At 70.2% G+C, this 53,722-nt stretch carries 65 protein-coding genes and 1 pseudogene (1 of these 66 cut by a window edge); 6 read left to right on the forward strand and 60 right to left on the reverse strand.

What is annotated here, in order from left to right:
• Positions 1-191 precede the first annotated feature (191 nt).
• Together ABZ128_RS26090 and ABZ128_RS26095 are read right to left on the reverse strand one after the other, a co-directional pair.
• The gene (locus tag ABZ128_RS26090) at positions 192-1,049 is read right to left on the reverse strand and encodes a polysaccharide deacetylase family protein (protein WP_356851258.1); all 858 of its coding nucleotides are present in this window, start codon (positions 1,047-1,049) and stop codon (positions 192-194) included.
• Positions 1,050-1,063: 14 nt separating this feature from the next.
• Positions 1,064-1,933, reverse strand: a complete 870-nt coding sequence (locus ABZ128_RS26095; protein WP_356851259.1) for a polysaccharide deacetylase family protein — start codon at positions 1,931-1,933, stop codon at positions 1,064-1,066.
• Positions 1,934-2,112: 179 nt separating this feature from the next.
• Between ABZ128_RS26095 and ABZ128_RS26100 the strand changes: the two genes are divergently transcribed.
• Entirely contained in the window at positions 2,113-3,291 is a 1,179-nt protein-coding gene (locus ABZ128_RS26100; RefSeq protein WP_356851260.1) for an SAM-dependent methyltransferase, read from the forward strand.
• A gap of 127 nt (positions 3,292-3,418) precedes the next feature.
• Complete coding sequence (locus tag ABZ128_RS26105; RefSeq protein ID WP_356851261.1) at positions 3,419-4,660, forward strand: serine hydrolase domain-containing protein; 1,242 nt, start codon at positions 3,419-3,421, stop codon at positions 4,658-4,660.
• Between the two features lie 10 nt (positions 4,661-4,670).
• On the opposite strand, the gene ABZ128_RS26110 is transcribed toward ABZ128_RS26105, so the two are convergent.
• The 5 genes from ABZ128_RS26110 to tsaB are packed head-to-tail and all read right to left on the reverse strand — an operon-like array spanning position 4,671 to position 7,973.
• On the reverse strand, positions 4,671-5,288 hold the full coding sequence (locus ABZ128_RS26110; protein ID WP_356851262.1) for a hypothetical protein: 618 nt from the start codon (positions 5,286-5,288) through the stop codon (positions 4,671-4,673).
• 55 nt (positions 5,289-5,343) lie between these two features.
• Entirely contained in the window at positions 5,344-5,625 is a 282-nt protein-coding gene (locus ABZ128_RS26115) for a hypothetical protein (RefSeq protein WP_356851263.1), read from the reverse strand.
• On the reverse strand, positions 5,622-6,767 hold the full coding sequence (tsaD, locus tag ABZ128_RS26120; RefSeq protein ID WP_356851264.1) for a tRNA (adenosine(37)-N6)-threonylcarbamoyltransferase complex transferase subunit TsaD: 1,146 nt from the start codon (positions 6,765-6,767) through the stop codon (positions 5,622-5,624). The genes ABZ128_RS26115 and tsaD overlap by 4 nt, the downstream gene beginning before the upstream one ends.
• Positions 6,760-7,278 carry a ribosomal protein S18-alanine N-acetyltransferase gene (gene rimI / locus ABZ128_RS26125; RefSeq protein WP_356851316.1) on the reverse strand — a complete coding sequence of 173 codons (519 nt, stop codon included), beginning with the start codon at positions 7,276-7,278 and terminating at the stop codon, positions 6,760-6,762. Before rimI ends, tsaD begins: the two co-directional genes overlap by 8 nt.
• Before the next feature lie 17 nt (positions 7,279-7,295).
• The gene (tsaB, locus tag ABZ128_RS26130; protein WP_356851265.1) at positions 7,296-7,973 is read right to left on the reverse strand and encodes a tRNA (adenosine(37)-N6)-threonylcarbamoyltransferase complex dimerization subunit type 1 TsaB; all 678 of its coding nucleotides are present in this window, start codon (positions 7,971-7,973) and stop codon (positions 7,296-7,298) included.
• 155 nt (positions 7,974-8,128) lie between these two features.
• Between tsaB and ABZ128_RS26135 the strand changes: the two genes are divergently transcribed.
• A complete protein-coding gene (locus ABZ128_RS26135; RefSeq protein ID WP_356851266.1) occupies positions 8,129-8,686 on the forward strand; it encodes a hypothetical protein in 558 nt (185 codons plus the stop codon).
• A gap of 90 nt (positions 8,687-8,776) precedes the next feature.
• Here ABZ128_RS26135 and ABZ128_RS26140 read toward each other — a convergent pair whose 3' ends face one another.
• The 8 genes from ABZ128_RS26140 to ABZ128_RS26175 all read right to left on the reverse strand — a co-directional run bounded on the left by ABZ128_RS26140 (position 8,777) and on the right by ABZ128_RS26175 (position 16,746).
• Complete coding sequence (locus ABZ128_RS26140) at positions 8,777-8,968, reverse strand: hypothetical protein (protein WP_356851267.1); 192 nt, start codon at positions 8,966-8,968, stop codon at positions 8,777-8,779.
• Between the two features lie 144 nt (positions 8,969-9,112).
• Positions 9,113-9,694 (reverse strand): tRNA (adenosine(37)-N6)-threonylcarbamoyltransferase complex ATPase subunit type 1 TsaE, encoded by a 582-nt coding sequence (gene tsaE, locus ABZ128_RS26145; RefSeq protein ID WP_356851268.1) that lies wholly within the window; start codon positions 9,692-9,694, stop codon positions 9,113-9,115.
• Positions 9,627-10,829, reverse strand: a complete 1,203-nt coding sequence (locus ABZ128_RS26150; RefSeq protein WP_356851269.1) for an alpha/beta hydrolase — start codon at positions 10,827-10,829, stop codon at positions 9,627-9,629. Before ABZ128_RS26150 ends, tsaE begins: the two co-directional genes overlap by 68 nt.
• 11 nt (positions 10,830-10,840) lie before the next feature.
• Positions 10,841-11,977, reverse strand: a complete 1,137-nt coding sequence (alr, locus tag ABZ128_RS26155) for an alanine racemase (RefSeq protein WP_356851270.1) — start codon at positions 11,975-11,977, stop codon at positions 10,841-10,843.
• Between the two features lie 104 nt (positions 11,978-12,081).
• Positions 12,082-13,539, reverse strand: coding sequence for an NAD(P)H-hydrate epimerase (locus ABZ128_RS26160; RefSeq protein ID WP_356851271.1), 1,458 nt, complete (start codon positions 13,537-13,539; stop codon positions 12,082-12,084).
• 36 nt (positions 13,540-13,575) lie between these two features.
• The gene (locus ABZ128_RS26165) at positions 13,576-13,944 is read right to left on the reverse strand and encodes a holo-ACP synthase (RefSeq protein ID WP_356851272.1); all 369 of its coding nucleotides are present in this window, start codon (positions 13,942-13,944) and stop codon (positions 13,576-13,578) included.
• Between the two features lie 68 nt (positions 13,945-14,012).
• A complete protein-coding gene (gene glmS, locus ABZ128_RS26170) occupies positions 14,013-15,860 on the reverse strand; it encodes a glutamine--fructose-6-phosphate transaminase (isomerizing) (protein WP_356851273.1) in 1,848 nt (615 codons plus the stop codon).
• Positions 15,861-15,981: 121 nt separating this feature from the next.
• A complete protein-coding gene (locus ABZ128_RS26175) occupies positions 15,982-16,746 on the reverse strand; it encodes a hypothetical protein (RefSeq protein WP_356851274.1) in 765 nt (254 codons plus the stop codon).
• Between the two features lie 212 nt (positions 16,747-16,958).
• On the opposite strand from ABZ128_RS26175, the gene coaA reads away from it, so the two are divergent.
• Positions 16,959-17,978, forward strand: a complete 1,020-nt coding sequence (gene coaA / locus ABZ128_RS26180; RefSeq protein ID WP_356851317.1) for a type I pantothenate kinase — start codon at positions 16,959-16,961, stop codon at positions 17,976-17,978.
• A gap of 15 nt (positions 17,979-17,993) precedes the next feature.
• Positions 17,994-18,941, forward strand: coding sequence for a DUF389 domain-containing protein (locus tag ABZ128_RS26185; protein ID WP_356851275.1), 948 nt, complete (start codon positions 17,994-17,996; stop codon positions 18,939-18,941).
• Between the two features lie 135 nt (positions 18,942-19,076).
• Here the strand turns inward: ABZ128_RS26185 and glmM are convergent, their stop codons facing one another.
• The 45 genes and pseudogenes from glmM to rfbB all read right to left on the reverse strand — a co-directional run bounded on the left by glmM (position 19,077) and on the right by rfbB (position 53,556).
• Entirely contained in the window at positions 19,077-20,435 is a 1,359-nt protein-coding gene (gene glmM, locus ABZ128_RS26190) for a phosphoglucosamine mutase (RefSeq protein WP_356851276.1), read from the reverse strand.
• Between the two features lie 133 nt (positions 20,436-20,568).
• On the reverse strand, positions 20,569-21,084 hold the full coding sequence (rpsI, locus tag ABZ128_RS26195) for a 30S ribosomal protein S9 (RefSeq protein ID WP_356851277.1): 516 nt from the start codon (positions 21,082-21,084) through the stop codon (positions 20,569-20,571).
• A 42-nt stretch (positions 21,085-21,126) separates the two neighbouring features.
• On the reverse strand, positions 21,127-21,570 hold the full coding sequence (gene rplM, locus ABZ128_RS26200; protein WP_356851278.1) for a 50S ribosomal protein L13: 444 nt from the start codon (positions 21,568-21,570) through the stop codon (positions 21,127-21,129).
• Between the two features lie 229 nt (positions 21,571-21,799).
• The gene (locus ABZ128_RS26205; protein ID WP_356851279.1) at positions 21,800-23,098 is read right to left on the reverse strand and encodes a glycosyltransferase family 87 protein; all 1,299 of its coding nucleotides are present in this window, start codon (positions 23,096-23,098) and stop codon (positions 21,800-21,802) included.
• A gap of 71 nt (positions 23,099-23,169) precedes the next feature.
• A complete protein-coding gene (locus ABZ128_RS26210) occupies positions 23,170-24,798 on the reverse strand; it encodes an ATP-binding cassette domain-containing protein (RefSeq protein WP_356851280.1) in 1,629 nt (542 codons plus the stop codon).
• Between the two features lie 56 nt (positions 24,799-24,854).
• On the reverse strand, positions 24,855-25,706 hold the full coding sequence (gene truA, locus ABZ128_RS26215; RefSeq protein ID WP_356851281.1) for a tRNA pseudouridine(38-40) synthase TruA: 852 nt from the start codon (positions 25,704-25,706) through the stop codon (positions 24,855-24,857).
• A gap of 94 nt (positions 25,707-25,800) precedes the next feature.
• Positions 25,801-26,274 (reverse strand): 50S ribosomal protein L17, encoded by a 474-nt coding sequence (rplQ, locus tag ABZ128_RS26220; RefSeq protein ID WP_356851282.1) that lies wholly within the window; start codon positions 26,272-26,274, stop codon positions 25,801-25,803.
• Positions 26,275-26,366: 92 nt separating this feature from the next.
• Positions 26,367-27,389, reverse strand: coding sequence for a DNA-directed RNA polymerase subunit alpha (locus ABZ128_RS26225; protein ID WP_010473911.1), 1,023 nt, complete (start codon positions 27,387-27,389; stop codon positions 26,367-26,369).
• A 137-nt stretch (positions 27,390-27,526) separates the two neighbouring features.
• Positions 27,527-27,931 carry a 30S ribosomal protein S11 gene (gene rpsK, locus ABZ128_RS26230; RefSeq protein ID WP_003956432.1) on the reverse strand — a complete coding sequence of 135 codons (405 nt, stop codon included), beginning with the start codon at positions 27,929-27,931 and terminating at the stop codon, positions 27,527-27,529.
• A 54-nt stretch (positions 27,932-27,985) separates the two neighbouring features.
• Positions 27,986-28,366 (reverse strand): 30S ribosomal protein S13, encoded by a 381-nt coding sequence (rpsM, locus tag ABZ128_RS26235; RefSeq protein ID WP_007265919.1) that lies wholly within the window; start codon positions 28,364-28,366, stop codon positions 27,986-27,988.
• A gap of 198 nt (positions 28,367-28,564) precedes the next feature.
• On the reverse strand, positions 28,565-28,678 hold the full coding sequence (rpmJ, locus tag ABZ128_RS26240) for a 50S ribosomal protein L36 (RefSeq protein WP_003956441.1): 114 nt from the start codon (positions 28,676-28,678) through the stop codon (positions 28,565-28,567).
• 73 nt (positions 28,679-28,751) lie between these two features.
• Positions 28,752-28,973 (reverse strand): translation initiation factor IF-1, encoded by a 222-nt coding sequence (infA, locus tag ABZ128_RS26245; RefSeq protein WP_003956442.1) that lies wholly within the window; start codon positions 28,971-28,973, stop codon positions 28,752-28,754.
• 128 nt (positions 28,974-29,101) lie between these two features.
• The gene (gene map / locus ABZ128_RS26250) at positions 29,102-29,938 is read right to left on the reverse strand and encodes a type I methionyl aminopeptidase (RefSeq protein ID WP_356851283.1); all 837 of its coding nucleotides are present in this window, start codon (positions 29,936-29,938) and stop codon (positions 29,102-29,104) included.
• A gap of 92 nt (positions 29,939-30,030) precedes the next feature.
• The gene (locus ABZ128_RS26255) at positions 30,031-30,678 is read right to left on the reverse strand and encodes an adenylate kinase (protein WP_356851284.1); all 648 of its coding nucleotides are present in this window, start codon (positions 30,676-30,678) and stop codon (positions 30,031-30,033) included.
• Positions 30,678-31,991: a preprotein translocase subunit SecY gene (gene secY, locus ABZ128_RS26260; RefSeq protein WP_356851285.1), complete on the reverse strand. Its 1,314-nt coding sequence runs from the start codon at positions 31,989-31,991 to the stop codon at positions 30,678-30,680. Before secY ends, ABZ128_RS26255 begins: the two co-directional genes overlap by 1 nt.
• Before the next feature lie 189 nt (positions 31,992-32,180).
• Positions 32,181-32,636 (reverse strand): 50S ribosomal protein L15, encoded by a 456-nt coding sequence (gene rplO / locus ABZ128_RS26265; protein WP_356851286.1) that lies wholly within the window; start codon positions 32,634-32,636, stop codon positions 32,181-32,183.
• Between the two features lie 2 nt (positions 32,637-32,638).
• Positions 32,639-32,821: a 50S ribosomal protein L30 gene (gene rpmD / locus ABZ128_RS26270; protein WP_005313525.1), complete on the reverse strand. Its 183-nt coding sequence runs from the start codon at positions 32,819-32,821 to the stop codon at positions 32,639-32,641.
• Positions 32,821-33,423 (reverse strand): 30S ribosomal protein S5, encoded by a 603-nt coding sequence (gene rpsE, locus ABZ128_RS26275; protein WP_007265914.1) that lies wholly within the window; start codon positions 33,421-33,423, stop codon positions 32,821-32,823. Before rpsE ends, rpmD begins: the two co-directional genes overlap by 1 nt.
• Positions 33,424-33,468: 45 nt before the next feature.
• The gene (gene rplR, locus ABZ128_RS26280) at positions 33,469-33,852 is read right to left on the reverse strand and encodes a 50S ribosomal protein L18 (protein ID WP_356851287.1); all 384 of its coding nucleotides are present in this window, start codon (positions 33,850-33,852) and stop codon (positions 33,469-33,471) included.
• A 2-nt stretch (positions 33,853-33,854) separates the two neighbouring features.
• Positions 33,855-34,394, reverse strand: coding sequence for a 50S ribosomal protein L6 (gene rplF / locus ABZ128_RS26285; protein WP_356851288.1), 540 nt, complete (start codon positions 34,392-34,394; stop codon positions 33,855-33,857).
• A 20-nt stretch (positions 34,395-34,414) separates the two neighbouring features.
• Entirely contained in the window at positions 34,415-34,813 is a 399-nt protein-coding gene (rpsH, locus tag ABZ128_RS26290) for a 30S ribosomal protein S8 (RefSeq protein ID WP_007265911.1), read from the reverse strand.
• 223 nt (positions 34,814-35,036) lie between these two features.
• On the reverse strand, positions 35,037-35,222 hold the full coding sequence (locus ABZ128_RS26295) for a type Z 30S ribosomal protein S14 (RefSeq protein ID WP_003956452.1): 186 nt from the start codon (positions 35,220-35,222) through the stop codon (positions 35,037-35,039).
• Between the two features lie 5 nt (positions 35,223-35,227).
• Entirely contained in the window at positions 35,228-35,779 is a 552-nt protein-coding gene (rplE, locus tag ABZ128_RS26300) for a 50S ribosomal protein L5 (RefSeq protein WP_356851289.1), read from the reverse strand.
• Positions 35,779-36,090, reverse strand: coding sequence for a 50S ribosomal protein L24 (rplX, locus tag ABZ128_RS26305; protein WP_356851290.1), 312 nt, complete (start codon positions 36,088-36,090; stop codon positions 35,779-35,781). The genes rplE and rplX overlap by 1 nt, the downstream gene beginning before the upstream one ends.
• 2 nt (positions 36,091-36,092) lie before the next feature.
• Positions 36,093-36,461: a 50S ribosomal protein L14 gene (gene rplN / locus ABZ128_RS26310; protein ID WP_003956455.1), complete on the reverse strand. Its 369-nt coding sequence runs from the start codon at positions 36,459-36,461 to the stop codon at positions 36,093-36,095.
• Positions 36,462-36,562: 101 nt separating this feature from the next.
• Positions 36,563-36,847 (reverse strand): 30S ribosomal protein S17, encoded by a 285-nt coding sequence (rpsQ, locus tag ABZ128_RS26315; RefSeq protein WP_030773830.1) that lies wholly within the window; start codon positions 36,845-36,847, stop codon positions 36,563-36,565.
• Positions 36,847-37,071: a 50S ribosomal protein L29 gene (gene rpmC, locus ABZ128_RS26320; protein WP_008739703.1), complete on the reverse strand. Its 225-nt coding sequence runs from the start codon at positions 37,069-37,071 to the stop codon at positions 36,847-36,849. Before rpmC ends, rpsQ begins: the two co-directional genes overlap by 1 nt.
• Complete coding sequence (gene rplP / locus ABZ128_RS26325) at positions 37,071-37,490, reverse strand: 50S ribosomal protein L16 (protein WP_030026326.1); 420 nt, start codon at positions 37,488-37,490, stop codon at positions 37,071-37,073. The genes rpmC and rplP overlap by 1 nt, the downstream gene beginning before the upstream one ends.
• A 5-nt stretch (positions 37,491-37,495) precedes the next feature.
• Positions 37,496-38,335 (reverse strand): 30S ribosomal protein S3, encoded by an 840-nt coding sequence (gene rpsC, locus ABZ128_RS26330; protein ID WP_114053739.1) that lies wholly within the window; start codon positions 38,333-38,335, stop codon positions 37,496-37,498.
• Positions 38,335-38,682, reverse strand: a complete 348-nt coding sequence (gene rplV, locus ABZ128_RS26335) for a 50S ribosomal protein L22 (protein ID WP_007265904.1) — start codon at positions 38,680-38,682, stop codon at positions 38,335-38,337. Before rplV ends, rpsC begins: the two co-directional genes overlap by 1 nt.
• 43 nt (positions 38,683-38,725) lie before the next feature.
• Complete coding sequence (gene rpsS / locus ABZ128_RS26340) at positions 38,726-39,007, reverse strand: 30S ribosomal protein S19 (RefSeq protein WP_043230274.1); 282 nt, start codon at positions 39,005-39,007, stop codon at positions 38,726-38,728.
• A 12-nt stretch (positions 39,008-39,019) separates the two neighbouring features.
• Positions 39,020-39,856, reverse strand: coding sequence for a 50S ribosomal protein L2 (gene rplB / locus ABZ128_RS26345; protein ID WP_356851291.1), 837 nt, complete (start codon positions 39,854-39,856; stop codon positions 39,020-39,022).
• A gap of 40 nt (positions 39,857-39,896) precedes the next feature.
• Positions 39,897-40,199: pseudogene (gene rplW, locus ABZ128_RS26350) on the reverse strand (50S ribosomal protein L23); the annotation flags it as partial.
• Positions 40,200-40,219: 20 nt separating this feature from the next.
• On the reverse strand, positions 40,220-40,870 hold the full coding sequence (gene rplD, locus ABZ128_RS26355) for a 50S ribosomal protein L4 (RefSeq protein WP_125540845.1): 651 nt from the start codon (positions 40,868-40,870) through the stop codon (positions 40,220-40,222).
• A gap of 5 nt (positions 40,871-40,875) precedes the next feature.
• On the reverse strand, positions 40,876-41,520 hold the full coding sequence (gene rplC / locus ABZ128_RS26360) for a 50S ribosomal protein L3 (RefSeq protein WP_356851292.1): 645 nt from the start codon (positions 41,518-41,520) through the stop codon (positions 40,876-40,878).
• An 18-nt stretch (positions 41,521-41,538) separates the two neighbouring features.
• On the reverse strand, positions 41,539-41,847 hold the full coding sequence (gene rpsJ / locus ABZ128_RS26365; RefSeq protein ID WP_003948644.1) for a 30S ribosomal protein S10: 309 nt from the start codon (positions 41,845-41,847) through the stop codon (positions 41,539-41,541).
• Between the two features lie 543 nt (positions 41,848-42,390).
• A complete protein-coding gene (locus tag ABZ128_RS26370) occupies positions 42,391-43,512 on the reverse strand; it encodes a hypothetical protein (RefSeq protein WP_356851293.1) in 1,122 nt (373 codons plus the stop codon).
• 68 nt (positions 43,513-43,580) lie between these two features.
• On the reverse strand, positions 43,581-46,190 hold the full coding sequence (locus ABZ128_RS26375) for an N-acetylmuramoyl-L-alanine amidase (protein ID WP_356851294.1): 2,610 nt from the start codon (positions 46,188-46,190) through the stop codon (positions 43,581-43,583).
• 93 nt (positions 46,191-46,283) lie between these two features.
• The gene (locus tag ABZ128_RS26380; RefSeq protein ID WP_356851295.1) at positions 46,284-48,194 is read right to left on the reverse strand and encodes a hypothetical protein; all 1,911 of its coding nucleotides are present in this window, start codon (positions 48,192-48,194) and stop codon (positions 46,284-46,286) included.
• Positions 48,195-48,265: 71 nt separating this feature from the next.
• Positions 48,266-49,171, reverse strand: a complete 906-nt coding sequence (locus ABZ128_RS26385; protein WP_356851296.1) for a glycosyltransferase family 2 protein — start codon at positions 49,169-49,171, stop codon at positions 48,266-48,268.
• A 6-nt stretch (positions 49,172-49,177) separates the two neighbouring features.
• Positions 49,178-49,579, reverse strand: a complete 402-nt coding sequence (locus tag ABZ128_RS26390; RefSeq protein WP_356851297.1) for a DUF2304 domain-containing protein — start codon at positions 49,577-49,579, stop codon at positions 49,178-49,180.
• On the reverse strand, positions 49,579-50,265 hold the full coding sequence (locus tag ABZ128_RS26395) for a glycosyltransferase family 2 protein (RefSeq protein WP_356851298.1): 687 nt from the start codon (positions 50,263-50,265) through the stop codon (positions 49,579-49,581). The genes ABZ128_RS26390 and ABZ128_RS26395 overlap by 1 nt, the downstream gene beginning before the upstream one ends.
• A gap of 68 nt (positions 50,266-50,333) precedes the next feature.
• Positions 50,334-51,665, reverse strand: coding sequence for a hypothetical protein (locus ABZ128_RS26400; protein ID WP_356851299.1), 1,332 nt, complete (start codon positions 51,663-51,665; stop codon positions 50,334-50,336).
• On the reverse strand, positions 51,662-52,582 hold the full coding sequence (gene rfbD, locus ABZ128_RS26405) for a dTDP-4-dehydrorhamnose reductase (protein ID WP_356851300.1): 921 nt from the start codon (positions 52,580-52,582) through the stop codon (positions 51,662-51,664). Before rfbD ends, ABZ128_RS26400 begins: the two co-directional genes overlap by 4 nt.
• Positions 52,579-53,556, reverse strand: coding sequence for a dTDP-glucose 4,6-dehydratase (gene rfbB / locus ABZ128_RS26410; protein ID WP_356851301.1), 978 nt, complete (start codon positions 53,554-53,556; stop codon positions 52,579-52,581). The genes rfbD and rfbB overlap by 4 nt, the downstream gene beginning before the upstream one ends.
• Before the next feature lie 83 nt (positions 53,557-53,639).
• Between rfbB and rfbA the strand changes: the two genes are divergently transcribed.
• A protein-coding gene (gene rfbA / locus ABZ128_RS26415) for a glucose-1-phosphate thymidylyltransferase RfbA (RefSeq protein WP_356851302.1) crosses the window boundary here: on the forward strand, positions 53,640-53,722 show its 5' portion. It continues 793 nt past the right edge of the window; the window shows 83 of its 876 coding nt (coding positions 1-83); the start codon lies at positions 53,640-53,642; the stop codon falls past the right edge of the window.

Below are 53,722 nucleotides of genomic sequence, written 5' to 3' on the forward strand. Positions count from 1 at the left end.
TGGCCGAAGGCCATCGCGAAGCGACGCGAACGAAGAGAGCGCCCTTGACGGCCCGGCACGACACGGAAGGACAGTGGACTGACGGGACGCCCCCGGACCCTCCCTGATGCCGGGTGCGGGTATCCCGACCCCCGAAGCCACCGCCCCGCCTACCGACCCCGCCCCCGGGACCCCCGCCCCGCCCCGCCCCCTCAGAGGTAGTCCTCCAGCCTTCCTATCCGGTACCCCTGTTCCTGGATGCGCTGGAGCATGCGGGTGGTCATCTGGATTTCCGTCGCGCCCTTGAGTTCCGACGGGCCGCGGAAGTGGGCCAGGATGATGTCGCCCGGTTTGAGGGCGGAGCCCTCCGCGTACTGGAAGTTGTTGATCTGCATCGACACCCGCCACAGGACGACCTGGGATATGCCGCATTCTGAGGCGGCCTTCAGGGTGTCGTCGTTGTAGTTGCCGTAGGGCGGGCGGAAGCGGACGGGTTTGGTGCCGAAGCGCTTCTCCAGGCGTTCCTGCTGCCCGCATATCTCCTTCTTCTGCGCCGCGAAGGGCAGCGTCCGGAGGTTCGGGTGCGTCAGGGTGTGGTTGTTTATCGTGCTGCCGGAGCCGTTGTCACGGAGCTTCTCGAAGTGGCCGTAGTCCGACGAGGCGATGTTGTCCGTGAGGAACATGCTGATCGGCAGCTTCAGGTCGGCCGCCATCTTCAGGAACTCGGGGTCCTTCTCCGCGCCGTCGTCGAAGGTCAGGAAGACGACCTTGTCGGCGGGCGCGACGGGTATTCGGTCCACCACCTGGGCCTTGCCCGGGGTCGCGCCGGGGAGTTGGGGCTTGTGCTCGGGCTTGGGGGCGAACTGGAGAGGGGCCGTCAGGCCCCATTTCCGGTACGCCTCGTCCCCGGCTGCGGGGGACGGCGCGGACGTCGTCGGTGCGGACGGGGAGGGTGTGGGCCGCTGTTCCTCCGTGGCGTTGCGGCCCAGTCGTTCGATGGGGTCCACGCTGTCCCCGCACCCCGTCAGGGACAGCGCGAGCGCGCCGGCCGCCAGCGTTCCGGCTACCAACCGGCGCGCATAGTTCACAGGTAGTCCTCCAGGCGAGCCACGGCGTACCCCTTGTCCGTGACGGTCTTCATGACATGACGGATCATGTCAGGCATCGTGGCCTTCCAGTCCTCCTGCCCCCGGAAATGCGTGAGGATGATGTCCCCGGGGTGCAGGTCGCGGTCCCATTCCCGGTAGTCCATCCGGTCGGGGAAGCCCTCCGCGTTCCACAGCGGAACCGCCTTGATGCCGCAGGACTTGGCCGCGCGCAGCGTGTCCTCGTTGTAGTTGCCGTACGGCGGCCGGAACAGCGTCGGCCGCTTGCCGAACTGCTTCTGGATGGTGTCCTGCTGGCCGCAGATCTCCTCCCGCTGCGCCTTGTACGACAACGCCGGCAGGTAGCGGTGGTTGAGCGTGTGGTTGTTCAGGGTGACGCCGGCGGCCTGCATCTTCTTGAAGTAGGGGTAGTTCTCGCGGATGAGGTAGTCGCTGAGGAACGCCGTGTAGGGGATCTTCAGCTCCTGCATCATCTTCAGGAACTCGGGGTCCTTCTCCGCGCCGTCGTCGATCGTCAGGAAGACGACCTTGTCCTCCGTGGGGACGGTGGTGAAGACCGGCGGGAGGTCTTCTTGTCCCTCGACCTCGAAACCGTCGCGCGTGGTGATCTCCGGCTTCTTCTTGGGCGGGGCCGGGGCCGTCAGCGGCGGCTTGGCCAGTTTCCATTTCTTCGCCGCCGTGACCCGGCTCTGCCGGTCGGCCTTTTGCTGTTCGGCCTGGTTCACGGCCGCGCCCGCGGCGCCCGCGGGCGCGTCGGCGCCCTTGCCGCCCTTGCGGGCGGGACCCGAGTCCGCGGAGGAGCCGCACGCCGTACCGAGGGCGGCGACCAGCAGCGCGGCCAGTGCCACCCCGACCCGTCCGCGCGGTGCCGCCGCGGACCGGTGACCATGGAGCCTCTTATGTTCCTTTTGTCGTACTAGCTGCATAGCAGCGAATCCTGACACCGTGACACGCGCGCGCCCGCGCCGACACCGCGAGCGGACGGCGACCTTCCACCGGGTGGCCCACACTGACCGACAATGAAGCGGTGACCCCCGAAGACTTCGCCGCGCTCCTCACCCCCGAGGGCCGTGCCCTCCTCGACTCGCTCCGCGACTACGACCCGTCCCAGGAGATCGCCGTCGCGACCCGGCTGCGCCGCGAGCACCCCGCCGGCCTGGTCTCCGCGGCCCTCGGGCAGGCCCGGCTGCGGCAGCGCGCGGTGGCGAAGTTCGGGGCGCAGGACGCCTTCCGGATGTACTTCACGCCCGGCGGCGCCGAGATGGCCACCCGCGCCACGGTGGCCGCGTACCGCGCCGAGCGGCTCGCGGCCCTCGGCGTACGCAGCCTCGCCGACCTGTGCTGCGGCATCGGCGGGGACGCCCTCGCCCTGGCCCGGCTCGGCATCCGGGTGCTGGCCGTCGACCACGACCCGCTGACGGCGGCCGTGGCGCGGGCGAACGCCGAGGCGCTGGGGCTGGCGGACCTGATCGAGGTCCGGGAGGCGGCCGTGACCGACGTCGACGTCTCCGGCCACGACGCCGTCTTCATCGATCCGGCCCGGCGCGGCGGCCGCGGGAGGATCTTCGACCCCGAGAGCTACTCGCCCCCGCTGTCCTGGGCCGTCGAGACCGCCCGCAGCGCCCGGTACGCCGCCATCAAGATCGCCCCCGGCATCCCGCACGAGGCGGTCCCCGCACAGGCCGAGGCCGAGTGGATCTCCGACCAGGGCGACGTGAAGGAGGCGGTGCTGTGGTTCGGGACGGCTCCCGCGACCGTCCGCGCGACCCTGCTCCCCGGCCCGCGCAGCCTGCACACCGCCGATCCGCTGCCCGATCCGGAGGCCGGTCCGGTCGGCCGCTACCTCTACGAGCCCGACGGCGCCGTCATCCGCGCGCACCTCGTCGCGGAGGTCGCCGAGCAGCTGGGAGGGCGGCTCATCGACCCGACGATCGCCTACATCACCGCCGATTCGCTGCGCGCGACGCCGTACGCGACCGCGTACGAGATCACCGACGTGCTGCCCTTCGGGCTCAAGAAGCTGAAGGCGCTGCTGCGCGAGCGCGAGGTCGGCGTCCTGACCGTGAAGAAGCGCGGCTCGGCCATCGAGCCCGAGGAGCTGCGCAAGAAGGTGAAGCCGCAGGGCCCGCACGCGGCGACCGTCTTCCTGACCCGCGTGGCGGGTGCGCCGTCGATGCTGATCGGGTCGCCCGTGGCGGGCCGCTGAGGGGGCCCGCAGCCCGGCCGGCGGCGCGCCCGGTGCGGCCGGAACCCGCCGGGTCGCCGGGCGGCGGCCCGGTTCCTACGATGGGAGGGTCAGCCTCGGGGTCCCGGTCGTTCTGAGGTGGTGCGCGATGCGCAGCTTCCGGGCCGTTCCCGTCATGGCCGCTGCTTCCCTGCTGCTGACCGCGCTGTGTGCGGGCCAGGCCCCCGCGGCGGTGTCGTCCGGGCGGGCCGGCGTCGATCCGGCCACCGCCGAGCGGCTCGACGACGCGATCACCGCGGCGATGAAGAAGGAGGGCATCCCGGGGGTCGGCGTCGGGCTGTGGTTCGACGGCGGCGGCTCCTACGAGCGCTCCTTCGGCACCGCCGACAAGGCCGCCGGCACCCCCATGAAGGCCGACCTCTACACCCGGATCGGCAGCGTCACCAAGACCTTCACCGTCACCGCAGTGCTCCAGCTCGTCGACCAGGGCAAGCTCCGCCTCGACGATCCCGTCTCGAAGTACCTCGGCGGCGTGCCGGGCGGGGACCGGATCACCATCCGCCAGCTCGCCGAGATGCGCAGCGGGCTCCCCAACTACACCGAGGACACGGCGTGGCTGGCCGAGCTGCGGGCCGACCCGGCCCGCAGCTGGTCCCCGCAGCAGCTGCTGGCCACGGCCTTCCGGCATCCCGCCACGTCCCCGCCGGGCACCCGGTGGGAGTACTGCAACACCAACACCGTGCTGCTGGGGCTGCTCGTGGAGAAGCTCAGCGGGCAGGACCTCGCCGCCTACCTGCGCGAGCACGTCCTCGAACCGGCCGGCCTCGACGACACCGCGCTGCCGAAGGGCGCCGAGATCCCGAGCCCGTACCTCCACGGCTACACCACCTTCTCGCCCGGCGGGAACGTGGTCGACTCCTCCGGCTGGAACCCGTCCTGGGCCTGGGCCGCCGGTGCGATGACCTCCACCCTGGACGACCTGCACACCTGGGTCCCCGCGCTGACCGGCGGGAAGCTGCCCGACGGCGGCCGGCTGCTGGAGCCGGGCACGCAGGCGCAGCGGGTACGGACCCTGCCGACGGGCCACCCGGGCGTCGGCTACGGGCTCGGCATCGCCGACGTCAACGGCTGGATCGGGCACAACGGCGAGCTGCCCGGCTACGAGACGATCGCCGCCCGGCTCCCGCAGCAGAACGCGGTCCTGGTCGTGATCGTGAACTCCGACATCGACAAGGACACCGGCAGCCTGAGCACCCTCATCGGCAAGACCGTCACCGAGATCGCCACTCCGGACCACCGGTGGGAGCTGCCGGCCGCGGCGCAGCCCGAGGCCACGCCCCCGCCCGCCACGCCGACGGCGCCGCCTCCCCCGAAGCCGCCGAAGCCGTGACGGCGGGGCGCTAGCCGCCGGTCCGCACGGCCCGTAGCGCCCAGCGGTAGTGGGCGCCGGCCTTGGCGAGGCCCAGCAGGCCGGTGATCCACAGGATCATGCCGAGGCCGATGTAGTACGTGACTTCGCCGTACGTGGTGTGGCCCGGGCGGGCGGAGGCGGCGGACCCGAAGGTCACCCACAGGCCGAGCGCGCCCACCGCGAAGGAGGCCAGCAGCCAGGTCAGGCTCCGTCCGGGCGCGCGCAGCCCGGCGGCGGAGGAGGGGTCCGGGTCGTACTCCGCCCACGCGTGCAGCAGCCGGCGCACCTGCCGGTCCCGCTTGGCGCCCCGGGCGAACCAGAACCCGGCGGGGATCAGGACCCCCGCGCCGAGGACGGCGAAGATGAGCCCGAAGAGATACGAGAGCGGGTCGTGTTCCTCGATGGCCGTCAGGGCCATGCCGACGAAGGACCAGCCGAGGGCGAAGACCGCCGCGACGGCCCAGAGCAGCAGCAGTCGCCCCAGGCCCAGGCTGCGCCGGCCGAGGTCGGCCAGGAAGCGTGCGCGGTCGGCCCGTACGACGTCCTCGTCCGTCCAGGCGCGCAGGTGCGCGGGAGGGGGCGGGGGCGGCAGGTCGCGGCTAGTCATGAACACGACGATATCCGGCTGCGGGCGCAGGGCCCGCCCCGGATCTGCCGAAGGGTCAGAAACTCCCGCCGGTCGCGACCTCCACCGACTCGAACCGCCAGCGGTGCACCGCCCGCGTGATCAAGTCCGCCGCGGGCTCGGGGAGTTCGGGAAGTTCCGCCGCGATCCCCTCGTCGGTCTCCCACCAGGTCACGACCAGCACCCGGTCCTGCGGGGCCCGGAACACCTCGCGGCGCACCGGCTCGTACGCCAGTACCTGCGAACGGGCCCACTCAAGCAGCTCGTTGCCCCGGCCGGCTGCGGCCCGGGCCTCCCACATCAGCGCGACGGTGCTCACGAGTACAGGTTGTCCTTGCTCAGCTCGTGCACGTGGTCGTGGTCGTGGGCATGACCGTGCCCGTGCCCGGACCCGTGCGCGTGGCCGTGGCCGTGCGCGGCTCCCGGCACGTGCGGGTCCGTCACCGGCAGCGAGGAGTCCGCCGACAGGTCCCAGTCCGAGGCCGCCCGGTTCCGCTTGACCATCTCCGCGCCCAGCGCCGCCACCATCGCGCCGTTGTCGGTGCACAGCTTCGGCCGCGGCACCCGCAGGATGATCCCCGCGTCGTCGCACCGCTCCTGCGCGAGCGCGCGCAGGCGGGAATTGGCCGCCACACCGCCGCCGATCATCAGGTGGTCGACGCCCTCGTCCTTGCACGCCCGGATCGCCTTGCGGGTCAGCACGTCCACCACGGCCTCCTGGAAGGACGCCGCCACATCGCGCACCGGCACCTCCTCGCCCGCGTTCCGCTTCGCCTCGATCCAGCGGGCGACGGCCGTCTTGAGCCCGGAGAAGGAGAAGTCGTACGCCGCGTCGCGCGGCCCCGTCAGCCCGCGCGGGAAGTTGATCGCCTTCGGGTCGCCCTCCTTCGCCAGCCGGTCGATGACCGGGCCGCCCGGGAAGCCCAGCTGGAGCACGCGCGCGATCTTGTCGAAGGCCTCGCCGGCCGCGTCGTCGATGGTGGCGCCCAGCGGCCGTACGTCGGAGGTGATGTCCGGGGCCAGCAGCAGCGAGGAGTGCCCGCCGGACACCAGCAGCGCCATCGTCGGCTCCGGCAGCGGCCCGTGCTCCAGCTGGTCCACGCAGATGTGCGAGGCCAGGTGGTTCACCCCGTACAGCGGCTTGCCGAGCGCGTACGCGTACGCCTTGGCCGCCGAGACGCCCACCAGCAGCGCCCCCGCGAGGCCCGGACCGGCCGTGACCGCGATGCCGTCGAGGTCGCGGGCGCTGACCCCGGCCTCCTTCAGGGCGCGTTCGATGGTCGGGACCATCGCCTCCAGGTGGGCGCGCGAGGCCACTTCGGGCACGACGCCGCCGAAGCGGGCGTGCTCGTCGACGCTCGACGCGATCGCGTCGGCCAGCAGGGTGGTGCCGCGGACGACGCCGACGCCGGTCTCGTCGCAGGAGGTCTCGATGCCGAGGACGAGCGGTTCGTCAGCCATGGGTCTCACCTTGTACGGGTCCGTCCGCGAGGACGGAGTGTGCGGGATCGGAAAGGCGCATCACGAGCGCGTCGACGTTGCCCGGCTGGTAGTAACCCCGCCGGAAGCCGATCGGCTCGAAACCGAAGCGCTCGTAGAGCTTCTGGGCCCGGGTGTTGTCCACCCGCACCTCCAGCAGCACCTCGGCGCACTCGAATGCGGTGGCGGCGCGCAGCAGTTCGGTGAGCAGCCGGGCGCCGAGCCCGGTGCCCCACTGGTCGCGGGCGGCCGCGATGGTCTGTACGTCGCCCAGGTCCCCGGCGGCGGCCAGCCCGGCGTAGCCGACCAGGCGGCCGGTCCCGCCCGCGGCTGCGCCGCTGCCGGGAGGTATCTCGGCGACGACGTAGTGCCGGGTGGCCTGCGGGCCGCGCGCGTGGGCGAGCTCCGACCAGAACATGCCCGCGGACCAGGCGTCCTCGGGGAACAGCTCGTGCTCCAGTTCCAGCACGGGCTCGATGTCCCACCAGCGCATGGGGCGCAGTCGGGCGGTCACTGCGGGGTGACCACCTTGTAGTTCTTGGGCACCTGCGCGTCGGGCCGGCGCAGGTACAGCGGCTGCGGGGGCACGCCCTCGGCGTTCTCGAAGGGCGCCCCGGTCGCCAGCCGCCGCGCCGCCAGGGCGGCGAGGGCGCCGGCCGACTGGTGCTCGGGCGCCCGCGCGTCCGTGAAGACCTCCGGGTACAGCAGCGCGCCCTGGCCCACCGCCGGCACTCCGGCGACCTGCTCGGCGATGTCGGCCGGGCGGTCCACGGCGGGCTCGCCCACCCGGGTGTACGGGTCCTCGTAGCGGGCCCAGTAGACCTCCTTGCGCCGGGCGTCGGTGGCCACGACGAACGGACCCTCGATCCCGGCGGCGCCCGCGGCGTACGCGAGTCCGTCGAGGGTGCACAGGCCGTGCACCGGGATGCCGAGCACGGCGGCGAAGGTGGAGGCGGTGACGAGGCCGACGCGCAGTCCCGTGTAGGGGCCCGGACCGACGCCGACGACGATGCCGGTGAGGGCGTCGAGGGTGACCCCGGCCTCGGCGAGGACCTTGTCCACGGAGGGCAGCAGGAGCTCCCCGTGACGGCGGGCGTCGACCTGGTGGGCCTCGGCGAGGACGGTCTCGCCGTCGTGCAGGGCGACGGTGACGGCGGGCGTGGCGGTATCTACTGCGAGCAAGAGCACGCGAACAGCCTACGACTCCGGGGGCCCGGGCCCTCGCGGCCGGTCGCGGGGCACCCCGGCTGCTACCTTCGACCCAGGTGTCGAGACCCGCACGTCGACTCGGACGGGGACCCGGGCGCCGGTTCGGTGTCGAAAGCGCGGAGAGGTGGACCAAGGTGGCACGCAGCAGCTCGGGAATCGTGGCCGGGCTCACGGTCGCGGCACTCGCCGCCGTCGGCTTCCTCGGTTACCAGGCCTCCGCGACCGCGCCCGCACGTCCCGCGAAGGCGGCCCCGCCGAGCCCGGCCCCCGCACCCAACCGGCCCGCGCCCGTGACCGACCAGGGCAAGGCGGTGCCCCTGCCCGCCGAGTCCGGCACCGGGACGCGCGTCGTGTACTCGGTGGGCATGAAGCGGGTGTGGCTGGTGGGCGAGGCCGGGCAGCAGCCGAGGTCGTTCCCGGTGATGCCGAGCACGGCCCACCCGACGCCGGGCACCTACCTGGTGAACTCCCGCTCCAGCGGGGTGACGGGCTCGGACGGCGTGCCGATCGAGCACGTCGTACGGTTCGCCACCGCGGACGGAGTCGTGATCGGCTTCAGCGCCCGGGTCGACGGGCAGATGCCGGAGCCCGACCCGACGAAGAAGACCGGCGGCATCCGCATGACGCGGGCCGACGGCGATGCGATGTGGGCCTTCGCGACGATCAACTCGAAGGTCGTCGTCGTTCCCTGAGCCCCCGTCGCCGAGCCCCCGTCGCCCCGCGGGGCGTCGGCCGTCCCCCGCCACGGCCCACGGTTCACCCGTACGGAGGACCCGGCACGCCTAGGCCGCTTCGGATTCCGGGGCGGCCTGCTCGGATACGCCCTCCCCGGCGCTCTCGCGCGGACGCTGCGGGACGCGGTCCCGCGCGGGCGGCGTCGAGACGGCAGTGGCGGCCGCGCCCGCGGCGAGCAGTGCCCCCATGGGCACGGTGGACGGGCGGGGGTCGCGCGGTACTCCGGCTGCTGCCGACATGACTGCCTCCTGGCCCGGGCCGGCCGTAACTTAGGTACGCCTAACCGGCCCTCCGTACCATGTCACCACGCGGGCCCGCGTCGGCGCAATATGTTGCCGACGCCTTGTCGGTACGTTCGGCCGGCCCGGGCCGCCCGGCCCGGGCTACCGGGCGGAGGCGGCGGTGAGGGCGGCCAGCGCGCCCGTACCGGCCCAGCGGGCCCCGATGCCCCGCACCGAGACCTCGCGCACGTCGTCGAGGACCTCCTCGTGGCCGACCGCGCGGGCGATCACCACGTGCAGCCGGTCGTCGGAGAGCTCCTCCACCTTGCCGTCGCCCCACTCCACGACGACGACGGACTCGGGCAGCGAGACGTCGAGGTCCAGGTCCTCCATCTCCTCCAGCCCGCCGCCGAGGCGGTACGCGTCGACGTGGACCAGCGCCGGTCCCCCGACCAGCGACGGGTGCACGCGCGCGATCACGAAGGTCGGGGAGGTCACCGCTCCCCGTACGCCCAGCCCTTCGCCCAGGCCCCGGGTCAGGGTGGTCTTGCCCGCGCCGAGTTCCCCGGTGAGCAGCACGAGGTCGCCGGGGCGCAGCAGGCCGGCGATGCTGCGGCCCAGGTCCTGCATGGCCTCGGGCGAGTCGACGGTGACGCGGGCCTGCGCGGCGGGGGTCTCAGCCGCCTGCCTGTGCGGCGCTTCCCGGGGGGCTTGCGGCGGCGCTTCCAGCGGTACTTCTTCCATGCCCGACAACGTTAGTCGCTGCGGGCACCGCACCGGTGCGCGCGAGCAGGTCGAGCAGCAGCTCGGTCACCGTGTCGGGGCACTCCAGCATCATCAGGTGCCCGGCGGACTCCAGCACCGCCAGCTCGGCGGCGGGCAGGGCGTCCTTGATGATCTGGCTGTGGGCGGCCGGCGTGACCATGTCGCGCGCCCCGGCGATGATCGTGACGGGGATGTCCGCGAACCGCTGGAGCGCGGCGGTCTTGTCGTGGGTCTGGAACGCCGGGTAGAACTCGGCGACCACGTCGATGGGGGTGGCCTCGATCAGCCGCTCCGCGAAGCGTGCCACGCCGGGGTCGACGGCCCGGGGGACGCCGAACGAGTACAGCTTGATCATGCCGGCGAAGAGGTCGGCGGCGGCCCGGCGGCCCTTCTCCACCAGCTCGACCTGCGAGCCCAGCGCCTTCAGGACGGGCGGCAGGAGGCGGCGTACGGCACCCATGCCCACGGCGGGCAGGCCGTAGGTCACCTGGTCGAGCCCGCCGCTGGAGGTGCCGACGAGGGCCACGCCGACGACCCGGTCGCGGATGAGCTCGGGGTACTGGTCGGCGAGCGCCATGATGGTCATACCGCCCATCGAGTGACCGACCAGGATCACCGGGCCCTCGGGGGCGGCGGCCTCGATGACGGTCTTCAGGTCGCTGCCCAGCTGATCGATGGTCACCCGTACGCCGTCGGCCTGGGAGAAGCCGCGCGCGCTGCGGCCGTGGCTGCGCTGGTCCCAGTACACGGTGCGGACCAGCCCGCGCAGGGCGGCGCGCTGGAAGTGCCAGGAGTCCTGGGCGAGGCAGTAGCCGTGGCAGAAGACGAGGGTGGCGGGGGCAGGGGCCTTGCGGCGCAGCCGGCCCCGCTTCTTCGGCTCCTCGGGGGGCTCGTCGACCTCGTAGTAGAGCTCGGTGCCGTCCTCGGCCCAGCAGGCTCCGGCGGTCCCCCGCAGCGATCCGTAGTCCTCGGTGGCGTCGAGCGCGACGCGCGCCTTGCGGCGCATGCCGCGTCCGACGGTGATCCGCTCGACCGCGACACCGGCCGCCGCTCCTGCGGCTATCACGCCGATCGCGGCGCCGGCCCAGCCGGCCCTGCGCCAGTTCTCGCTCACGCCGTCCTCACTCAGCCGTTGCGGTAGACCCGAGGTACGCGACCCCCGATACGGGTGACGATCTCATACGCAATCGTGTGTGCCGCTTGAGCCCAGTCCTCGGCGGTGGGTTCTCCCTGGTCACCGCTGCCGAAGAGGACGGCTTCGTCCCCGACGCGGACCCGGTCGCCGCCGATGTCGACGACGAACTGGTCCATGGCGACGCGGCCCGCCACGCGCCGGACCTTCCCGCCGACGAGGACGGGGCCGCGGTCCGAGGCGTGCCGCGGTATGCCGTCGGCGTACCCGGCCGGGATCAGGGCGAGGTTCGTCTCGGAGTCGGTGACGTAGTGGTGGCCGTAGCTCACGCCGTGGCCGGCGGGCACCGTCTTGACCAGCGCCACCGAGGCCTTGAGGGTCATGGCCGGACGCAGGCCGAGCTCGGCGGAGGTGCCGAGCTCGGGGGCGGGCGACACCCCGTAGACGGCGAGGCCGCAGCGGACGAGGTCGAAGTGGCTCTCCGGCAGGGTCAGCGTGGCGGGCGAGTTGGCGATGTGCCGGACCTCGGGCTCGACGCCCTCCTTCTCGGCGTACGCGAGCATGTCGCGGAAGGCCGCCAGCTGGAGGTGGATGGAGGGGTGGCCGGGCTCGTCGGCGCAGGCGAAGTGGGACCAGACGCCGGTGACCCGGACGGTGCCCTCGGCCTGCGCGGCGACCGCTTCGCCGACGAGTTCGGCCCAGTCGGCGGGCTGGCAGCCGTTGCGTCCCAGGCCGGTGTCCGCCTTGAGCTGGATCCGGGCCGGGCGGCCCGCGGCGCGGGCGGCGCGGCGGACCTCTTCGAGGGCCCACAGGCCGCTGACCGACACGTCGATGTCGGCCTCGACGGCCTCCTGCCAGGGCCCGCCGGGGGTCCACAGCCAGCACATGATCCGGCTGCCGATCCCGGCGGCGCGCAGCGCGAGGGCCTCTTCGGGGGTGGCGGTGCCGAGCCAGGTGGCACCGGCGTCCAGGGCTGCGCGGGCGCAGTGCAGAGCCCCGTGGCCATAGGCGTCCGCCTTGACGACGGCCATCAACTCGGCCCGGGGTGCCCGCTCGCGCAGTGCGCGCACGTTCCGCCGTACGGCATCAAGATCGATCTCGGCGTACACGCGCGTCGGTGTCTCGTTCATCGCCCCCAGTCTCTCAGAGCCCTGCACCGACCGGCTTCCCGACGCCGCCGCACGGGCCTGGCCGGGGCCATGCGGCCTATGACGGGCGCGGGGGGGGGCGTCGGTCAGGGTGTGCGGACGGCGCGCCATGCCTCGGGGAGGGCCTGCGCCACCGCGTGGGCGGGAACCGGGGCTCCGGCGGAGGCCCGTCGGCCGGCCAGGCCGTGCAGGTACGCCGCCACCGCGCCGGCGTCGGGCCCCGACAGGCCGGAGGCGAGCAGCGAACCGCCGAGCCCCGAGAGCACGTCCCCGCTCCCGGCGGTGGCCAGCCACGGCGTCCCCGTGGGATTGACCCGTACGGCCGCACCGGAGCCGCGCGAGCCGCCGGAGCCGCCGTCCCGGCCGCCCGCGCCGGCCTGGCCGGCCTGGCCGGCCGCCACCAGCGTGGTCGAGCCCTTCAGCAGCACCGTCGCGCCGTACCGCTCCGCCAGTTGCCGCACCGCGGACAGCCGTCCCGACTCCACCGACTCCCGTGCCACGCCGAGCAGCGCCGCCGCCTCACCCGCGTGCGGGGTCAGCAGGGTCGCCGCGCTCCGGGCGCGCAGCACCGCCGGGTCGAGCCCGCGCAGCCCGTCCGCGTCCACCAGCACCGGGACCTCCGCCGAGGCCAGGACGTCGGCGACCTCCGCGGCCCGGCCCTCCCCCAGCCCCGGCCCGGCCACCCAGGCCTGCACCCGGCCCTTCCCGATCAGCGTCTCCGGATAGCGGGCGAGCACCGCGTCGGCCGCCGGGCCCACGTAGCGCACGGCGCCCGCGCCGCCCCGCAGGGCGCCGGCCACGGCCAGCACCGCCGCGCCCGGGTACTGCACCGAGCCGGCGAGGATCCCGACCACGCCCCGGCGGTACTTGTCGCTCGACGCGGTCGGCTCCGGCAGCAGCCGCGCCACATCGGCGTGCTGGAGCGCCTCCACCTCCGGCGCGCCGAGCGACAGGCCGATGTCCACCAGCCGCACCACGCCCGCCCGCGAAGCACCCGGGTCGATCAGCAGGCCCGGCTTGTACGCCCCGAAGGTCACCGTGACATCGGCCCGTACGGCCGTCCCGGCCACCTCCCCGGTGTCGGCGTCGACCCCGCTCGGCAGGTCCACGGCCACCACCACCGCGTCCTCGGGGATCCGTTCGACCAGCGCGGCCGCCGCCGGCCGCAGCCCGCCGCGGCCGCCGATGCCGACCAGCCCGTCCAGGACCAGGTCCGCCCGGCCGGGTACGGCCGCTTCCACGCGCCCCCCGGCCGCCAGCAGCGCGGCCAGTCCGCCCGGGTGCACCCGCTCCGCATCCATCGGCACCGCCGTCACCCGGGCGCCGCGCCGGGCCAGCCGCGCGCCGGCGTACAGCGCGTCGCCGCCGTTGTCCCCCGGCCCGACGAGCAGCACGACGCGCGCGCCGTAGACCCTGCGCACCAGCCCCGCACAGACGGCGGCCAGCCCCGCCGCCGCCCGCTGCATCAGGGCGCCCTCGGGCAGCCGGGCCATCAACTCCCGCTCCGCGGACCGTACGGTCTCCACGCTGTAAGCAGTACGCATGGCACCAGCCTGCCCGAAAGCCGGCCCGGAACCGGACTACCCCTCGGCGATCACCACGGCGGACGCGACGCCCGCGTCGTGGCTGAGGGAGATGTGCCAGGACTTCACGCCCAGGAACACCGCCCGCGCCTCCACGGTCCCCGACACCCGCAGACGCGGCTGTCCGGTCTCCTCCACGTACACCTCGGCGTCGGTCCACAGCAGCCCGGGGGGCGCGCCGAGCGCCTTGGCGAGGGCCTCCTTGGCCGCGAACCGGGCGGCGAGCGAGGCGATTCCGCGCCGCTCGCCGCTCGGCAGCAGCAACTCGGTGTCGAGGAAAAGCCGTTGCGCCATGTTCGGCGTCCGCTCCAGCGCCTCGCCGAACCGCTCGATCTCGGCCACGTCAATCCCCACACCGATAATCACAACGCCAAACCCCTACTCCACCGTCACCACTGCGCCTTACGGCCGGCGACCGGCTCCGCTCGCTCCGCTCACTCCACCGTCACCGACTTGGCGAGGTTACGCGGTTGGTCCACCTCATTGCCCCGCGCGGTCGCCAGCTCGCACGCGAAGACCTGCAGCGGCACCGTCGCCACCAGCGGCTGGAGCAGCGTCGGCGTCGCCGGGATCCGGATCAGGTGGTCGGCGTACGGGACCACCGCCTGGTCGCCCTCCTCGGCGATGACGATGGTCCGGGCCCCCCGGGCCCGGACCTCCTGGATGTTCGAGACGATCTTGTCGTGCAGGACGGAGCGTCCGCGCGGCGACGGCACGACCACCACCACCGGCAGGTCCTTCTCGATCAGCGCGATCGGCCCGTGCTTGAGCTCGCCCGCCGCGAAGCCCTCGGCGTGCATGTACGCGAGCTCCTTGAGCTTGAGCGCGCCTTCCAGCGCCACCGGGTACCCGACGTGCCGCCCCAGGAACAGCACGGTGTCCTTGTCCGCGAGGGAGCGGGCCAGCTTCCGCACCGGCTCCATGGTCTCCAGTACGGTGTCCACGGCCGCGGCGATGTCCGACAGTTCCCGGATCACCGCCTGGATCTCGTCGCCCCACTTGGTGCCCCGGACCTGCCCGAGGTACAGCGCCACCAGGTAGCAGGCCACCAGCTGGGTCAGGAAGGCCTTGGTGGAGGCGACGGCGACCTCCGGACCGGCATGCGTGTAGAGCACCGCATCCGATTCCCGCGGGATCGTCGAGCCGTTCGTATTGCAGATGGCCAGCACCCGTGCACCCTGCTCGCGCGCGTGCCGCAGCGCCATCAGGGTGTCCATGGTCTCGCCGGACTGCGAGATCGCGACCACCAGCGTCCGCTGGTCCAGGATCGGGTCGCGGTAGCGGAACTCGCTCGCCAGCTCCGTCTCGCACGGGATGCGGGTCCAGTGCTCGATGGCCAGCTTCGCGATCATGCCCGCGTGGTACGCCGTACCGCACGCCACGATCACGACCTTGTCGACCTCCCTGAGCACCGAGGCGGGGATGCGCACCTCGTCCAGGGTCAGCGAGCCGCTCGCGTCGATCCTGCCCAGGAGGGTGTCGGCGACAGCCTTCGGCTGCTCGGCGATCTCCTTGAGCATGAAGTAGTCATAACCCCCCTTCTCGGCCGCCGAGGCGTCCCAGTCCACGTGGTACGCCCGCACCGAGGCGGGCGCGCCGTCGAAGTCGGTCACCGAGACCCCGTCACGGCGGAGCTCGACGACCTGGTCCTGCCCCAGCTCGATCGCGGACCGCGTGTGGGCGATGAACGCGGCCACGTCCGAGGCGAGGAAGTTCTCACCTTCCCCAACGCCGACCACCAGCGGCGAGTTCCGGCGTGCCCCGACGACCACGTCCGGCTCGTCGGCGTGCACCGCGACCAGCGTGAACGCCCCTTCCAGCCGCCGGCACACCCGGCGCATGGCCTCCGTGAGCCCCCCGGTGGCCGCGAACTGCTCCGCCAGCAGGTGCGCCACGACCTCGGTGTCCGTCTCGGACTCCAGCCGGTGGCCGCGCTCGGCCAGTTCGGCGCGCAGCCCGGCGAAGTTCTCGATGATGCCGTTGTGCACGACGGCGACCCGGCCCGCGTTGTCGAGGTGCGGGTGGGCGTTGACGTCGGTGGGCCCGCCGTGGGTCGCCCAGCGGGTGTGCCCAAGTCCCGTGGAACCCACCGGAAGCGGGTTCCCGACCAGCACTTTCTCCAGGTTGACCAGTTTCCCGGCCTTCTTGGTGGAGGTGAGCGTCCCGTCGGCGACGACGGCGACCCCGGCCGAGTCGTAGCCGCGGTACTCCAGCCGCTTGAGTCCGGCGATGACCACATCGAGCGCCGACTGCGCTCCCACGTAACCCACAATTCCGCACATAGGGCGCAGCGTACGCCGATGTCGGCTCCCTGCCCCGTACCTGAACAAGACGAAAACCCCGCCCCGGCGAAAGCGCCGGAGCGGGGTTGACGGTCCGTTCGACGGTCCCCGGGCGGGACGGTCAGCCGAGCTTCTTGACCTGGGCGTCGACGATGGCCTTCGGCTGCTCGGCCGCACCCTTCAGGCTGAGGGCGGAGAAGGTCGCGAGGGTGTTGCCCTTGCGGACGACCACGAGCTGCGTCGTGAACTTCTCGCCGTCCGCGTCGCCCTCCACGGTGTACGCGAGGGCCGCGTCACCCGCGGTGACCGGGGTGCCGGCCCCGACCTTGCCGACCTTGCCGGACTCGCCCTGCTGGTTGACGGTGTAGCCGCCCGCGCAGGCCGTGCCGGCGGTCTTCAGGGCCGCGAAGGCCTCCTCGGCGCCCTTGCCCTCGTACGAGGCGAGGGTGACGGCGGTCGCGGTCGAGCCGAGCGCGTCCAGGCCGGCCTTCAGCTTCTCCTCCATGCTGGCGCCCTCGGACGGAGCCTTCGGGGTGGCGACGGCCTTGGTCCGCGCGACACCGGTGGACTTGCCGACCGGGGTGACGGTCTGGGCCTTGACCAGGGGCAGGCACTCGGGCTTGTCGCTGGTGGCGGTGGCGCCCGCGGTGACCTCGGCGGGCGTGACCGGCTTGAACTGGTGGTCGGGCAGGTCGGCCTGGGCCACGATCTGGCCCGCCAGCTCGGCGTCCGTCTTGCCCTTGGCGGCCGGCGCGGGCGCCGCGGCCGCGGCGGACGAGCCTTCGGCCTTGGGCTCGGCCTTCTCGGAGCCGCAGGCGGTGCCCAGCAGCGCCAGGGACACCGCGGAGGCGGTCAGGACGGTACGACGGACAAGGGTGCTGCGCACGAGAGATCTCCCCCAGAGCAAGACATTGCGATGATCAGCAAATCTAAGGGCCGATCCGATCACCGCCGCGCCGTTCACCGCGCGCCGCCGGAGATCGTGACCCCAGTGAGATCAAACCCGCCGGATCCGTCCGAGAGACGCACGATTCCCGCCCCGCACGTGACCGACCACACCACCCACAACCGGTCGCGAGCCACGACAATGGCCTTGTGATCACTTCGCCGCCACGAAGCACGCCGGAGAGCGCAACGGAGCGCACCGGACGACCCCACCGCCGGGCCGAGACCTCCCCCTACGTCGATCTCACCCGCGACGAGTGGAGCGCCCTGCGCGAGCGGACCCCGCTGCCCCTCACCGCCGAGGAGGTCGAACAGCTGCGCGGACTCGGCGACGTGATCGACCTCGACGAGGTGCGGGACGTCTACCTGCCCCTGTCGCGGCTCCTCAACCTGTACGTGGGCGCCACCAGCAATCTCCGCGGCACCCTGAACACCTTCCTCGGCGACGCGGGCAACGGCCACGGCGCCCAGCAGGGCACCCCCTTCGTCATAGGGGTCGCCGGCTCGGTCGCCGTCGGCAAGTCCACCGTGGCCCGCCTGCTCCAGGCGCTCCTGGCCCGCTGGCCCGAGCACCCCCGGGTCGAGCGGGTCACCACCGACGGCTTCCTCTATCCCATGAAGGAGCTCCAGCGGCGCGGCCTGACCTCCCGCAAGGGCTTCCCGGAGTCGTACGACCGCCGCGCGCTGACCCGCTTCGTCGCCGACATCAAGGCCGGCAAGGACGAGGTCACGGCCCCGGTCTACTCCCACCTGATCTACGACATCGTCCCGGACGAGCAGCTCGTCGTACGCCGCCCCGACATCCTGATCGTCGAGGGACTGAACGTCCTGCAGCCGGCGCTGCCCGGCAATGACGGCCGCACCCGCGTCGGCCTCGCCGACTACTTCGACTTCAGCGTGTACGTGGACGCCCGCCCCGAGGACATCGAGCGCTGGTACCTCAACCGGTTCCGCAAGCTGCGCGAGACCGCGTTCCAGAACCCCTTCTCGTACTTCCGCAAGTACACGCAGGTCTCCGAGGAGGAGGCGCTGGAGTACGCGCAGACCATGTGGCGCACGATCAACCGGCCCAACCTGCTGGAGAACGTGGCCCCCACCCGAGGCCGGGCCACCCTCGTCGTGCGCAAGGGCCCGGACCACAAGGTGCAGAAGCTGAGCCTGCGCAAGCTCTGACCTTAGGGTGCGGCCATGCTGCATCTGAGGATGATCACCCCGTCCGACCGGACGGACGCCGTGGTCGAGGTCATCGTGAACACCGTCGGGACGACCCACCTGGCGGTGCTGCCCGGCGCCGCGCGCGTCCCCCGGGAGGACATCGTCCTGTGCGACGTCGCCCGGGAGGCCGGCGACGAGCTCCTGCACGAGCTGCGGGCCCTCGGGATCGACGAGGACGGCTCGATCGCGGTCGAGAACATCGACCTGTCGCTGTCGAAGCGGGCCGAGGACGCCGAGGAGGAGGCCCCGGGCGAAGGGGCCGACGCCGTCCTGTGGGAGCAGCTGAGCGAGGCCACGCACGAGGAGTCCACCCTCACCGTCACCTACGTCGCCTTCATGATCCTCGCGACGATGATCGCGGCCTGCGGTGTGGTCCTGGACAACGCCATCCTGATCGTGGGGGCGATGGCGGTCGGCCCCGAGTTCGGGCCGCTCGCCGGCGTGAGCACCGCACTGGTCCGGCGGGCGCCGAAACCCGCCGCCCGTTCCCTGCTCGCCCTGCTGGTCGGCTTCGCCGTGGCCATCGCCGCCACCACCCTCTTCAGTCTGGGGATGGACGCGCTCGGCCTGTTCCACCAGGACATGCTGGACAACCCGCGCCCGAACACCAGCTTCATCTGGAAGCCGGACCCGTTCTCCTTCGTGGTGGCGCTGCTCGCCGGCGTGGCCGGGGTGCTGTCCCTGACCTCCGCCAAGTCCGGAGCGCTGGTGGGCGTGGCGATCTCCGTGACCACCGTCCCGGCGGGCGCCAATGCCGCGGTGGCCCTCAGCTACGGGGAGGTGGCCCAGATGTGGGGGTCCGCGGAGCAGCTCCTGTTGAACCTGGGCGGGATCATGCTGGCGGGCGTGCTGACCCTCTACGGCCAGAAGCTGCTGTGGCGCACCCAGCGCGACCGCTGGCGCCGCGCCGCCAAGGACTGAGGCGCACCGGGCCTGACCGGGGAGAGCCGGGCGGGCCGGGGCGGTAAGACACCGACGGCCCCACGGGAAGACGCCGACGGCCCCGCCCCCGGACTTCCGGGGAGCGGGGCCGTCGGCGGATCAGCCGGGAGCAGGTCAGCCGAGGGCCGACTTCACCACGTCCGCGAGGCGGCCCGCCACCGCGCGCGCCTGTTCGATGTCGGCGGCCTCCACCATCACCCGTACGAGCGGCTCGGTACCCGACGGACGGAGCAGCACCCGGCCGGTGCCGCCCAGCTCGCGCTGGGCGTCGGCGACCGCCGCGGCCAGCTCGGCCGAGGTGGCGACCCGGGACTTGTCCACGTCGGGGACGTTCACCAGGACCTGCGGCAGCCGCTGCATGACGCCCGCCAGCTCCGCCAGCGACCGGCCGGTGGCGGCCACCCGGGCCGCCAGCATCAGGCCGGTCAGCGTGCCGTCACCGGTGGTGGCGTGGTCGAGGATGATCACGTGGCCGGACTGCTCCCCGCCCAGCGCGAAACCGTGCTCCTTCATGGCCTCCAGGACGTACCGGTCGCCGACCCCGGTCTGCACGACCTGGATGCCCTCGCCCTCCATGGCCAGCTTGAAGCCCAGGTTCGACATGACGGTGCCGACGACCGTGTCGCCGCGCAGCTGACCGGCCTCGCGCATGGCGAGCGCCAGCACCGCGAGGATCTGGTCGCCGTCGACCTCGGCGCCGGAGGCGTCCACCGCGAGGCAGCGGTCCGCGTCGCCGTCGTGCGCGATGCCGAGGTCGGCCCCGTGCTCGACGACGGCCTGCTTGAGGAGGTCCAGGTGGGTGGAGCCGCAGCCGTCGTTGATGTTCAGGCCGTCGGGCTCGGCACCGATGGTGACGACCTCGGCGCCCGCGCGGGTGAAGGCCTCGGGAGAGACGCGGGCGGCGGCGCCGTGCGCCTCGTCCAGGACGATCTTCAGCCCGTCCAGGCGGTTGGGGAGGACCCCGATGAGGTGGGCGACGTACTTGTCGAAGCCCTCGTCGTAGTCGGATACCCGGCCCACGCCCGCGCCGGTGGGGCGGTCCCAGGGCGCGCCCGTGCGGTGCTCCTCGTAGACGGCCTCGATCCGGTCCTCCAGCTCGTCGGCGAGCTTGTGGCCGCCGCGGGCGAAGAACTTGATGCCGTTGTCGGGCATCGCGTTGTGGCTGGCGGAGAGCATCACGCCGAGGTCGGCACCCAGCGCACCGGTGAGATACGCCACCGCCGGGGTGGGCAGCACACCGACGCGCAGGACGTCCACGCCCGCGCTCGCGAGGCCCGCCACGACGGCGGCCTCCAGGAACTCGCCCGAGGCACGGGGGTCGCGGCCGACCACCGCGGTCGCCCGGTGCCCCGCGAAGGTGCCCGCTTCGGCCAGTACGTGGGCAGCCGCGACGGACAGACCGAGCGCGAGCTCAGCCGTCAGATCCGCGTTGGCGACGCCGCGTACACCGTCCGTCCCGAAGAGTTGTCCCACTGTTGTCCTCCCGAGTTCACGCTTCGCTTGAGACCGCTTGTGACAGGTATTTGCCGCTTGTGGCGGTAAACGAACCGCCCCGACAGCACGGAGAGTGCTGCCGGGGCGGTTGGTGCAGAACAGCAGGCGCAGATTAACGCTTGCTGTACTGCGGAGCCTTACGGGCCTTCTTGAGACCGGCCTTCTTGCGCTCGACCGCACGGTCGTCGCGGGAGAGGAAGCCGGCCTTCTTCAGCGCCGGGCGGTTGTTGTCCACGTCCGCCTCGTTCAGCGCACGGGCCACGCCGAGGCGCAGGGCGCCGGCCTGGCCGGAGACGCCGCCACCCGCGATGCGGGCGATGATGTCGTAGCGACCGTCGAGCTCAAGCAGCTTGAACGGCTCGTTGACTTCCTGCTGGTGCACCTTGTTGGGGAAGTAGTCCTCAAGGGTGCGACCGTTGATCTTCCACTTGCCGGTGCCCGGAACGATCCGGACGCGGGCGATGGCGTTCTTGCGACGGCCCAGGCCGGCGGCCGGCTGCGGGTCGCCGAAGCGGCCGGCAAGGGACTCGGAGGTGTAGTCGCCCTCGACGACGGCCTCGGACTCGGTGGTGTACTCCTCGACGCCCTCGAACTCTTCGACGGGGGTCTCGGCGGTGGTCTCGGCCACGATGCTCCTCAGAATTTTCTACGTCTTAGGGGGTGGCCGGAACTACTGCGCGACCTGGGTGATCTCGAACGGCACCGGCTGCTGGGCAGCGTGCGGGTGCTGGTCGCCCGAGTAGACCTTCAGCTTCGAGAGCATCTGACGGCCCAGGGTGTTCTTGGGGAGCATGCCCTTGACGGCCTTCTCGACGGCCTTCTCCGGGTTGTTCGCCAGCAGGTCGTCGTAGCGCACGGAACGCAGACCACCCGGGAAGCCGGAGTGGCGGTACGCCATCTTCTGGGACGCCTTGTTGCCCGACAGGTGGACCTTGTCGGCGTTGATGATGACGACGAAGTCGCCCATGTCCATGTGGGGGGCGTAAGTCGGCTTGTGCTTGCCCCGCAGGAGGGCAGCGGCCTGGGTCGCCAGACGGCCGAGGACAACGTCCTGGGCGTCGATGACGAGCCACTGGCGCGAGATGTCGCCGGGCTTGGGGCTGTACGTACGCACGCGTATGCCTTCGCTTCTTCAGTGGTGGTATCCCAAAGGGCGCAAGCCCTGCGGGAAGGTCCTGACAGGTCACCACGGACGATCACGACAGCCCTCGTCCACATCGGGGACGCAACCCGTGTGAACCGCTGGTCATCGGCCCGGTGGACCGGCGTAAGGCCCTCACGTGAGAATGAGCAAGCCAATACGCATAACAAACCAGCAGAGTACCCAAGAGGACCCGTACGGGTCAAAACGCGGTCCGCGATGCCGATTCTGCTGGCGTCGCGGCGCACTCCGGTTCGGTCCTGGGTGGGGACCCCGCAGTTGTTACGGGCTCCAGAATAACCCGGCCGGGGCGCAGTGCACGACGCGCCAGCACAATCGCCAGCCCGCACAGGGTGGCGCAGTCCTTGAAGGCGCGCCGTTTGTGGGCCAGCTCGGAGGGCCACGGCACCAGCGCCACCTGGGGCGTCAGGGCCAGCCAGAACCAGGGCGAGCGGGGCATCGAGCCCGGCCGCACCGCCGACGCCAGCAGCAGCGGGAGCACCACCAGCAGGTAGTGGTCGAAGGACGGCCGCGAGACCAGGAATGCGGCGAGCATCACCATGCAGGCCGTCTCCGCCAGCCGCAGCTCGCCCCCGTCCCCGTCACCGGGACCGTCCGTACGCCGCCACCGCCGCCAGGCCGCGAACAGCCCGGCCAGCGCCCCCGCGCCCGCCAGCGCCACCGCCACCGGCTGCGGGACCCCCAGCCGCGGCAGCACGGCGACGGGCGAGGCGTCCCAGGGCAGCGCGTACGCGTCCTGCCCCTGGAGCAGGAACGGCAGCGTCTTGGTGAAGAACAGCGACGGACTCGGCATCATCAGCGCCCCGAGCAGCGACAGCCCGAGCGGCACCAGCACGGCCACGGCCAGCCCCCGCCACTGCCGGGCCAGCAGGAACACCAGCCCGACCGGCACCAGCATCGGCTTGCAGGCGATGGCGAGCCCCACCACCAGCCCGGCGGCCGTCCAGGACCGCCGGTGCGCGAGCAGCAGGGCCACCGGCAGCGCGGCCGCCGAGATGGCCGTCCAGTTCCCGATCAGCACCAGGTTCACGTACGGCTCGTAGGCCAGGGCCAGCAGCGCGAACCCGCCGACCGCGAAGCGGGAGCGCGCCGGCACCGAGAACAGCCGCAGCGCGGCCCACCAGCCGAGCGCCAGCAGGGCGGACATCCCCAGCGGGAGCACCCAGCGCAGCACCGGCTGCGGCAGCAGAGCCTCGGGGACGGCCATGATCACGGCGCTGGGGAGGTAGAGGAACCGCTTGTCCTCGTACGGGGACCCGCCGGCCAGCAGCGTGTCGGCGGCCTTGACGACGAAGGCGTTGTCCGAGCCCCAGTTCTCCCGCAGGCTGGTGGAGACCGCGATGCCGAGGACGACCGCGAGGGCCACGGCCGCCCAGGACCGGGACGCCGGCCGCAGCAGCCACCCGACCAGCCGGTGCCCCGTCGCGGGGCCCGCGGCCCCTCCCCACTTCCCGAGCCAGGTGCCAGGCCGCAGCCGCACAACGCCTCCCGATCGACCGCCGGGGGGCGCTGTCCCCCGGCGTTTCCGCTCGACCCTACGTTCGTCCCGCCTCAGCGCTTCCGCTCGACCCTGCGTTCGTCCCAGACGGGTTCCTGAGTCTCTCGTACAACTCCGTCCGAACCGAAGACCAGGAAACGGTCAAATGTGCGCGCGAACCACCGGTCGTGCGTGACGCACAGCACAGTGCCCTCGTACGATTCCAGGCCGTCCTGCAGCGCCTCCGCGGACTCCAGGTCGAGGTTGTCCGTCGGCTCGTCCAGCAGCAGGGCCGTGGTCCCCGCCAGCTCCAGGAGCAGGATCTGGAACCGCGCCTGCTGGCCGCCCGAGAGCTTCTCGAAGGGCTGCTCGGCCTGCCGCTCCAGTTCGTAGCGGCGCAGGGCCCCCATCGCCTGGCCCAGGGGCTTGGCCGCCTCCGTCCACAGGATGTCGACGAGGGTGCGGCCGAAGAGCTCCGGGTGCGCGTGCGTCTGCGCGAAGTGGCCCGGGACCACCCGCGCGCCCAGCTTCCAGTCACCGGTGTGCTTGACGTCCTCGCCGGCCAGCAGCCGCAGGAAGTGCGATTTGCCGGAGCCGTTCGATCCGAGGACCGCGACCCGCTCCCCGTAGAAGACCTCCAGGGAGAACGGCTTCATCAGCCCCGTGAGCTCCAGGTTCTCCACGGTCAGCGCGCGCACGCCGGTCCGGCCGCCCTTGAGCCGCATGGTGATGTCCTGCTCGCGGGGCGGCTCCGGCGGCGGGCCGGCCTCCTCGAACTTCTGGAAGCGGGTCTGCATCGCCCGGTAGCGAGAGGCCATGTCGGGGCTGCTCGCCGCCTGGTTGCGCAGCCGCAGCACCAGCGCCTTCAGGCGGGCGTGCTCCTCGTCCCAGCGCCGCTTGAGCTCCTCGAAGCGCGCGAAGCGCTCCTTGCGGGCCTGGTGGTAGGTGTCGAAGCCCGCGCCGTGCACCCACACGTCGCTGCCCATCGGGCTCGCCTCCAGGCTGATGATCTTCTGCGCGGCCTGGGTGAGCAGCTCCCGGTCGTGCGAGACGAACAGCACCGTCTTGCGGGTGGCCTTGAGCTGCTCCTCCAGCCACCGCTTGCCCGGGACGTCCAGGTAGTTGTCCGGCTCGTCGAGCAGCAGCACCTCGTCGGGGCCGCGCAGCAGCGCCTCCAGCACCAGCCGCTTCTGCTCACCGCCCGAGAGGGTGCGCACCTCGCGGAACTGCGCCCGGTCGTACGGCATGCCCAGCGCGGCCGTCGTACAGACGTCCCACAGGGTCTCCGCCTCGTAGCCCTGCACGTCGGCCCAGTCGCTGAGCGCCTGCGCGTACGCCATCTGGGCGGCTTCGTCGTCCACCGTCATGATCAGGTGCTCGGCGTGGTCGACGGCCTTCGCGGCCGCCCGGATCCGCGGCTGGGCCACCGAGACGAGCAGGTCCCGTACGGTCGTCTCGTCCCGTACGGAGCCCACGAACTGCGACATCACCCCGAGGCCGCCGCTGACGGTGACCCCGCCGCCGTGCGGCTGGAGCTCCCCGGAGAGCAGCTTGAGCAGGGTGGTCTTGCCGGCCCCGTTCGCCCCGACGAGGGCGACCACCGCGCCCTCCCCCACCCGGAAGGAGACGTCGGGGAGCAGCACCCGCCCGTCGGGAAGGTAGTACTCCAGGTGGCCGGCTTCGAGATGTCCCATGCCGGGCATTGTCCCGGCCCGGCGCCGATCCGCCCAAACGGATTAGCCGCGGCCGGGCGACCGGGTCAGCAGCAGCCCGCGCCGGGCAGGGTCCGCATGTTGCGGGCCACCTTGCTGCGCTCGGCCAGCAGCTCGTCCGCCGGGTAGCCGACCTCCTCCAGGGTGAGCCCGTGCGGCTTCACGACGTGCACCGAGGAGTCCCGTACGGCGGCCCGCAGGACCTTCCCGGGCCAGTCGGTGGGCCGGTGGCCGTCCCCGACGTGCAGCAGGGCGCCCACCAGCGAGCGGACCATGTTGTGGCAGAAGGCGTCGGCGCGGACGGTCGCGGTGACGATCCCGTCCTCGGCGCGCTCCCAGCTGAGCTGCTGGAGGGTGCGGATGGTGGTGGCGCCCTCGCGCTTGCGGCAGTACGCGGCGAAGTCGTGCTCGCCGAGCAGCGGGGCGGCGGCCTCGTTCATGGCGTCCACGTCCAGCGGCCACGGGTGCCACAGCACGTGTCCGCGGCGCAGCGGGTCGACCCCGCCCTGGTGGTCGCCGACGCGGTAGGCGTAGCGGCGCCAGATGGCGGAGAAGCGGGCGTTGAAGCCCTCGGGGGCCTCGGCGACCTTCCACACCCGTACGTCGTGCGGCAGCCGGCCCGCGAGGCGGCGCAGCAGCTTGTCGTGGTGCTCGGCCCACACCTCCTCGGCCAGGTCGAACTGGGCGACCTGCCCGCGGGCGTGCACGCCCGCGTCGGTCCGCCCGGCCACGGTCAGCTCCACCGGGTCCGGCAGCCGCATCACGGTCTGCAGCGCGCTCTCCAGCTCGCCCTGGACCGTGCGCAGCGTGCGCTGCTTCGCCCAGCCGGAGAAGTCCTTGCCGTCGTACGACAGGTCCAGCCGCACCCGGACGTGCCCGGGCTCTACCTCGTCACTCACGTGAGCGATCCTCTCAGACATGCAGAACGGGCCCGCCCCGGGAAGGGGCGGGCCCGTTCAGAGCCGATCAAGCAAGCTCGATCCCGAAGCGGGATCAGGCCTCCTTGGTCTCCTCGGCGGGGGCCTCGGTGGCCTCGGCCTTGGCCTCCGCCTCCTTGACCGCACGCTTGGTGGCGGCCTCGGCCTCGCCGGTGGCCTGCTGGGCGACCGTGAGGGCCTCGACCAGCTCGATCACGGCCATCGGGGCGTTGTCGCCGCGACGGTTGCCGATCTTGGTGATGCGCGTGTAACCACCGGGGCGGTTCTCGTAGCGCGGGGCGATCTCGGTGAACAGCGTGTGCACGATGCTCTTGTCCGTGATCGTCTGGAGAACCAGGCGACGGTTGTGGATGTCGCCCTTCTTCGCCTTGGTGATCAGACGCTCGGCGACCGGACGCAGGCGGCGGGCCTTGGCCTCGGTCGTCGTGATGCGGCCGTGCTCGAAGAGCGCCTTCGCGAGGTTCGCGAGGAGGTGCTTCTCGTGCGCGGCGCTGCCGCCCAGACGGGCACCCTTTGCGGGACGCGGCATGGTGTTACTCCTTCATATCTGCACCGGCCGTGTCAGGTACCGGTGTCAGTTCCCCCGGGGCGGATGCCGCGGGAAAGATCTACGGGTGCTGCTTAGTACTGCTCGGTCTCGACGAAACCGGCGTCCGCGTCGTCGTCGGCGCCGAAGGCGTCGGCGGCGGCGGTCGGGTCGAATCCGGGCGGGCTGTCCTTGAGGGCCAGGCCCATGCCGGCCAGCTTCGCCTTGACCTCGTCGATCGACTTCGCACCGAAGTTGCGGATGTCGAGCAGGTCGGCCTCGGAGCGGGCGACGAGCTCACCCACGGAGTGGATGCCCTCACGCTTGAGGCAGTTGTACGACCGAACGGTGAGCTCCAGCTCCTCGATCGGCAGGGCCAGGTCGGCGGCCAGGGCGGCGTCCGTCGGGGACGGGCCCATGTCGATGCCCTCGGCGTCGATGTTGAGCTCGCGGGCCAGACCGAACAGCTCGACCAGGGTCTTGCCGGCGGACGCCATGGCGTCACGCGGGCGCATGGCCTGCTTGGTCTCGACGTCGACGATCAGCTTGTCGAAGTCGGTGCGCTGCTCGACTCGGGTCGCCTCGACCTTGTAGGTGACCTTGAGGACCGGGCTGTAGATGGAGTCGACCGGGATACGGCCGATCTCCTGGCCCAGCTGCTTGTTCTGGACGGCGGAGACGTAGCCGCGACCGCGCTCGACGGTCAGCTCCATCTCCAGCTTGCCCTTGCCGTTGAGGGTGGCGAGGACCAGGTCCGGGTTGTGCACCTCGACACCGGCCGGGGGCGCGATGTCGGCAGCGGTGACCAGGCCGGGACCCTGCTTGCGCAGGTACATCACGACCGGCTCGTCGTGCTCCGAGGAGACGACCAGCTGCTTGATGTTGAGGATGAGGTCGGTGACGTCCTCCTTGACGCCCGGCACGGTGGTGAACTCGTGCAGGACACCGTCGATGCGGATGCTGGTGACAGCGGCACCCGGGATCGAGGAGAGGAGCGTACGGCGCAGGGAGTTGCCGAGGGTGTAGCCGAAGCCCGGCTCCAGCGGCTCGATCACGAACCGCGAGCGGTACTCGTCGACGACCTCTTCGGTCAGCGAAGGACGCTGAGCGATAAGCATGTCTGTGTTCCTTCAGTCGTGGACGCCCACTATTTGACGCCCGACAGGTACTGCTGGTTACTGCAAGGGTACGGGCGGCACGGCCCCCGAAGAGGCCGTACCGCCCGGACACTCAAAGACGCACGGGCGTCGCTGCGTCAGACGCGGCGGCGCTTCGGCGGGCGGCAGCCGTTGTGCGGGGTGGGGGTGACGTCCTGGATGGAGCCGACCTCCAGGCCCGTGGCCTGCAGGGAGCGGATCGCGGTCTCACGGCCGGAGCCCGGACCCTTGACGAAGACGTCGACCTTGCGCATGCCGTGCTCCTGCGCGCGGCGGGCGGCCGACTCGGCGGCCATCTGCGCGGCGAAGGGGGTGGACTTGCGCGAGCCCTTGAAGCCGACGTGGCCGGCGGAGGCCCAGGAGATCACGTTGCCCGAGGGGTCCGTGATCGAGACGATCGTGTTGTTGAACGTGCTCTTGATGTGGGCGTGCCCGTGAGCGACGTTCTTCTTTTCCTTGCGGCGCACCTTCTTGGCAGCGCCCTGACGACCCTTGGGGGGCATCTAAATCTCCTACGGGAGGTGGTCGGTCCTACAGCGCAAGACCGCTGAACAGGACTACTTCTTGCCCGGCTTCTTCTTACCGGCGATCGCGCGACGCGGGCCCTTGCGGGTACGCGCGTTCGTGCTGGTGCGCTGACCGTGCACCGGCAGGCCACGACGGTGGCGGATGCCCTGGTAGCACTGGATCTCGATCTTGCGGCGGATGTCGCCCTGGATCTCGCGGCGGAGGTCACCCTCGGTACGGAGGTTGGCGTCCACGTACTCGCGGATCTTGACGAGGTCCTCTTCGGCCAGGTCACGAACGCGGGTGTTCGGGTTCACGCCGGTGGAGGCGAGGATCTCCTTGGACCGGGTGCGCCCGATACCGAAGACGTAGGTGAGTGCGATCTCCACACGCTTTTCGCGCGGGATGTCAACACCGGAAACGCGTGCCATTCAATGGCTCCTGTGTGTTCGGGGGTCTTCCGCAGAACCACTCCCGACCGCCGACCACCCTTGCTGGGCAGTGGTACGTCCGGGTCCCCGGCCCCCGCCGGAGGTGCCGCCGGCCCTCTGCAGGGCTGGGCGGGTTCTGCGTATGTACGTTTTTACGTCGCGCGGAAGAACTGCGGAGTGCAGGTCGGTCGGCGTGCGTCAGCCCTGGCGCTGCTTGTGGCGCAGGTTGTCGCAGATGACCATGACCCGGCCGTGACGGCGGATCACCTTGCACTTGTCGCAGATCTTCTTGACGCTCGGCTTGACCTTCATGTTGGTGAGGTTCTCCGGGTCAGTGCCACCACCCGCACCGGGACGGATGCCCAGGCAGGAGTGAGGACAAGATCTACTTGTATCGGTAGACGATCCGGCCACGCGTCAGGTCGTAGGGAGAGAGCTCCACCACGACCCGGTCATCGGGAAGGATGCGGATGTAGTGCATGCGCATCTTGCCGCTGATGTGCGCGAGGACCTTGTGACCGTTCTGGAGTTCCACCTTGAACATCGCGTTCGGGAGGGACTCGATCACGGTGCCCTCGATCTCGATGGCACCTTGCTTCTTGGCCACGCTTCGCCTTTCGAATCGGCTACCTTGATCGGCCCACGGGCATGGGAATGCACGTAAGCCGACGAGTCAGTCTACGTCAGGGCACCCAGAAAGACGAATCCGGAAAGTTTGCCCACGAGTCTAGATCATTAACCGAGGGGGTCCGGGGCCGTGGTGACCCCGTACTCCGCGAGCTTCGCCTTGCCGCAGTCCGGGCTGGTCAGGACGATCGGACCCGCCTCCGTCAGGGCGATGGAGTGCTCCCAGTGGGAGGACCAGGTGCCGTCGGTGGTGATGACCGTCCAGTCGTCCGCCAGGACCTCCGTCCGGGGGGTGCCCAGGGAGACCATCGGCTCGATCGCCAGGCAGACGCCGGGCACCAGCTTGATCCCCTTGCCCCGCTTGCGCGAGACGTAGTTCAGCAGGTGGGGGTCCATGTGCATCTCGGAGCCGATGCCGTGGCCGCCGTAGTCCTCGATGATCCCGTACTTGCCGGTCGCGGGCCGCGGCTGGCGCCGGATGTAGCCCTCGATCGCCTTGGAGATGTCCACCAGGCGGTTGCCGTTCTTCATGGCGGCGATGCCGGCCCACATGGACTCTTCCGTGACCCGCGACAGCTCGATCAGCTCCGGGGCGTGACCGGTGCCCACGAACGCCGTGTACGCGGCGTCACCGTGCCAGCCGTCCACGATCGCGCCGGCGTCGATCGAGATGATGTCGCCGTCCTTGAGCACGGTCTTGTCGTCCGGGATGCCGTGGACGACGACCTCGTTGACCGAGGTGCAGATGGTGGCGGGGAAGCCGCCGTAGCCCAGGAAGTTCGACTTGGCCCCGGCGTCGGCGATGACCTTGCGGGCCACCATGTCCAGATCCCGCGTCGTGGCGCCCGGTACGGCCGCCTCACGGGTCGCCGCGTGGATCGCGGCGACGACCAGCCCCGCCTCGCGCATCTTCGCGATCTGCTCGGGGGTCTTGATCTGGACCATGGCTTGTGCCTTCCACCTTCGGATTGAGTCGTCTCAACAGTACGGCCGCGGCGTCCTGGGGACACCGCGGCCGTACGTGCAGAACAGGGGTACTACTTCTTGAGGGCGTCCATCGCGCGCTGCGTGACGTCCGCGACCTCACCGAGGGCCGGGATGGTCACCAGCAGGCCCTGGGCCTTGTAGTAGTCGATGATCGGCTCGGTCTGCGTGTGGTAGACCTCCAGCCGGTTGCGGACCGTCGCCTCGGAGTCGTCGTCGCGCTGGTACAGCTCGCCGCCGCAGGTGTCGCAGACACCCGCGGCCTTAGGGGCCGCGTAGACGACGTGGAACACGTGCGAGGAGTCGTTCCGGCAGATCCGGCGGCCGGCGATGCGCTTGACCACCTCGTCCTCCTCGACCTCCAGGTCGAGGACGGCGTCGAGCTTCATGGCCGCGGACTGGAGCATCTTGTCCAGCGCCTCGGCCTGGGACACGTTGCGCGGGAAGCCGTCGAGCAGGAAGCCGTTCACGGCGTCCGGCTGCTCCATGCGGTCCTTGGCCATGCCGATGGTGATCTCGTCGGGGACGAGGTCACCGGCATCCATGTACGCCTTCGCGCGCCGGCCAAGCTCCGTGTTCTGGCTGATGTTGGCGCGGAACAGGTCGCCCGTGGAGATGTGCGGGATCGACAGGTTCTTCGCAAGGAACGCGGCCTGCGTTCCCTTGCCCGCACCGGGCGGTCCGACGAGGACGATTCGCATCAGCGGAGGAACCCTTCGTAATTACGCTGCTGGAGCTGGCTCTCGATCTGCTTCACGGTTTCCAGACCCACACCCACGATGATGAGGATGCTCGTCCCGCCGAACGGGAAGTTCTGGTTCGCTCCGAAGCCGGCCAACGCCATCGTCGGCACTAGAGCGATGAGACCCAGGTACAGCGACCCCGGCCAGGTGATCCGGTTGAGCACGTAGCTCAGGTACTCGGCGGTGGGTCGACCGGCACGGATACCCGGGATGAACCCACCATACTTCTTCATGTTGTCTGCAACTTCCTCGGGGTTGAAAGAAATCGCCACGTAGAAGAACGCGAAGAAGACAATCAGGAGGAAGTAGGCGGCGATGTAGTACGGGTGGTCGCCCTTGACGAAGTGCTTCTGGATCCAGGTGGCCCAGCCTGCGGTGGACCCGCTGAACTGGACGATCAGCGCCGGGATGTAGAGCAGCGACGACGCGAAGATGACGGGGATCACACCCGCCTGGTTCACCTTGAGCGGGATGTAGGTCGAGGTACCGCCGTACGCACGGCGACCGATCATGCGCTTCGCGTACTGGACCGGGATCCGGCGCTGCGCCTGCTCGACGAAGACGACCAGGGCGACCATCGCGAGGCCGACGAGGATGACCACGCCGAACTCGACCCAGCCGTCGGCGATCTTGCCCTGGAGCTTGATCTGCCACAGGGCGCCGATGAAGCCGGCGGCGATCGAGATGAACATCAGGATCGACATGCCGTTGCCGATGCCGCGGTCGGTCACGAGCTCACCGAGCCACATGACGACACAGGTGCCGGCGGTCATGGTGACCACCATGACGATGGTCGTGAAGATCGACCGGTTCGGGACGATCTGGCTGGCGACCTGGCAGCCCTGGAAGAGGGCGCCAGTGCGGGCGGTGGCGACGAGGCCGGTGCCCTGCAGGATCGCGAGTGCGACCGTCAGATAGCGCGTGTACTGAGTGATCTTGGCCGTGCCGGACTGGCCCTCTTTTTTGAGGTTCTCCAGCTTCGGGATGACCACGGTCAGCAGCTGCAGAATGATGCTCGCCGTGATGTAGGGCATGATCCCGAGCGCGAAGATCGTGATCTGCAGCAGCGCGCCGCCGCTGAACATGTTGACCAGCCCGAACAGGCCGTTGCTGCTGCCTGCCTGTTCCACACACTGCTGGACGTTCTTGTAGCTCACGCCGGGTACCGGGATGTGGGACCCGAGTCGGAACAGCACGATGATGCCGAGCGTGAAGAGCAGCTTCTTGCGCAGGTCGGGCGTCTTGAACGCCCGGGCGAACGCGGTGAGCACGGTGCCTCCTGCGACCCCCGCGCTACTGCGTCAGAGGTGACGGTCTGAGGATCGACGAATACGTACAAGCAAAGGTGCAGGCCACCTTACCGGCGACTGCGCCCCCCGTGGAACGACCAACCGGGGATGCCCCATATGTGAGGCATCCCCGGTCGGGTTTTTACTCGCTATATGTCACCTGGGCTCGTCTTAGACGAGCTCGGTGACGGTGCCGCCGGCAGCGGCGATCTTCTCCTTGGCGGAGCCGGAAACGGCGTCAACCGAAACCGTCAGCGCCACGGAGATCTCGCCCTGGCCCAGGACCTTGACGAGGCTGTTCTTGCGCACCGCGCCCTTGGCGACCAGGTCGGCCACCGTGACCTCGCCACCCTCGGGGTAGAGGGCCGCGAGCTTGTCCAGGTTGACCACCTGGAACTCGGTGCGGAACGGGTTCTTGAAGCCCTTGAGCTTCGGCAGACGCATGTGGAGGGGCATCTGCCCACCCTCGAAGCGCTGCGGGATCTGGTAACGGGCCTTCTGGCCCTTCGTACCACGACCGGCCGTCTTACCCTTCGACGCCTCACCACGACCGACACGGGTCTTCGCGGTCTTGGCGCCGGGGGCGGGACGGAGGTTGTGGGCCTTCAGCGGGCTGTTCTCAGCCATGATTAGTCAACCTCCTCAACCGTCACGAGGTGGCGGACGGTGTGCACCATTCCGCGGAACTCGGGGCGGTCCTCCTTGACGACCACGTCGTTCAGGCGCTTGAGCCCGAGCGAACGCAGCGTGTCGCGGTGGTTCTGCTTGCTGCCGATGTACGACTTCGTCTGCGTGATCTTGAGGCGAGCCATTACACACCCGCCCCAGCACGCGCACGGAGCAGAGCCGCGGGAGCGACGTCCTCAAGGGGCAGACCGCGGCGGGCCGCGATCTCCTCGGGACGCTGCAGGCCCTTGAGGGCCTCCACGGTCGCGTGCACGATGTTGATCGCGTTGTCGGAGCCGAGCGACTTCGACAGGATGTCGTGAACGCCGGCGCACTCCAGAACGGCGCGCACCGGGCCACCGGCGATAACACCGGTACCGGGGGAAGCAGGCTTCAGCAGGACAACGCCGGCCGCCTTCTCGCCCTGGATCGGGTGCGGGATGGTGCCCTGGATACGGGGAACCTTGAAGAAGTTCTTCTTGGCTTCCTCGACGCCCTTGGCAATGGCCGCGGGAACTTCCTTGGCCTTGCCGTAACCGACACCTACGGTGCCGTCACCGTCGCCCACCACGACCAGCGCGGTGAAGCTGAAGCGGCGACCACCCTTGACAACCTTGGCGACGCGGTTGATCGCGACAACGCGCTCAACGTAAGCGGTCTTCTCGGCGGCAGCGCCACCGTCGCGACCCTTCCGGTCCCGCCGCTCGCCGCCACCGGCACCGCTTCCGCGGCGCTGGGGTCCAGCCATTGGATTACCTCTCTCTGTTACGTCCGTGAGTCCCGGAACCGGGGCTTAGAACTTCAGCCCGGCTTCGCGGGCGGCGTCAGCCAGAGCGGCAATGCGCCCGGCGTATCGGTTGCCACCGCGGTCGAACACGACGGTCTCGACACCCGCAGCCTTGGCACGCTCGGCGACGAGCGCGCCGACAGCCTGGGCCTGGGCGCTCTTGTCGCCTTCGCCACCGCGGATCGAAGCGTCCAGGGTCGACGCCGACGCAAGGGTGTGACCCTTGAGGTCGTCGATGACCTGGGCAACGATGTTGCGGTTGGAACGCGTCACGACGAGGCGCGGACGCTCCGCCGTACCCGAGACGTTCTTGCGGATGCGGATGTGGCGGCGAGCCTTGGCAGCGCGCTTGTAGGCGTCGCCCTTGGCGATCTTCACACCGTATGCCATGGCTACTTACCAGCCTTTCCGACCTTGCGGCGGATGACCTCGCCGGCGTACTTGACACCCTTGGCCTTGTACGGGTCGGGCTTCCGCAGCTTGCGGATGTTGGCGGCGACCTCGCCGACCTTCTGCTTGTCGATGCCCTCGACCGTGAACTTGGTGGGCGACTCGACCTTGAACGAGATGCCCTCGGGCGCCTCGACCAGGATCGGGTGGCTGTAGCCAAGCTGGAACTCCAGAGCGGAGCCCTTCGCGGCGACGCGGTAACCAACACCGCTGATTTCGAGAGCCTTGACGTATCCCGTGGTCACACCGGTGATCATGTTCGCCACCAGCGTGCGGGACAGGCCGTGCAGGGCCTTGTTCTGACGCTCGTCGTTCGGGCGGGTGACGTTCAGAACGCCGTCCTCACCCTTGACGATCTCGATCGGCGCGGCGACGGTGTGCGAGAGGAGACCCTTGGGGCCCTTCACCGCGACCGTGCGGCCATCGATGGTGACGTCCACACCGGCGGGAACCTGGATGGGGAGCTTGCCGATTCGCGACATTGCTTTTCCTCCGTTCCCGACTACCAGACGTAGGCGAGGACTTCCCCACCTACGCCCTTCTTGCCTGCCTGCTGGCCGGTGAGGAGACCGTGGGACGTGGAGATGATCGCCACGCCCAGGCCGCCGAGCACCTTCGGCAGGTTGGTGGACTTCGCGTACACGCGCAGACCGGGCTTCGAGATCCGCTTGATGCCCGCGATGGAGCGCTCACGGTTCGGCCCGAACTTCAGCTCAAGGACGAGGTTCTTGCCGACCTCGGCGTCCTCGACCTTCCAGCCGGTGATGAAACCCTCCTGCTTGAGGATCTCTGCGATGTGCGACTTGATCTTGCTGTGCGGCATCACGACGGTGTCGTGGTACGCCGAGTTAGCGTTACGCAGACGCGTGAGCATGTCTGCGATGGGGTCAGTCATGGTCATGAAGTGGCCTTCGGCCTCTCTCGCCGGGGTTTCCTGTATGCGCCATCCCTCTCCCCACTCAGTGGCGGGACGGGTGCGGCGCGGGGACCTACGGCGTAGTAAGTCGTTATGGGCGGCGGACGCCCAACCCCACAAGCCTACGGCATGCGGGGCCGGGCACCCACCGTCCAGATGCTTACCGAGAGTCTCTGGTTCTCCCCAAGTCCCTAGGGACGGAAGGGAATTACCAGGAGCTCTTGGTCACGCCCGGCAGCTCGCCACGGTGAGCCATCTCACGAAGGCACACGCGGCACAGGCCGAACTTGCGGTACACGGAGTGGGGACGACCGCAGCGCTGGCAGCGGGTGTACGCACGCACACCGAACTTGGGCTTGCGGGCAGCCTTCGCGATGAGAGCCTTCTTCGCCATCTCGCTTACGCCTCCTTGAAGGGGAAGCCGAGGTGACGAAGGAGCGCGCGGCCCTCAGCGTCGTTGGTCGCCGTGGTGACCACGGTGATGTCCATACCCCGGGTACGGTCGATCTTGTCCTGGTCGATCTCGTGGAACATGACCTGCTCCGTGAGACCGAAGGTGTAGTTGCCACGGCCGTCGAACTGCTTCGGCGACAGGCCGCGGAAGTCACGGATACGCGGCAGCGCGAGCGACAGCGTACGGTCCAGGAACTCCCACATGCGGTCACCACGGAGGGTGACGTGGCAGCCGATCGGCTGACCCTCGCGCAGCTTGAACTGCGCGATGGACTTGCGGGCCTTCGTGACGGCCGGCTTCTGACCGGTGATCGTCGTCAGGTCGCGGATGGCGCCGTCGATCAGCTTGGAGTCGCGGGCGGCGTCGCCCACACCCATGTTGACCACGATCTTCACGAGGCCGGGGATCTGCATGACGTTCTCGTACGAGAACTCCTCACGCAGCTTGCCGGTGATCTCCTCGCGGTACTTCGTCTTGAGACGCGGAGTGGTAGCCATCAGATGTCCTCACCCGTCCGCTTGGCAACGCGGATCTTGTTGCCCTCGTCGTCGAAGCGGTAGCCGACGCGGGTGACGACCTTCTTGCCGTCCTTCTCCACAACCAGCTGAACGTTGCTCACGTGGACCGGGGCCTCGGTGATCACGATGCCGCCGGCCTGGTTCTGCGCAGCCTTGGTGTGCTTCTTGACCCGGTTGACACCCTCGACGAGGACGCGGTTCTCGCCGGGCATGGCCGCGATGACCTTGCCCTGCTTGCCCTTGTCCTTACCGGTGATGACCTGGACCAGGTCGCCCTTCTTGATCTTCATGCTTACAGCACCTCCGGCGCGAGCGAGATGATCTTCATGAACTTCTTCTCGCGCAGCTCACGGCCGACGGGGCCGAAGATACGGGTGCCGCGAGGGTCGCCGTCGTTCTTCAGAATGACAGCGGCGTTCTCGTCGAAGCGGATGTACGAGCCGTCCTGGCGGCGGCGCTCCTTGACGGTGCGAACGATGACCGCCTTGACGACGTCACCCTTCTTCACGTTGCCACCGGGGATCGCATCCTTGACGGTGGCGACGATGACGTCACCGATGCCCGCGTAGCGGCGACCGGAACCACCGAGAACACGGATGCAAAGGATCTCCTTGGCACCAGTGTTGTCGGCGACACGCAGTCGCGACTCCTGCTGGATCACGTCTATCTCCTGATTGTCTGCCGGTTCCCGGCGAGGGGTCCGTTGCCGGAGCCCCTCGCCGAGCCTGGCGGAACTGACCTGAGGGAAATCCCCTCAGGTAATTACTTGGCCTTCTCGAGGATCTCGACGATGCGCCAGCGCTTGCTCGCCGACAGCGGACGCGTCTCCATGATGAGGACGCGGTCGCCGACACCGGCAGCGTTCTGCTCGTCGTGAGCCTTGAGCTTGTTCGTACGGCGGATGACCTTGCCGTACAGGGCGTGCTTGACGCGGTCCTCAACGGCGACGACGACGGTCTTGTCCATCTTGTCGCTGACGACCAGACCCTCGCGGGTCTTGCGGAAGCCGCGCTCGGTCTTGTTCTCAGTCACGTTGTTCTCGCTCATCAGGCGCTCTCCACCGTCTCGATGCCGAGCTCGCGCTCGTGCATCAGGGTGTAGATCCGGGCGATGTCCTTACGGACGGACTTGAGCCGACCGTTGTTCTCCAGCTGGCCCGTGGCAGCCTGGAAGCGCAGCTTGAACAGCTCTTCCTTGGCCTCGCGCAGCTTGCCAACGAGCTCCTCGTTGCCGAGCTCACGCAGCTCGGACGCCTTGGTTCCCGTTGCCATCACGACTCACCTGCCTCGCGCCGCACAATCCGGCACTTCATCGGAAGCTTGTGAGCAGCGCGGGTGAGCGCCTCACGAGCAATCTTCTCGTTCGGGTAGGACAGCTCGAACATGACCCGGCCCGGGTGCACGTTGGCGATCCACCACTCGGGAGAACCCTTACCGGAACCCATGCGGGTCTCGGCGGGCTTCTTCGTCAGCGGACGGTCCGGGTAGATGTTGATCCAGACCTTGCCGCCACGCTTGATGTGGCGGGTCATCGCGATACGAGCCGCCTCGATCTGGCGGTTCGTCACGTAGGCGGGGGTGAGCGCCTGGATGCCGTACTCGCCGAACGAGACCTCAGTACCGCCCTTGGCCATACCGCGGCGCTTCGGGTGGTGCTGCTTGCGGTGCTTGACCCTACGAGGGATCAGCATGTCGGTCAGGCCTCCGTTCCGGTGCTCTCAGCCGGAGCGGCGGCAGCGGCCTCGGCCTTGGGGGCCTCGGCAGCAGCAGCCTGCTGCGGCTTGCGGCCACCACGGCCGCCGCGCTCGCCACCACGGCCACCACGGCCGGCGGGACGGTCGCCAGCGCCGGCACCACGGGCCGGGCGGTTACCCGCACGGGCCGCAGCGTTCTCGGCGCGAACCTCGGCGATGTTCTTGACGTCGCCCTTGTAGATCCAGACCTTCACACCGATACGGCCGAAGGTGGTCTTGGCCTCGAAGAAGCCGTAGTCCACGTTCGCGCGCAGCGTGTGCAGCGGCACACGACCCTCGCGGTAGAACTCGGAGCGGGACATCTCGGCGCCGCCGAGACGGCCGCCACACTGGATCTTGATGCCCTTGGCGCCGGCCTTCATGGTGCCCTGCATGCTCTTGCGCATGGCACGACGGAAGGAGACGCGGGAGGAGAGCTGCTCGGCAACGGCCTGGGCAACGAGCTGAGCGTCGAGCTCGGGGTTCTTGACCTCGAGGATGTTCAGCTGGACCTGCTTGCCCGTGAGCTTTTCGAGGTCGCCGCGGATGCGGTCGGCCTCGGCGCCACGGCGGCCGATGACGATGCCCGGACGAGCGGTGTGGATGTCCACACGCACGCGGTCACGGGTGCGCTCGATCTCAACCTTCGAGATGCCGGCGCGCTCCATGCCGGACGTCATCATCCGACGGATGGCGACGTCTTCCTTGACGTAGTCCTTGTACAGCTTGTCGGCGTACCAACGCGACTTGAAGTCGGTGGTGATGCCGAGTCGGAACCCGTGCGGGTTTACCTTCTGGCCCATTACCGGGAACCTTCCTTGCTGCTGACGACCACGGTGATGTGGCTGGTCCGCTTGCGGATCCGGTAGGCACGGCCCTGGGCACGCGGACGGAACCGCTTCAGGGTCGGGCCCTCGTCCACGTACGCCTCGCTGATGACCAGCGTGGAGGCGTCCGGGTGGTTGTAGTTGTGTGCGGCGTTGGCAATGGCGCTGTCCAGCACCTTGCCGACCGGCACGCTCGCGGCCTGCGGGGCGAAACGCAGGACCGCCTGAGCCTCCGTGGCATCCATGCCACGGATGAGGTCCACCACGCGGCGGGCCTTCATGGGCGTGACGCGGATGTACCGCGCCTGGGCCCTGGCTTCCATGGTTGTCCCTTCGGTGTTAGTCATAGTCGTAACCACCCCGCGTTTAGCGGCGCTTCGACTTCCGGTCGTCCTTGACGTGGCCGCGGAAGGTGCGAGTCGGCGAGAACTCGCCGAGCTTGTGGCCGACCATCGACTCGGTGACGAACACCGGGACGTGGGTCTTGCCGTTGTGCACCGCGATGGTGTGACCCAGCATCGCCGGGATGATCATCGAGCGACGGGACCAGGTCTTGATGACGTTCTTGGTACCAGCTTCGTTCTGAGCGTCCACCTTCTTGATGAGGTGTCCGTCGACGAAGGGTCCCTTCTTGAGACTGCGCGGCATCTAAACCCGCTCCTAGCGCTTCTTGTTCGTCTTGCGGCGGCGGACGATGTACTTGTTCGAAGCCTTCTTCGGCGAACGAGTACGACCCTCCTTCTGACCCCACGGGGAGACCGGGTGGCGACCACCACTGGTCTTGCCCTCACCACCACCGTGCGGGTGGTCAACCGGGTTCATCGCGACACCGCGGACGGACGGGCGAACGCCCTTCCAGCGCATGCGGCCGGCCTTGCCCCAGTTGATGTTCGACTGCTCGGCGTTGCCGACCTCGCCGACCGTCGCGCGGCAGCGCGCGTCGACCAGGCGGATCTCACCGGACGGCATACGAAGGTGGGCCATGGTGCCCTCCTTCGCCAGCAGCTGCACGGAGGCACCCGCGGAGCGGGCGAACTTGGCGCCACCACCGGGACGGAGCTCGATCGCGTGGATCGTGGTACCGACCGGGATGTTGCGGAGGGCCAGGTTGTTGCCGGGCTTGATGTCGGCCGTGGGGCCGTTCTCAATCCGGTCGCCCTGGTTCAGACCGCGGGGAGCGATGATGTAGCGCTTCTCGCCGTCCGCGTAGTGCAGGAGCGCGATGCGCGCGGTGCGGTTGGGGTCGTACTCGATGTGCGCGACCTTGGCCGGCACGCCGTCCTTGTCGTGACGACGGAAGTCGATCACGCGGTAGGCGCGCTTGTGTCCACCACCCTGGTGGCGAACGGTGATCCGACCGGTGTTGTTACGGCCGCCCTTGCTGTGCAGCGGGCGAACCAGCGACTTCTCCGGCGTGGACCGCGTGATCTCGACAAAGTCGGCGACGCTGGAGCCACGACGGCCCGGGGTCGTCGGCTTGTACTTGCGGATACCCATTTCTCAGTCCTCGTCCGATTCCGGACGACTCAGGACTCCGTTAGGAGGCCTGGCCGCCGAAGATGTCGATACGGTCGCCCTCAGCGAGGGTCACGATGGCGCGCTTGGTGTCAGCACGCTTGCCGAAACCGGTCTTGGTGCGCTTGCGCTTACCCTGACGGTTGATCGTGTTGACCCCGGTGACCTTGACCGAGAAGACCGCCTCGACGGCCTGCTTGATCTGGGTCTTGTTGGCGCCGGGCGCGACGATGAACGTGTACTTGTTCTCGTCCAGCAGCGCGTAGCTCTTCTCCGAGACAACCGGCTTGATCAGCAGGTCGCGCGGGTCAGTGAAGGTCTTGCTGGTAACGGTCGCCTCAGACATCAGGCGTCGCTCCCTTCGGTCTCGTCGGCCTTGGGGCCAGACACGAAGGACTCCAGCGCGGCCTGGGTGAAGACCACGTCGTCAGAGACGATCACGTCGTACGTGTTGAGCTGGCCCGGCTCCAGGATGTGAACCTGGGGCAGGTTGCGGGCGGACAGCCACGCGGCCTCGTCGGCACGCTCGACGACCAGGAGCAGGTTCTTGCGCTCCGTGATCTTGCCGAACAGCGTCTTGGCGGCCTTCGTGGAGACGGCACCCTCGACCACGCCGGTGACGACGTGGATGCGGGAGTGACGCGCACGGTCCGAGAGGGCACCGCGGAGGGCGGCGGCCTTCATCTTCTTCGGGGTCCGCTGCGAGTAGTCACGCGGCACGGGGCCGTGGACGACGCCACCGCCGGCGAACTGCGGAGCGCGGGTCGAACCCTGACGGGCGCGGCCGGTGCCCTTCTGGCGGTAAGGCTTCTTGCCACCACCACGGACTTCGCCACGGGTCTTGGTCTTGTGCGTGCCCTGACGGGCAGCAGCCAGCTGGGCGACGACGACCTGGTGGATCAGCGGAACGCTGGTCTTCGCGTCGAAGATCTCCGCGGGGAGCTCGACGGTACCGGCCTTGTCGCCTGCCGGCGAAAGGATGTCAATGGTGCTCATTAACCTCAAGCCCCCTTGGCCGCGGTACGGACCAGGACGAGGCCGCCGTTCGGACCGGGGACTGCGCCCTTGATGAGCAGCAGACCCTTCTCCGCGTCTACCGCGTGGATGGTCAGGTTCTGGGTGGTGACGCGCTCGTTGCCCATACGACCAGCCATGCGCATGCCCTTGAAGACACGCCCAGGGGTGGCGCAGCCACCGATCGAACCGGGGGAGCGGTGCTTGCGCTGCACACCGTGACCGGCGCCGAGGCCCCGGAAGTTGTGGCGCTTCATGACACCGGCGAAGCCCTTGCCCTTGCTCTTGCCCGTGACGTCAACCTTGACGCCGGACTCGAACACCTCAGCAGTGATCTCCTGGCCGAGCGTGTACTCGCTGGCGTCGGAGGTGCGGAGCTCCACCAGGTGGCGGCGCGGGGTCACGTCGGCCTTGGCGAAGTGGCCCTTGAGGGGCTTGTTCACCTTGCGCGGGTCGATCTCGCCGAAGGCGATCTGGACCGACTCGTAGCCGTCGGTGTCGTTCGTACGGACCTGGGTCACGACGTTCGGGCCGGCCTTGACGACGGTGACCGGAACAACACGGTTGTTCTCGTCCCACACCTGCGTCATGCCGAGCTTCTCGCCCAGGATGCCCTTGATCTGCTTAGCCATCTCTCAGATCACCGGCCTTCAGAGCTTGATCTCGATGTCGACACCGGCCGGGAGGTCGAGTCGCATCAGGGAGTCAACGGTCTTCGGCGTCGGGTCGAGGATGTCGATCAGGCGCTTGTGCGTGCGCATCTCGAAGTGCTCGCGCGAGTCCTTGTACTTGTGCGGCGACTTGATGACGCAGTACACGTTCTTCTCAGTGGGCAGCGGCACCGGGCCTGCGACCGACGCACCAGTGCGGGTCACCGTCTCGACGATCTTCTTCGCCGAGGAGTCGATGACCTCGTGGTCGTAGGCCTTGAGCCGGATGCGGATCTTCTGTCCCGCCATGGCTACTCCGTAGTCCTGTCTGTTGTGGAAACGCTCTGGCTCCCGGTCGGCTGTGGACGGATCCACCGCTTCTCTCCGACCCACGCGGTCGGGCGTGTCGCACTCCCTCTCAGAAAATTCCCATACGGAAATTCCCTCGTCCAAGGGGGTGCGGTCCCAGGACCGCGGTTCGGGGGAGAAACACCCACCGAGCGCCTGGCAGGCACCGTGCTGACGCTTCCCAGAAGATTCCCGTACGTCCGCCCCATTGCTGCCCCGAAAGGCAGATAAAGGCGACGAGTACTGTGGGACTCGCTTCCGGTCCTCCCGGCGGGAGGCGCGCAGCATCGGCACTCAGCCGAGCAACTTGAGTAGTCTGCCATACAAGACACGTACTGCGCCAATCGGGCCGAAGAGAATACCCCTCCGCGCTGATCGGTCAAACCGCGCCACGCCCCCGGGCTGCCCGGGCGCCCCTTGGGGTCCGCCCGGGCCGCCCCAGGGCATCCGATCGCCCTGCCGCGGCCGGCCACGGCCCTGCCGTACGCCGGCCGCGGCCCCCGCTCAGGAGCGCGAGAGGCTGCCGCAGCCCTCCTGGCCGCCGGTGTCCATGCTCGTGCTGCGGTCGTACGGGTCCACGGGCGTCCCGGAGGGCGTGGGCCCGGTCGGCGCGTCCTCGTCGAAGACGGGGTGCAGGAACCCGTCGTGGACGTCGCAGGCGCTGTTGGCGAGGTCGACGTTGAACTTTTCGAGCCAGATCCTGCCGGCGGTGGCCTGCCACTTGCGCGGGTCGGCGATCGAGAAGGTGATCTCGCGCCGCACGATGGTGCGCTCCACCTGCTCGGCGCCCGGCCTCGCCTTCACGAACGGATAGACGAAGGTGTAGTCGGCCAGCACGTTGGCCTGGCCGGCCTCCTTGCCGGGTTCCACCCACATCCGGCCGCGGACCTTGACCACGTCGCCCACGGGCTTCAGCTCGGTCGGCTTGACCCGGCTGAACAGGTGCAGCGGGTCGTTCTCCTTCGTCGGAGCCGTCAGCGACTGCTCCAGGCGGCCGACCTGCTCCCCCAGCTTCGGGTCGAGCAGCGCCAGCGCCGCCCCGGGCCGCTCCCCGCGCAGGGTCGCCGGGTCCAGGTTGGCCGCGACCAGGAACTGCTTTGCCTTCTCCAGCGCGTCGGCGACCTGCTCCTTGCTCATCCCGCCGACGGCCTCGGCCTCCGGGACCTCGATCCCGGCCGCGCCGTCGGCCCACTGCAGGGCCGGGGAGCCCTTGAAGGGCTCCTTGAGGGTGGGCCGGTCCGGGTACAGGGCCGAGGGCGGGGCGCTGGGCCGGGCGGTCTCGGCGGGCAGCGGCTCGCGGGCCGTGTCGTCCTGCGCTGCCTTGCCGGTCACCCGGTCGATGACCAGCTCCGGGCGGACGGTGATCAGCGCGAGGGCGGCGATGAAGACGACGGCCGCCGCCGCCTTGAGCCGCCTGCCCCTCCCCCGCCCTTGCATCTGCTGCCAGGCCGGACCGGTGCGCCAGCCGGGCGGCTCGGCGGACTCGTTGCGCAGCCGGGCGGTGACCCTGCGCGCCCGGGCGGACGGCTCCCGGGGGGCCTGGCCCGCGCCCGCCTCGGCCTGCTCCATGAACCGCGCCCACTCCTCGTCGGAGACGGCAGGTCGGTCGTCGTTGTTCGTTCCCATGTCCCACCCCTGAAATGTCCGGGGCCCCCAGGACCTTGGTCCTGGGGGCCCCGCCGTCACTGCTCAGTTCACTTGGTGAAGTAGCCCGTGATGTCCGCGATCAGATCCACGGTGCCCTGGTTGTTGAAGAAGCTCACCTTCCCGTCCACCACCGGCACGACCACCAGGTTCGGGATCGTCTGGCCCGGGGTGAAGTTCAGGTTCGAGGCACTGCTGCGCGTCGTACCGCTCGGATAGACCGACACGAAGCTCGGCTGCGTCGGGTTCGTCGCCGTCACATTGAGCACCACGGCCGTCACGCCCGTTGCCGGGATCCCGTTCGTACCCGCCACCGGCAGCGTCACCACACCGCCCGCACCGACCTTCGCCTGCGGCACGCCCAGACCCGCACGCGTGTCCATCAGACGCTTGGGACCGATGTTCGTGTGCGTCGCGCCGTCACCCGCCGAGGTGAAGTAGCCCGTGATGTCCGCGATCAGATCCACGGTGCCCTGGTTGTTGAAGAAGCTCACCTTCCCGTCCACCACCGGGACCACGACCAGGTTCGGGATCGTCTGGCCCGGGGTGAAGTTCAGGTTCGAGGCACTGCTGCGCGTCGTACCGCTCGGATAGACCGACACGAAGCTCGGCTCGGTCGGGTTCGTCGCCGTCACGTTCAGCACCACGGCCGTCACACCGGTCGCCGGGATCCCGTTCGTACCCGCCACCGGCAGCGTCACCACACCGCCCGCACCGACCTTCGCCTGCGGCACGCCCAGACCCGCACGCGTGTCCATCAGACGCTTCGGACCGATGTTCGTGTGCGTCGCGCCCTCGCCGGCCGAGGTGAAGTAGCCCGTGATGTCCGCGATCAGATCCACGGTGCCCTGGTTGTTGAAGAAGCTCACCTTCCCGTCCACCACCGGCACGACCACCAGGTTCGGGATCGTCTGGCCCGGGGTGAAGTTCAGGTTCGAGGCACTGCTGCGCGTCGTACCGCTCGGGTAGACCGACACGAAGCTCGGCTGCGTCGGGTTCGTCGCCGTCACGTTCAGCACCACGGCCGTCACACCGGTCGCCGGGATCCCGTTCGTACCCGCCACCGGCAGCGTCACCACACCGCCCGCACCGACCTTCGCCTGCGGCACGCCCAGACCCGCACGCGTGTCCATCAGACGCTTGGGGGTGACCGGGACGAACGTGGCCGCCTTCACCTCCGCCACGACGGTGACGGGGAGGCTGGTGGAGGTCTTGCCGTTCACCGTGGTCGCCTTGACCTGCACCTTGTGGGTACCGGTGGTCAGCGTCGTGGTCGCCGTACGGGCGGTGCCGGCCGCGGAGGCGGCGGAGGCGCCGTCCACCAGCAGCTCGAAGCCGCTGATCCGGTCGCTCGCCGTGCTGGTCGACCAGCCCACGGACAGGACCCCGTCGGACTTGGCGTCGACGCCCGGCTGGACCGCCACCCCGTTCACGGTGGCCACCTTCAGCTGCGCCGCGGGGCCGGAGGTGCGGACCGTGCCGAGCTGCCCGTACAGCGAGGTGCCCGGGCACTCGGTGTTGAAGCCGTCGCGGTGGCCCGACAGCGACTTGAACGTGTAGGTCTGGCCCTTGGTGAACTCGGTGCCGAAGAAGTTCTTCTGGGTGTCGCCCGCGGTCAGCGTCGTGGTGCCGTTCAGGTCGCCGTCGTACTGGCCCAGCTTGTAGGCGGCGATCCGGCTGACGGCGTCCAGCGCGGCGTCCGGGGCCCCGGCGCTCGTGTAGTCGCCGAGGACGGCGATGCCCGCCGACTCGCTGTTCCAGCCGTAGGTGTGCGCGCCGAGCACGGGCTGGTCGATGCCGCCCTGCCGGCCCTCGAAGATGGTGCCGCACTTGTCGACGAGGAAGTTGTAGCCGAGGTCGCGCCAGCCGCTGGTCTTCACGTGGTAGACGTGGATGCCGCGGACGATGGCCGCGGATTCCGAGCAGTCGTACGGCTGGCTGTCGGCGGTGTGGTGGACGAAGACCGCCTTGACCTTCCCGCCGGGGAGGTAGACGGGGCCCTCGTTGTTCAGCGTCTCGTCCGCGCCCCATTCCAGCCGCGAGACCACGGTGGGCTTGGGCGCGGTGGAGGCCGGTCCGGGGTCGGCCGTGGTGGTGGCGAAGGCCGCCGGGTCGGTCTGCGGGGAGTCGCCCTTCTTCGCCGGGATGCGGGAGCCGCCCGGGTCGACCAGGTTCAGCTCCATGCCGGCGGGGAGTGCCCCGCCGCCGCGCACCCGTACCTCGGCACCGTCGGAGGCGCCGACCCACACGGGCTCGGTGGCGCCGTGCGCCGCGGGGCGCTTGCCGTCCATACCGGCCTTGATCGGCTCAAGGGCGATCCAGCGCGACCACTTCCCGGTCCGGGCGTCCCGGGCGCGGGCCTCCATGGTGCCCTTCACCTGCGCCGCGGGGTCCGTCCAGGAGACGCCGAGCAGGCCGAAGGGCTGCGTCGTCTGCTGCGAGACCACGGCCTCGCCGTTCCCCTTGGGCTTCAGTGCGAGCTTGTGGACCTTGCCCTCCAGGGGGCGGCCCGCCGAGCGGCCCGTGGCGCCGTACCCCGGGACGGGCTTGCCGCTCGCCGCATCCACCTCGGATCCGTCGGCCATCCCCTGGACGCCCAGCACCGCGACGACACCGAGCGCGGCGGCCAAAGCCGTACCGCGTACACGACCCAGTCTCAAGTTGTCCCCACCCCTGTAGCGAACCGATCCGATGACACCACTGACCGGGCGGATGCTACTGGCCCCCGGTCCGGGCCGGTTCAGGGGGGTGCCCTAGTTCTTGCCCTGCTCCTCGTCCAGCTCCTTGTCCTGCTTCTTGTCCTGCGCCCTGCGCTGCGCCTTCTCCTTCTCCTGGTCCCTCTCGATGTCCGCCCGGGAGCGGACCTTCGCGGGCGCCTTCAGCCCGCAGACGGAGGGCCAGTCGTCGGCGACGATGCCCGCGCACCAGATGAAGTCCTCGATGGGGCCGGGCTTCCAGTCGTGCTTCTCGATGTCCGCGCAGTCCTTGCGGGGGGAGAAGCGCGGGCAGCTCCCGTCCCGCTCCTTGATGGTGTGCGCGCGGTAGGCGTCGATGCCCATGGAGTCGACGTCCGACGAGGGCATGTAGCGGTTGACGGACCAGGACGCCCCCATCGTCGCGAAGAGGGCCAGTACGCACACCATGCCGGCGGCGAGCTGCTGGACCACCCGCCGGGGGATGACCGCCGTGGCGGCGGCCCGCTCGGCGCCGCGCTGCCGCACGGTGCGCTCCACCCAGCCGGAGCCCCGGTGGACTACCGCCATCAGGCCGAACACGGCCAGGATCATCAGGCAGTACATGATGATCCAGGTGGTCCGCGGGTAGAGCTGTACGGCCTTGTCGTGGACCATGTGCGAGGCGAACCAGAAGCGCGCGAGCCAGGCGCCGGCCAGCACTGCCGCCGTGGTGCGGACCATGACGCTGCGCAGCCCGAGGCCGATGCCGAGGCCCACCCCGAACAGCAGCAGCAGCGCGAACCCGCTCTGCCCCGCCATCTCGCCGGCCACCGGCCAGGTCTGGTACGTCAGCGTCCCGGCCCGGTCGGAGGTCCAGCCCAGGACGTACGTCGGGTCCACGTAGACGGCGAGGAAGGCGTACCGGTCCGGGTTCTCGGCCCCCAGCCGCGCCATCTGGTACAGCAGCGGGGCACCGACGACACCGGCCGTGGCCACGGTGGCGCCGACGAACAGCCCGGCCCGCCGGACCGCCGCCGCGCCACCGCGCCAGGGGAAGAGGAACAGGGCGGCGACGAGGGCACCGGGCGCGGCCCACACGTACCAGCCGGAGTACCAGAGGAACAGCACGCCGAAGACCAGGCCGAGGCCCGCGCCGCGCAGCAGCAGCTGCCGGGGGCTGCGCCGGGCCGCCCGGCGCATCTCGCGCAGCCAGCAGCCGAGCAGCGGCAGCAGGATGATCATGACGATGTGGCTGTACGGGCGGATCGGGTCGAGGAAGAGCACGGCGGCGGGAACGGCGATCAGCAGCGCCCAGAACGGCCGCAGCAGCAGGCGCCAGGCCAGGTAGGCCATCGGGCCGGCCACGGCCGTGAAGAAGATCTGCAGGTCGTGCAGGGCGAAGCCGGTCTCTCCGCGGCCGTTGTAGCGGATCTTCGCCCAGAGGGCGATCAGCGCCGGGAAGGCGGGCGGGTAGATGCCCGACATGCCCTCGTGGTGCAGGAAGGAGTTGGCCATGTCGATCAGGACGCCCGGGTCGCCCTCCTGGCCGCCGAGCGCGTGGGGCGTGCCGCGCAGGGCGACGACGATGCCTCCGGCGATGACGCCGGTGGCCAGGCCGGCCAGGGCCGCGCAGACCAGGCGCTTGACCAGCTGGTGGCAGCGCAGGCTCCCCCGGTGCGCGGTGTACAGCAGCACCGCGAGAAGCGGCAGGCCGAGGAGGGCCGCGTACTGCTGGAGCGCGGCGAGGCCGCTGACCTGGCCGAGGCGGACGAGCGGGTTCACGCTGATGCGCCCGCACAGCACCGTGTAGCCGAGGGCCGCCACGACGCTCACCACGGCCTCGGCGAGCGGGAGCACCCAGCGCCGGGACGTCCACGGGCGGCTGCCCGGTGCGGGGGACGAGACGGGCTTGCCGTCCGCGGTACCGGTACCGGCCCGGCTCTGTGCCGTGCCGGGTTCTCCGACGACCCCGGGGGCCAGGTGTGTCATCTCAGTCCAATTCCGTCGCGGAGGTGACCGCGGGTCGGGCCCGGCGGCCTCTGGGTGCGGGGAACGCCCGGTCAGTCGGCTCGCTGACCGGCGGTGAAGGCGTGCCGGGCGAGCGTACGTACGCCGTCACGCTGTCCGCGGCGCAGCGCGCCGGGCAGCATGGTGATCGCGTGGAGCCGGGAGCCGCTGTGGAAGCGGGCCGCGCGGGCGGCCTTGGGCCAGCCGCGGGCGTCCATCCGGTCGGCCACGGCGTTGAAGTACCGCTCGGCCTCGGTGAAGCGGGTGCCGGAGAAGGCCTGGACGGAGGATTCGCTGACGGCGTGCCGGCGGTACTGGAAGACGGTGGCCGACTCGTCGATCACCATCTGCTCGCCGAGTTCGAGCAGGTCGACGACGAGGGCCAGGTCCTGGATGACCGAGTACTCGTCGCGGAAGTTGACCGCGCGCAGGGCCTCGCCGCGCCAGGCGATCGAGGGGAAGTACAGCCAGTTGCCGCGCAGCACGCTGGCGGCGAGCTCCTCGCCGCCCATCAGGCGCCGGCCCTTGACCTGCGGGGCGTACAGCCGCCGCTTGGTCTGGTCGGCCAGCCCGTACGCCACCTTGCCGTCGCCGTCGATCACCTCGACGCCGGGCTGGACCATGCCGATGCCCGGGCGGTCCTCGATGATCTTGCGTACGGTTTCCAGGTAGTGCGGGTGCAGCAGGTCGTCGCAGCCCATGATGACGACGTAGTCGGCCTCGGAGAGGCGTACGCACTTCTGGAAGTTCTTCGTGATGCCGAGGTTCTGCTCGTTGCGGGTGTAGTGGACCCGCTCGTCGCCGAGCGCCTCGAACCAGCCCGGCACGTCCGGCTCCTTGCCGTCGTCGATGACGACGAGGCGGAAGTCCGGGTCGGTCTGGGCCAGGACGCTGCGGACGGCGTCCTGCATCAGCTGCACGTCCCCGTAGTAGGGGAGCATGAAGTCGAAGGTCACCACGGGGCGTCAGGCCTTCACGGAGTCGGAGTCGTGGCTCGTCGCGGCCTGCTTGGAGCCGAGCCGCTCGTCGTTGTGCCGGGCGCCCTCGCTGAGCGCCACCGTCCGGGCCAGGTCGGTGAGCTTCTTCTCCAGCGACCGGAAGCGCAGGAAGGTGTTGAGGGTCAGGAAGCCCATCGCCAGCACCATGACGTACAGCACGAGGTCGGTGCCGCGGCCGACGCCGAGCTGGTGGGCGACCCAGGTCACGTCGGTGGGGCGGAGCACCGCGTACACGTTGACGACCACGAACACCGAGAACGCGATGCGCTTCCAGGCGCGGTTCTTGGCCTGGCCCCACGTGCGTATGAAGACGAGGGCCATCGACACCGAGCCCGCGATGAGCAGCAGCTGAATCCAGAAGTACTTCATCAGCGGCCACGCTCCCGCATAGTGATGTCGAAGATGATGTTGACGCCGTTGATCAGGGACTGGCCCTTGGCGCGCGAGTACTCGGTGTACAGGATGTCCACCGGCACCTCGGCGACGCGCAGGCCGGAGCCGGCGAGGAAGCCGACGATCTCGGACGCGTGCGCCATGCCGTTCATGGTGATGTTCAGCTGCTCGGCCGCCTTGCGGCTGAGCACCCGCAGCCCGTTGTGCGCGTCGGTGAGCTTGAGCTTGCGGGCGGTCGGGCTGACGGCCGCCGCCGTGCGCAGCACGACCCGCTTGATCCACGGCACCTGGCCGTTCTGCTCGATGAAGCGGGAGCCGAGCACCACGTCGACCTCTCCCCCGCGCAGCAGCTCGACCATCTTCTCCACGTCGGCCGTCTGGTGCTGGCCGTCGGCGTCGAAGGTCGCGAAGTAGCGGGCGCCGGGCTGGGCGAGCGCGTACTTGAGGCCGGTCTGCAGGGCGGCGCCCTGGCCGAGGTTGACCGGGTGGCGCACCAGGTGGGCGCCCGTGGTCGCGATGTGCTCGGCCGAGTCGTCGGAGCTGCCGTCGTCGACGACGACTATGTTCGGGAAGGTCTCGCGCGCTCCCTCGACCACACCCGCGATCACCTGACCCTCGTTATAGGCCGGTATGACCAGCCAGACATCGTCGTATTGGGACACGGTAGCTCCAGCGGAATGTGGCACGTGCGAGTGCTCGGTGATCGATGGGACGTCGTAGGCCGACACGGTCACTCCCCGACCGTACGGGCGCCCAGCGGGCTTGCGGCGACCTCGCGCCCGGGGCCCTCGGCGGTGCCCGGGGCCGCTCCGGGGAACCCCAGCCTCAGCACGGTCAGCATACCGAGCACGGTGGCCAGGGAGCCCAGGGCGTAGGCCAGGATGACCCTCAGGGCGACGTCACCCGGGGCGAAGGTGACGGCGACCAGGACTGCGGCGCCGACGGCCCAGCACAGCAACTGCAGGTGGTGCCGCTTGAATACCATCAGCGCCTGTCCGAGCACCATCGCGAACATGTACGCCACGGTGCCCGCGGACAACAGGAAGAAGTCGAGGCAGCCCAGGACGGGACAGGCGTCGAACAGCACCTCGATCAGCCACGGCCCGAAGGCGGTGGCGGGCACTCCGCCGGCCAGTCCGAGCAGCAGGACCACCACGCCGATCCGGCGCAGCATCGCCGAGAACGCCGCCCGGTCCCCCGCCGTGTAGGCCGCGGTGAGCCCGCCCAGCAGCGAGGCCTGGAGCGAACCGAAGACGAACAGCGGTACGCGGGCCAGGACCAGCGCGTTCAGCAGCGCGCCGATCAGGGCGCTGTCCGTGGGCGCCAGCAGCTTGGTGCTCATCACGGCGGCGTTGACGACCACCTGGGAGAGCAGGGTCGAGCAGATCAACAGGCCCAGCCCGCCGGTCAGTTCCCGCCAGGCGATGTCCTCGCCGGGGCCGGCGGCGCGCAGCAGCACCGGCAGGGTCACCAGCATCGCGGCCACGGGCGCGACCGCGAGGACCAGGCTGAAGGCGAGCGCGGAGTGCAGTCCGAGGAGGGCGCACCCGAACGCGAGGACGATCCGCAGGCCGCCGTCGACGGCGAGCTGGACGCCGTACGCGCCGAACCGGCCGAGGCCGGCCAGCACGCCGCGGGTCAGGTAGCAGACGGCCATGCCGGTGAAGGCACCGCCGAGCGCGGCCACGAGACTACGGTCCCCGCGGAACAGAAGGTCCGCGAGCGGGGCCGCGCCGAGCCCGAGGACCAGCAGCGTCGCGCCGAGCATCCCCGCGGTCAGGAGGGTGGCGCGGCGCAGTACGGGGGCGGCCCCCTGGCCGAGGACCGCGCGGGCGGCGACGATCCGGGTGAGCTCCTGCTCGATGGGGAAGAAGACGCCGATGCCGACCGACATGACGATCGTCCACAGCACCGACACGTTCGCCATGGCGTCGCTGGACAGGCTGTGTCCGGCCACGCCCAGGTGGACGTACGAGGCGGCGCCGAGCACGACGGTGCCGCCGGCCACCGCGACGGTGCCCGGCGGCAGCGCCGCGCTCACCTTGTCCAGCAGGGCTTTCATCCCGCTCGGCCCTTCCTGGCCGCTTTCGCGAGTGCCGCGAAGCCGGGGGTGGCGAGCGCCTCGGCCAGCTGCTCCTGCCAGTCGGCGAGCGGGGCGAGGCCGGCCTCGGCCCACTGGTCGTGCGCGAGCACGCTGAAGGCGGGGCGGACGGCGGGGCGGACGAAGGCCTCGGAGGTGGTGGGCCGGATCCGCTCCGGGTCCAGTCCGCTCAGCCGGTAGGTCTCGCGGGCCAGTCCCATCCAGGTGGTCCGGCCGCTCGCGGTGCCGTGGTAGACGCCGCCCATGGCCCAGCCCTTCAGCGCGGCGAGGCCCAGCTCGACGAGGTGGCGGGCCAGCGCGTAGGACCAGGTGGGCTGGCCGTGCTGGTCGTCGACCACGTCGAGGGTGTCGCGCTGGGCGGCCAGCTTGAGCATGGTGGCGACGAAGTTCGGCCCGTGCTCGCCGTACAGCCAGGCGGTCCGGACTATGTAGCCGTCCTGCGGAAGCAGTTCGGCGACGGCCCGCTCGCCGGCCAGCTTGGAGCGCCCGTACGCGTTGACCGGGCCGGTCTCGGCGTCCTCGCGGTACGGCTCGGTGGCGTCGCCGGGGAGCACGTAGTCGGTGGAGACGTGGATCAGGCGCACGTGGGCCGCGGCACACGCCTCGGCGAGGACGCGTACGCCGGTGCCGTTGACGGCGGTTGCCGCTTCCTCGGCGGTCTCGGCGCCGTCGACGTCGGTCCAGGCGGCGCAGTTGACGACCACGTCGACACCCTCGACGGCCGCGCGGACCGCGGCCGGGTCGGTGATGTCCAGGTCGTCGCGGCGCAGGCCCACGGCCTCGATCCGGGCGCGCTTCAGGGCGGTCAGGACGTCCTGACCGAGCATCCCGGCGGCGCCGGTGACGAGCCAGCGCCCCGCCGACGGGTTGGTCCTCACTTCTGCAGGGCCGCCTTCGCCTTCAGCGGCTCCCACCAGGCGCGGTTCTCGCGGTACCAGTCGATGGTGGCCTTGATGCCGTCCTCGAAGGTGACCTGCGGGGCGTACCCGAGCTCGGAGCCGATCTTGCTGATGTCGATGGAGTAGCGCAGGTCGTGGCCCTTGCGGTCCTCGACGTGCTCGACCATGTCCCAGCCCAGGCCGGCGGCCTCCAGCAGCACGCCGGTCAGCTCCTTGTTGGTGAGCTCGGTGCCGCCGCCGATGTTGTAGACCTCGCCGGCGCGGCCCTTGCGCATGGCCAGGTCGATGCCGCGGCAGTGGTCGGAGACGTGCAGCCAGTCGCGGACGTTGCCGCCGTTGCCGTACAGCGGGACCTTCCTGCCGTCCATCAGGTTCGAGACGAACAGCGGGATGACCTTCTCCGGGAACTGGTAGTGCCCGTAGTTGTTGGAGCAGCGCGTGACGACGACGTCCATGCCGTGCGTCCGGGCGTAGGCCAGCGCGAGCAGGTCGGAGGAGGCCTTGGAGGCGGAGTACGGGGAGTTCGGGACCAGCGGCCACTCCTCGGTCCAGGAGCCCTCGTTGATCGAGCCGTACACCTCGTCGGTGGAGATGTGCACGAAGCGGCCGACGCCGTGCTTGCGGGCCGCGTCCAGCAGGACCTGCGTACCGACGACGTTGGTCATCACGAAGGGGCCCGCACCGGCGATCGAGCGGTCCACGTGGGACTCGGCGGCGAAGTGCACGACGACGTCGTGACCGGGCATCACCTGGTCGACGGCCTCGGCGTCGCAGATGTCGCCCTTGACGAAGCTGTAACCGGGGTGGTCCGCGACCGGCGCCAGGTTGGCCTCGACACCGGAGTAGGTCAGCTTGTCGAAGACCGTGATCTGGGCCGATGCATCCGCACCGAGCTGCTGGCGGACAAATTCAGAACCGATGAAGCCGGCGCCGCCGGTCACGAGGATGCGCATAATACGGAGAGTCTAGCGGCTGGCACACCGCCCCCCTGGCCCGGACCTCGGCCCTCCGGATGCTCTCGCATAGGGTTGTGGGCATGCGTGGAATTCTCTTGGCCGGCGGCACCGGATCCCGACTCTGGCCGCTGACCCGGGCAGTCTCGAAGCAGCTGCTCCCCGT

It is taken from the genome of Streptomyces sp. NPDC006326, from assembly GCF_040612915.1.
GTDB lineage: Bacteria > Actinomycetota > Actinomycetes > Streptomycetales > Streptomycetaceae > Streptomyces.

What these genes read in the sequence shown, in the direction of transcription:
- tsaD (WP_356851264.1), bottom strand. Translation starts at nt 6,767, where the DNA reads ATGGCTGACGAACCGCTCGTCCTCGGCATCGAGACCTCCTGCGACGAG.
- rpsM (WP_007265919.1), bottom strand. Translation starts at nt 28,366, where the DNA reads ATGGCACGCGTTTCCGGTGTTGACATCCCGCGCGAAAAGCGTGTGGAG.
- ABZ128_RS26185 (WP_356851275.1), top strand. Translation starts at nt 17,994, where the DNA reads ATGCTGCATCTGAGGATGATCACCCCGTCCGACCGGACGGACGCCGTG.
- ABZ128_RS26370 (WP_356851293.1), bottom strand. Translation starts at nt 43,512, where the DNA reads ATGGGAACGAACAACGACGACCGACCTGCCGTCTCCGACGAGGAGTGG.
- ABZ128_RS26380 (WP_356851295.1), bottom strand. Translation starts at nt 48,194, where the DNA reads ATGACACACCTGGCCCCCGGGGTCGTCGGAGAACCCGGCACGGCACAG.
- ABZ128_RS26295 (WP_003956452.1), bottom strand. Translation starts at nt 35,222, where the DNA reads ATGGCGAAGAAGGCTCTCATCGCGAAGGCTGCCCGCAAGCCCAAGTTC.
- rplD (WP_125540845.1), bottom strand. Translation starts at nt 40,870, where the DNA reads ATGAGCACCATTGACATCCTTTCGCCGGCAGGCGACAAGGCCGGTACC.
- rplP (WP_030026326.1), bottom strand. Translation starts at nt 37,490, where the DNA reads ATGCTGATCCCTCGTAGGGTCAAGCACCGCAAGCAGCACCACCCGAAG.
- ABZ128_RS26390 (WP_356851297.1), bottom strand. Translation starts at nt 49,579, where the DNA reads ATGAAGTACTTCTGGATTCAGCTGCTGCTCATCGCGGGCTCGGTGTCG.
- ABZ128_RS26210 (WP_356851280.1), bottom strand. Translation starts at nt 24,798, where the DNA reads ATGCCCGGCATGGGACATCTCGAAGCCGGCCACCTGGAGTACTACCTT.
- rpmJ (WP_003956441.1), bottom strand. Translation starts at nt 28,678, where the DNA reads ATGAAGGTCAAGCCGAGCGTCAAGAAGATCTGCGACAAGTGCAAGGTG.
- ABZ128_RS26225 (WP_010473911.1), bottom strand. Translation starts at nt 27,389, where the DNA reads ATGCTTATCGCTCAGCGTCCTTCGCTGACCGAAGAGGTCGTCGACGAG.
- rplR (WP_356851287.1), bottom strand. Translation starts at nt 33,852, where the DNA reads ATGGCATACGGTGTGAAGATCGCCAAGGGCGACGCCTACAAGCGCGCT.
- rplB (WP_356851291.1), bottom strand. Translation starts at nt 39,856, where the DNA reads ATGGGTATCCGCAAGTACAAGCCGACGACCCCGGGCCGTCGTGGCTCC.
- rplO (WP_356851286.1), bottom strand. Translation starts at nt 32,636, where the DNA reads ATGGCTGAGAACAGCCCGCTGAAGGCCCACAACCTCCGTCCCGCCCCC.
- ABZ128_RS26255 (WP_356851284.1), bottom strand. Translation starts at nt 30,678, where the DNA reads ATGCGAATCGTCCTCGTCGGACCGCCCGGTGCGGGCAAGGGAACGCAG.
- rpmD (WP_005313525.1), bottom strand. Translation starts at nt 32,821, where the DNA reads ATGGCTCGCCTCAAGATCACGCAGACGAAGTCGTACATCGGCAGCAAG.
- ABZ128_RS26400 (WP_356851299.1), bottom strand. Translation starts at nt 51,665, where the DNA reads ATGAAAGCCCTGCTGGACAAGGTGAGCGCGGCGCTGCCGCCGGGCACC.
- alr (WP_356851270.1), bottom strand. Translation starts at nt 11,977, where the DNA reads ATGAACGAGACACCGACGCGCGTGTACGCCGAGATCGATCTTGATGCC.
- ABZ128_RS26105 (WP_356851261.1), top strand. Translation starts at nt 3,419, where the DNA reads ATGCGCAGCTTCCGGGCCGTTCCCGTCATGGCCGCTGCTTCCCTGCTG.
- rimI (WP_356851316.1), bottom strand. Translation starts at nt 7,278, where the DNA reads ATGCGCTGGTGGGACATCGAGCCCGTGCTGGAACTGGAGCACGAGCTG.
- ABZ128_RS26160 (WP_356851271.1), bottom strand. Translation starts at nt 13,539, where the DNA reads ATGCGTACTGCTTACAGCGTGGAGACCGTACGGTCCGCGGAGCGGGAG.
- rplX (WP_356851290.1), bottom strand. Translation starts at nt 36,090, where the DNA reads ATGAAGATCAAGAAGGGCGACCTGGTCCAGGTCATCACCGGTAAGGAC.
- ABZ128_RS26140 (WP_356851267.1), bottom strand. Translation starts at nt 8,968, where the DNA reads ATGTCGGCAGCAGCCGGAGTACCGCGCGACCCCCGCCCGTCCACCGTG.
- glmS (WP_356851273.1), bottom strand. Translation starts at nt 15,860, where the DNA reads ATGTGCGGAATTGTGGGTTACGTGGGAGCGCAGTCGGCGCTCGATGTG.
- ABZ128_RS26110 (WP_356851262.1), bottom strand. Translation starts at nt 5,288, where the DNA reads ATGACTAGCCGCGACCTGCCGCCCCCGCCCCCTCCCGCGCACCTGCGC.
- rpsQ (WP_030773830.1), bottom strand. Translation starts at nt 36,847, where the DNA reads ATGAGCGAGAACAACGTGACTGAGAACAAGACCGAGCGCGGCTTCCGC.
- rpsJ (WP_003948644.1), bottom strand. Translation starts at nt 41,847, where the DNA reads ATGGCGGGACAGAAGATCCGCATCCGGCTCAAGGCCTACGACCACGAG.
- tsaE (WP_356851268.1), bottom strand. Translation starts at nt 9,694, where the DNA reads ATGGAAGAAGTACCGCTGGAAGCGCCGCCGCAAGCCCCCCGGGAAGCG.
- rpmC (WP_008739703.1), bottom strand. Translation starts at nt 37,071, where the DNA reads ATGGCAACGGGAACCAAGGCGTCCGAGCTGCGTGAGCTCGGCAACGAG.
- rpsS (WP_043230274.1), bottom strand. Translation starts at nt 39,007, where the DNA reads ATGCCGCGCAGTCTCAAGAAGGGACCCTTCGTCGACGGACACCTCATC.
- rpsE (WP_007265914.1), bottom strand. Translation starts at nt 33,423, where the DNA reads ATGGCTGGACCCCAGCGCCGCGGAAGCGGTGCCGGTGGCGGCGAGCGG.
- rplE (WP_356851289.1), bottom strand. Translation starts at nt 35,779, where the DNA reads ATGGCTACCACTCCGCGTCTCAAGACGAAGTACCGCGAGGAGATCACC.
- rpsK (WP_003956432.1), bottom strand. Translation starts at nt 27,931, where the DNA reads ATGCCCCCCAAGGGTCGTCAGGGCGCTGCCAAGAAGGTGCGCCGCAAG.
- rfbB (WP_356851301.1), bottom strand. Translation starts at nt 53,556, where the DNA reads ATGCGCATCCTCGTGACCGGCGGCGCCGGCTTCATCGGTTCTGAATTT.
- rplF (WP_356851288.1), bottom strand. Translation starts at nt 34,394, where the DNA reads ATGTCGCGAATCGGCAAGCTCCCCATCCAGGTTCCCGCCGGTGTGGAC.
- rplC (WP_356851292.1), bottom strand. Translation starts at nt 41,520, where the DNA reads ATGGCTAAGCAGATCAAGGGCATCCTGGGCGAGAAGCTCGGCATGACG.
- rplQ (WP_356851282.1), bottom strand. Translation starts at nt 26,274, where the DNA reads ATGCCGCGTCCCGCAAAGGGTGCCCGTCTGGGCGGCAGCGCCGCGCAC.
- rpsC (WP_114053739.1), bottom strand. Translation starts at nt 38,335, where the DNA reads ATGGGCCAGAAGGTAAACCCGCACGGGTTCCGACTCGGCATCACCACC.
- map (WP_356851283.1), bottom strand. Translation starts at nt 29,938, where the DNA reads ATGGTCCAGATCAAGACCCCCGAGCAGATCGCGAAGATGCGCGAGGCG.
- rpsH (WP_007265911.1), bottom strand. Translation starts at nt 34,813, where the DNA reads ATGACCATGACTGACCCCATCGCAGACATGCTCACGCGTCTGCGTAAC.
- rplV (WP_007265904.1), bottom strand. Translation starts at nt 38,682, where the DNA reads ATGGAAGCCAGGGCCCAGGCGCGGTACATCCGCGTCACGCCCATGAAG.